Raw genomic sequence first — 56,711 nt, 5'->3', positions numbered from 1 at the left:
GGAGGTCAGCCCGCGCCGCCCGGACCCTGTGCACCGCTGCGGGGCCCTCGTCGGTGAGCCGACGGGGTGCTTCGAAAATCGCAACATGCGCCGGGCGGGCTTCCGGCGGATAGGTGTTGGTCGAGAATGCCGCGGTCGCCTCGCTGACCCCGTGATAGGAGAGATCGGCAACGATCGCGCCACCCCGCCCGGTGACGACGCGCGCCATCCGCCACGCGAGATCGTTGGCCTCGCTCCCGGAGTTGGCGAACACGCAGGTGTCCAGCCCGTCCGGCATCGACGCCGTCAACCGCTCGGCCAGCTCGACCACGTTGGGATGCAGGTACCGCGAGTTCAGATTCAGTACGGCGGCCTGTCGCGAGATCGCCTGTACCACGGCCGGATGGGCGTGTCCGACCACGGGAACGTTGTTGTAGGCATCGAGATACCGGCGGCCGTCCGCGGTGTGGATCCACGCGCCCGCGGCCCGGACGACCTGAAGCGGTGAGCGGTAGAACAGTGGCGACAGGTCACCACCTAGCGCGGCTTGTCGCCGTACCAGCAAGGTCGGATCTGCTACCTGGGCGGAGTTGACGCGCTTCGTCCCGCAGAGGCTGTGGAAACGGTCGGCGAGCTCATGTGCCGGCACATCGGTGAGTTCGTCGAGGATGCGCCAACTGCCCGCAACCAGGCTGGTCAGGTACTCCTCGTTGTCCGGGTAGAGCGGCGCCCGCCAGGCCGAGATCAGCACACTTGCTGCCGAGCGGGCCAGCACGAGCTCGCCGATCAGGTCGACTTCGGCGGGCTCGAGCGGCAGCACTCGCTGGTACCCGTCGAGGAACCGGCCGGCGTCCCGCCAGACGTCGTCGGACTCGCGCAGTAGCGAGGTCAGGCTGATCGCGAGCTCGGCGACGCGAGCGGTGTGGTGCATGTCGCCGAAGTCGATCACGCCGGTGATGCCGCCGTCCTGCACCAGCACGTTGCTCAACGTCACGTCACCGTGCAGCACGAACCCGGGCAGCTCGCGCGTCGCCGCGTCGAGGCCTTCGAAGCGGTCGAGCAGGCGATGCATCGGGACCCGACGAGACTCGTCCGGCAGCCGGTCGGCGTACGGACGCAAGGTGGTCACGATCCGCGGATCCCAGTCGAGCCGCCGGTACGCCGCGGGATGCCCGAAGCCCTGCAGCGCCCGCGTCAGCCGTGCGCTCATCGACCCGAACTCGGTCGCGAACCACTCCGGCAGCGCCATCAGGTCGGCGACCTCACCGGGCATTACCGTCAGCACGCGGACCAAGTGCGTACGCCCGTCCGCGGCCTCGACGGTCACCACCGAGCGACCGTCGAGGCTGGTCAGCACGCGCGGGATCGGCAGGTCGGGGTCGACCTGCTCGACGTGCTGCATCGCTGCGTTTTCCATCGCGAGCTGCTGCGGATCGTCGCCGGTGTTCGAGACCTTGACCACGAGCCGCCGGCCGTCCGTTGTGTGCGCGAGGAAGTTGCGGTCCCGTTCGCTGCGCAGGTTGGACACCTCGGCGTCGATCCCGTACTCCGACTGCAACAACCGCGCCGCGGCGGCCACTCCGACGTCGGGTGGATCCTCCAGCATGCTCGGCGTCCGCTCCGGCGTGGTCTGCACGGCAAACTCCTTCACTCACGGCACCCGGAATTCGAGTGGTGTCGCATCCTCGGTGTACTCGAACCCACGGATCGCGCGGTCATGCCCTGGATACACGACATCGGCCAGCTTGGCGACCCGCTCGACCGACGCGTCCGCCTGCTCCCTGTCGTACGGCCGGCCGGACGCCTTGCGGGAGCGCAGGACATCCAGCGTCGGTACGGCGTCCGCCGCGAGCACGGTGTCTCCGGACACGAGCAGCCCGATCGATCCCGGGGTGTGCCCGGGTAGCTCGATCACCGTGACACCGTGGATCACCTCGTCGCCTTCGCCGGTCTCCCGGAGCTTCAGATCGGCCAGGATGGCGTTGGCCCAGGGCGGCGTACCGAAGTCGGTGGCTGGTGGATCGGCGAGGTTGCGCAGTTCGGCGGGGTGGATGAACACCTCGGCGTCGCGGAAGAGGTCCGCGTTCTGGAGATGGTCCCAGTGGCCGTGCGAGACGACGACCTTGGTGATGTCCGGCGGTTCGAGAGCGAGGTCCTTCAAGGCCGTCAGGAGTTTGCGGCGGCGTCCGACGTGGCCGAAGTCGAACAGCACTCGCTCGTCGCCACTCTCGACGAGCTGGACCGAGCAGAAGGCCGGGTTGCCCTGGTCGGAGGTCAGGGAGTAGCCGTTGAGCAAGGGGATGACCGAGGGCATGCAGTCTCCGGGTCAGGTGGTGCAGCAGTGCCCCGCGGAGGTTATGAGCACGCGTCACGCGGGGCACTGCTGGATCAGGGGAGGGTGAGTGGTCCGGCGTCGATCAGCAGGGACGGTACGACGACGCTGTCCATGAAGGTCGTGTCACCGCACTCGCGGGTGTTGCCGACGGCAAGGACAGCGTTGAGTACGTCGTCCATCCGGAAGGTGAAACGTACTTGCGGGTGCCAGGCGACGATCTCACCGTCTTCGGCCCAGTAGGTGCCGTCGCGCGTCGTACCGGTGACCAAGGTCTGCTTGGGGTGCAGGGAGCGGAGGTAGTCGAGTCGGTTCACGACCAGGCCGCTGCCGCAGTCGGCGAGGAGTTGCTCGTCGGTCGCGTTGCCTGGGTCCAGGAGCAGGTTGGACGGGCTGGGGTCGCCGCCGAACCGCCAGCCGTCCGGGACGGCGTGGCCGGTCGGGACTCCGCCGGTGACCGCGGCGCGGCGGCGGTCCGAGACGACGCCGGTCAACACGCCGTTCTCGATCAGCTGGGTGCGGCGCCGTACGTTGCCCTCGGCATCGAACCCACTCGGCAGACCGGCCGCGTCGGCGCCGTCGTCGACCAGGTTGATCAGGTCACTCACGACCCGCTCCCCCAACCGGCCCGCCACGGCCGAGCGCCCGGTCGCGTATCCGGTCGCGCCGAGCACGAAGTGCCCGTACGTCGCCATCAACGTAATCACCGCCTGCGGCTTCAGGAGCACCCGACACGGCCCGCGCTGCGCCTCCTTCGTAGGCAGCGGCGTCAGCGCGTCGCGCAGCTTTCCCGCGATCTCCCCCACCGGAACCTGATCAGCGTCCCGATGCATGTACCGCACGCTGACCGAGTTCTCCCCCTTCTTCGCAATCGCCTGAACAGCCGCCTTGGTCAACGTCTCAGCCCGAAACACCCCCGCCGAGTCCGCCACCACCCGCTCCAAAACCTCGAACCGAATAGCACCCCCAAGCGTCGTCGACGAGTCCAACCCATCCCGCACAGCCGCAAACCACTGATGCCGGTCCGCGGGATCCGCGTGCAGAACAGAGTCGGCCGCAGCCACGTGGGGTGTTTCAGTGGAGTGATGCACGGTGGGGGAAGCGTCTGCCGCAGGCCCCGGGGGAAGGTCCGCGAGCGCAGCGTCCAAGCGGTCCGCGAGGGTGCGAACTGCTTCAGGGGCGAGGGTTTCCAGGGAGCCGGCCACGGTGCGGCCCGCACGGGTGGTGCGGACTCGGACTCGGAGGCGGCGTTCGCTGTGCTGGGCGGTGATTTGGGACTCGGCGTAGCGGAGGAGGTCGGCGTGTTCGCCGAGGACGTCGAGGCGGGTGCCTTCGCCGAGGATCTCGAGAGCCTGCTCGACCTGGGACTGCTGGATGCTCATCTGCCTACCTGCACATTCTGGAAGCGGCCTGGGACGGTGCCGTGGCCGACGTGCGCAACCTGCAGCGGCTCACCTTTGTTGCAGGACGGGACACCGTGCACCTTCCACTCGTCCGGTCCGCCGAGCGCGTCGAGGCTGGCCCAGAACTGCGGTGTGACGCTCTGGTAGGTGCAGTTCTTCAGCATCCGGCCGAGCTTGCCGTCGCGGATCTCCCAGCCGATCTCGGTGCCGAACCGGAAGTTCATCCGCTGGTCGTCGATCGAGAACCCACGGTTGGTGTCGACGAAGATGCCGCGCTTGGTGCCCGCGATCATCTCCGCCAGCGAGGACTCCCCCGGCTCCAGGCAGATGTTCGTCATCCGCACCAGCGGCAGCCGATGCCACCCGTCCGCCTTGGCCTGCCCGGTCGACTCCAGGCCCAGCGCCCCGGCCGACTCACGCCCGGACATGTACCCGACGAAGATCCCGTCCTTCACCAGTTGCGTGCGCTGCGCCGGCACACCTTCGTCGTCGTACCCGAAGGAACCGAGCGCGCCAGGGATCGTCGCGTCGGCGTACGCCGAGACGATGTCGGAGCCCCAGCGGAAGTTTCCCCGCCGTTCAGGCGTGGCATAGGTGCCACCCGCCAGGCTGACCTCGGTGCCGAGCGCGCGGTCGGCCTCCATCGGGTGACCGGCGCACTCGTGCAGGACCATCGCCAGTTGGTTGCTACCGGCAATGAGTGTGGTGATCTCGTCCGGGCACTGCGGCGCGGACAGCAAGGCGACTGCCTCGGAGGCGATCCGGGCCGCCTCCCGATCCAGGCCGAGCGAGATCACGTGCTCGTACCCGGCGGTCGCGAAGTCGCCACGCTGACCACGGATCTGCCGCGGCACGCCTTGCGGGAACGATCGCCGCTGCAGGTCGTCACCGTCGCTCGCGTTGACCATCAGGCCGCCGCCGCTCTCGGTCAGCGTCTGCTCGATCAGCGCGCCCTCGGTGTTCGCGAACACCTTCTCGTCGCGGTAGAAGTCCACCGAGGCCTCGATCTGCTGCACCAGCGGACCAGCCGTCGACGCCTCCTTCACAGCCGCAGCCAGCAGATCGAGCTTACTGGACAGCGGCACCGTGAACGGGTCGACCTGCATCGGCGAGCTCCAGCGATCCCGGGTCGTCACCGGCGACCCGAGCGCCACCCGCCCACCACCGCCGGCCGCGCGAGCCTGGCCGACCGCCTGCGCCACAACGGCATCGAGTCCGCGGCGATCGAGCCGGTGCGTGGCGGCGAAACCCCACTGCCCACCGATCAGCACCCGCAGGCCGAGCCCGGTCGAGTCGTCGTACCCGACCTCGCCGGGGCCGTCGAGCTCGACCAGGACCTGCTCGTGCGTCCGCCGTACGACGCGGACGTCACCGTACTGCACGTCCGTGGGAAGGAGACCGAGCACCGCCTCGGCGGTGTCGCGCATCACCGGTGAATCGGACACTTCGGAACCTCCGCTGCAGAAGGGGAACGGGCGCCTCTCCGGCACTGTAGCAGACACTACGAGATTTTGAGAAGACGTTGTGTTTGCTACAGAGCCTGTCGGAGAGGTCAGCGTTTCGGGCGAACGTCGATCGCCAGGCTGATGGCGAACGCGACGAAGATCGCGACCCCACCCAGCGCCGTCAGAGCGGCGTCACCGAGGACGCCGGTAGCCATCACTACGAGCGTCACGCCGAGCGCGAGCACCACGGCGACGGCGATCTTCCAGTCGTCGCCGATGATGAAGTCGTACCAGAACTGCCCGAAGGCCTTGAGAAACTTCACTTCTTCACCTCCACAGCAACCTCGGCGACCGGGGTCGCCGGCACCCGCAGGACCGCGACAAAGATCCGGCTGAGCAGCAGCCACGCGGCCAGCAGGACCAGGATCATCAGGTCGTGGCCGAGCCAGTCGAGGCTCTCGCGGCCCTCCCGGAAGATGCCGAGGCCTTCGACCGCCCAGTAGGTCCCGAACGACGCGAGCAGCAGGCCGACGCCGTACTTGAGCAGGTTCTCGTTGATCATCGACAGCGGGCGGCGGAGCGCGACCGCGACGCCGAGCACGATCACCACGGCGGCGATCGCGCCGAGGGCGGCGCCCGGGATGTTGCCCGCGTTCAGTCCGAACGTCAGCACGATGAACACGACTTCCATGCCTTCGAGGAAGACACCCTTGAAGGAGACCATGAACGCGAACAGGTCCAGGCCCTTCGCGCTCTCACCGGCCGCCTTGGCCGCCGCGACCTCCTCCTGGTAGATCGCGTCCTCGTCGTGGATCGCCTTGCGCCCGGACGATCTGAGAATTGCCTTGCGCAACCACTGCAGCCCGAAGATCAGCAGCAGGCCGCCGATCGCGAGTTGCAGCGCCGATTCCGGCAGCCAGTTCGCCAGCGCGTACCCGGCCGCCAGGGTGACCACCGCGAGCGCGCCGAGCGCCGCGAAGGTGCCGGCCAGCGCCGACCGCCAGCTCCGGGTGTACCCCATCGCCATCACGATCGTGGTGGCTTCCACCATCTCCACGAAACACGCGACGAACGTCGCGATGATCAACCCCCAGGTCGCCGCATCCATCTCCCACATCCTCGTCTCAGATGAAACATATGCTGCACGAAACGCTAGCTACATCGTCGCGAATGTGTCAATGCGGCCCCCACAACCGGCCGGAAAAGGGCATGCCGAAGCACCCGAGGGAGGGGTTCCTCGGGTACTTCGGCGGGAGGGGTTACGCCAGGGCGGCCACCAGGGTGCCGGCCGAGATGTTGCCGCCGCACGACACGACGGCGACCCGCCGGCCTTCGAGCTCGGTACGGCGTGCCCGCGCCGCGGCGAACGCCATCGCGGCGGACCCTTCGATCAACTGGTGCTCGGTGTCGATCACCGTCCGCAGGGCAGCGCTGATCGCGTCCTCACTCACCAGCACCCAGTCGTCGACCAACTCACGACACAGGTCGAACGTGATGCTGCCCGGCTCGACGCTGCCCGCCGTACCGTCCGACAGCGTCTCCTGCGCGTCGACCTGGACGATCTCCCCGGCTCGCACCGACGCAGCCATCGCGTCGTCGCGCACCGGCGAAGCGCCGTACACCCGAATGTCGGGCAGATGCTTCTTGAGCACCGCCGCGACCCCACTCACCAATCCGCCACCGCCGACGGCGACAACCACCGCGTCGAGCGGCTCCCCGTCCAGCTGCTCGAGGATCTCGACTGCCACGGTGCCCTGCCCGGCGATGATGTCCGGGTCGTTGTACGGCGGGATGTAGGCCAGGTCATGCTCGGCCGCGTAGGCCCGCGCCTTCGGTTCGAGCACACCGGAATCGTTGCCCTCGGCATGTAGTTCGAGACCCAGCCGGCGCAGCGCGGCCACCTTGCTCGGCGACGCGTTCTCCGGCAGGTAGACCAGGCCGCGACCACCGAGCGTGGCCAGCGCGTTCCCGACCCCGAGGCCGTGGTTGCCGGTCGACGCGGTGACCACACCGCGCTCGCGCTGCTCGTCGGTCAGCGTCAAGATCTTCGCCATCGAACCACGGGCCTTGAACGACCCGGTGCGTTGCAGGTGCTCGCACTTCACCAGCACCTCCGCCCCGAGCTCGTCACTGAACGCGCCGAACCGGACGAACGGCGTGGGCGGCAGATGCTCACGCAGTCGCGGCGCGACCCGCTCGGACCGCTCGGCAGCTTCCGCGGGGCTCAACGTCATCCAGTGCTCCTATCCGGTTGCCACTGACAGCTGGGCGCGTAGCCCGGCCCTCAGCGGGATACACATCGGCTTGCCACTGACCGGGTGCGGGACGACCTTCGACTCCACCCCGAACACGTCGCGGATGATGTCGCAGGTGAACACGTCCTCCGGCGCGCCTTCGGTGACCAGGCTGCCGGACTTCATCACGAACACGTGGTCGGCGTACTCCGCGGCCATGTTGAAGTCGTGCAGCACCATCGCCACCGTCTTGCCCTGCTCCTGGTTGAGCTGATGCAGCAGGTCCAGCACCTCGAGCTGGTAGGCGACGTCCAGGTACGTCGTGGGCTCGTCGAGCAGGATCAGGTCCGTGCCCTGGGCCAGGCACAGCGCGATCCAGACCCGCTGCCGCTGACCGCCGGACAACTGGTCCACATGCTGGTGCCGCAGCTCCGCCGTACTGGTCACCTGCATCGCCCACTCGACCGCTTCCTTGTCGGCGGCGCTCGGGACCTTCAGCGAGGCCCGGTGCGGATGGCGGCCGAACCAGACCAGGTCCTCGACCGAGATCGACTCGGGCGTGACCAGGACCTGCGGCAGGATCGCGAGCAGCCGGGCCACCTCCTTGGTCGGGGTCTCCTGGATCGACTTCCCGTCCAGGATCACACTTCCCTGCTGCGGGGGCAGCAACCGGGCCAGGGCCCGCAGCGCGGTGCTCTTGCCGGAGCCGTTCGGCCCGATCAGGACGCTGACCTTTCCGTCCGGGATGGTCAGGGTGAGGTCGCGAGCGATGACCCGCTGGTCATAGGCGAGCTGAACGCTCTGTGCCTGCAGACGCATGGCGGTTCTCCTACTTTCCGGTCTTCACGAGCAGGTAGAGGAAGTACGGTCCGCCGACGACGGCTGTCACCAGCCCGGCGGGGATCTCGAGCGGTGGGGCGATCCCGCGGCCGAGCATGTCGGCGAAGAGCATCAGCAGTACGCCGAACAGCGCGGCGGCCGGGATCGACGCGAGGTGCCGGCCGCCGAACACCCGGCGAGCCATGTGCGGGGCGATCAGCCCGACGAAGCCGATCGTGCCGGACACCGCGACCGCGGCAGCGGCGAGCACGACCGAGAACAGCAGCAGCGTCCGCCGGGTCTTCTCGACCGGCTCGCCGAGCCCGGCGGCGAGGTCGTCACCGAGCCCGAGGACGTCGAGCTTGCGGCTCCAGATCACGATCAGCGGCACCAGGACGAGAACCCAGGGCAGGATCTCCAGCACCGACCGCATCGACCGGCCGAACAGGCTGCCGGTCAACCAGATCAGCGCCGCACTCACGTCGAGCGGATTGCGCACCAGCAGGAATCGGATCCCGGCCTCGAAGGCCGCACTGACCGCGATACCGACCAGCGCGATCCGCACCGGCGTCGCGCCACGACGGTAGGCCAGCAGATACACCAGCGCCGCTGCCGCGAGACCGCCGACGAAGGCCGCCGGTACGACGGCCACCACCGGGATGCCCGGGATCGCGAGCAGCAACAGCATGCCCGCGAACCCAGCCCCCTTGGTCACGCCGACGACATCCGGTGCGGCGAGCGGGTTGCGAATCACACCCTGCATCACCGCGCCGGACACACCGAGCGCGATCCCGACCAGCCAGGCCAGCAGGACCCGCGGCAACTGGAACTGCGTGACGATCTGCGCCGCCTGCTCACTGGTGTTGCCGATCACCGCGTTGAACACGTCGCCCATCGACACGTCCGTCGCTCCGACGCTGAGGCTGTAGAAGCTCAGCACCACGGCCAGCACGCCGAGCGATCCCATCAGGATCCCCGGATGACGCTTGGCCAGCGACGTACGCCGTACGTGCTGCGCGATTATCGCCGTACTGGTCATGAACCTGTCACCTTCTGTCGACGGGCGAGGTAGACGAAGATCGGTGCGCCGAGCAGTGCGGTGACGACACCGGCGGGCACCTCGAACGGCGGCTTCACGTAGCGGGACACGATGTCGGCATAAAGAACGAGGACACCGCCGCCCACCGCACACAGCGGCAGCAGGACCGTGTAGCTGGACCCGACCAGCCGGCGCATGATGTGCGGCACGATCAGGCCGATGAAGGCGACCGGACCGGCCACCGACACCGCCGCGCCGCACAGGACGATCACCAGCGCCGACCCCATCATCCGGGTCCGCTCGACGTTCTGACCGAGACCGCGGGCCATGTCGTCACCCAGTGCCAGCAGGTTGAGTGGCCGGGCCATCGCGAACGCGCCGATCAGGCCCAGCACCAACCACGGCAACAGGTTGCGAATGTCCTCCCACGAGGCGAAGTTGACCCCGCCGACCAGCCAGAACAGCACGCTGTCGGCCGAGTTCTCGTCGAAGATGATCAGGACCTGCGTCAGTGAGATCAGCAGACTGCTCGCCGTGACACCGGCCAGCGCGAGCCGGATCGGGCTGACCCGGCCCCGGCCCGAACCGGCGAGCAGCATCACCGACACACCCGCCGCGGCCGCGCCGCCGAAAGACAGCAGGATCGTCGGCGCACCGGACAGCGACGGCACCACGGTGATCGCGAGTACGACGACGAACACCGCGCCGGCGTTGACGCCCATGATCTCCGGCGCCGCGAGCGGGTTCGCGGCGACGGCCTGCATCAATGCGCCGGCGACCGCCAGGGCGGCGCCGACGCAGAGCGCCAGCACCACCCTCGGCAACCGGATCGCCTGGATGATCAGCTCGTCGGGCTGATCGGCCTTGAAGATCGCGCCCGGGATCCGCGACAGCGGAATCGGCTGGCTGCCGATCGACAGGCCCCACACCACACCGGCCACGACCACCACCAGCAGCGCCAGCGTCACCCAGGTGACCCGCTGTTTGCTGGTGACGATCTTCGGACGCTTGTGCGTGGCAGCGTCCTCGGCCGGTCTGGGCACAGTGCCTACGGACATGACCGTGTCACTTCCCGTAGAGGAGCTTGACGGCTTCCTTGGCGACGACCTCGGAGGCGATCAGCCCGCGCGACCGTGACCACTCGTTCGGGTCGACGTCGTACGACGCGTTGTTCTTCACCGCCGGGATCTCCTTCCACAGCGGGCTCTTCGCCCAGGTGTCGCGCAGCGTCGGGCCGTCGTTCGGGGCGATGAACATCACGTCCGGCTTGGTCGCGACCAGGGTCTCCAGCGTGAGCGAGACCGACGCGTCACCGGACTCGTCCGGCAGCGGCGACTTGATGCCGATCACGGCCAGCACGCCCGGCGTGTAGGCCTTCGGCGGGAACCCGGTGAACCCCTTGTCGGACGCTCGTACGAAGAGGGCCTTGCGGCTCTCGTCGGCCGGGGCGACGGCCTTCAGGTCGGCCATCGTCTTGGCGTGTTCGGCCAGCCGGGTCTTCATCTCGTCGCACTTGTTCAGCGCGATCGCGGTCGACATCTCGCTGTCCAGCACCTGCTGGTAGTTGCCGTTCAGGCTGGCGTAGGCGATCGTCGGCGCGATCTTGGACAGCTGGGCGTAGATGGCCTTGTGCCGGCCGCTGTCGGCCACGATCAGGTCCGGCTTGAGGGCGGTGATCACCTGGATGTTCGGGGTGGCGCGCAGGCCGACCGACTTGTACGGGCCGACCTTCTCCCGCAGCGCGGGGATGATCCGCTTCGGCTGGTCGTCGTCGGCGACACCGACCGGCGACATGCCGACCGCGACCAGGGCGTCGACGAAGGAGTACTCCAGCGCCACCACCTTGGTCGGGTTTCCGGTCACGGTGGTGGTGCCGAGGTCGTGCTTGACCGTGCGGGTCGGTTTCCCGCACTGGTCCAGGTTGACGTCCGGGCTGACGCCTTCGGCGGCCGCGGCGCGGTCGGCGTTCGGCGCCGCGCCGGTCGCGGGCGAGGACGAGCCGCCGCAGCCGGTCAGGGCAGCCGCGGCGGCGAACAGGGCGAGGGCGGCGACAGTACGTCGTACCTTCGTGGCGGAGTGAGACATGGCACGTTGCTCCTAGGTCGTGTCTGGTGATTCCGCGCCGTAGCGAGCAGGTGCTCGGTGCGGTGCATCGGCGTGCTGGAGCGGAGGTCTCGATGCGGAGCATCGTGGCCTTCGCGCCAGTGCGGCGAGGTGCCGTGCCGAGTGCCGCACAGTAGGCGCGGAATCACCAGACACGGCCTTGGGATGAAGCAGGTCAGCGGATGGCGAGGGCTTGGGCCGGACCGGGGACGTCGGGACGGTCGGCGGCGCCGGGGCCGTCGTACAGGTTCCACGGGAGCTGCTGGTAGCTGTTCGCACACGGCAGGCCCGGGGTGAGCCGGTAGGTGCCCGTGGTCAGATCGACCAGGCTGGACACGATGGTTGCGTAGCGGTCGAGCTCGTGCCGGCGCGGATCGACGTGCTGGCAGACGGCGTCGGGGTGACCGAAGTGGTCGCTCATCGTGGTGCGCACGAGGTGAGCGAGGTGCTGCTCGGTGGTGCCTTCGCGGCGGATCCGGTCGAGGCCGGTCTCGACCCGCGGCACCCGGTAGAGCGAGTCGACCGAGAACGGCCGGTAGGTGTTCTCGATCTGCGGTGGGACGAATGCCTGGAAGTGGTTGCCGTGCACCAGCAACCCGTCGGTCGGATACATCCAGCCGTGGCGTCCGGGAGTGGTTTCGACGTCGATGGCGAAACCGTCGGAGTGCGTGAGCAGCAGGTTGCTGGACAGGGTCTGGCGGGCGTCGAAGATCGCCTTCAGCGCCTCGTGGAAGTCCCAGCTCTCCAGCACCTTGCGGCGGACGAACGCGCCGGGGACACCGAGTCCGGTGCCGAACCCGGCGCCGAGTCCGTTGGCGTTCAGCGCGATGCCCGCCGAGTTCGCGCCGTGCCGGCCGACCTGGCCGGCCTCCACGTGACACAGGATCGTGGGCTTGCCGGGCTGCGCGATCCGGACCGCGACGATCGTGTCGGCGACGCCGGCCCACAGGTCCCAGTTCTGCCCGGCCCAGGTCCGGCCGAGCGGGTTGGCCTCGGGCAGGATCGCGAAGGAGGTGCATCCTTCGTCCTGCGGTTCGAACGGGTTGCCGCGGGTGAGCTCGCCGCGGCTGTTCAGCGCGACGATCTCCTCGAAGGTACGGCCGGAGCCGTCGGCGATCCCGCGCAACTCCGGGACGATGCCGGGCAGGTAGCCCTCGATGATCGGCACCCACGCGCCGGCCCGCTCCTGTACCACCGGCCAGCGCAGACCGGTCTTGTGGGCCACGGACTCGGCGTAGAAGGCGGCCGACGCGGCGATCTGCTCGCGCGCGGCCTCGCCGTACTGGCGACCGCGTTCGCGCGGGTCCGCCGCCGAGATGTCGATGGTTGCGATCACGGATGCTCCCTGTGTTGGACGGGGTGGGGCGACCGTTCCTTGGTTCCTGCTGGTTCGTTGTGTTTACTACGAATATTCACTTGACGGTAGTGATTGCTACAATCGCTGTCAACGGGTTCGCGAGTGAAATGATTGGGACGACTCGGACGGAGGGACCTTCGTGACCACAGCGGAAACCAAGCCGCCCACCCTGCAGGAGCGGGTGGCGGCACGCCTCGGCGACCTCACCGCGACCGAGCGGAAGGTCGCGGAGTACCTGTCCGCACACCCGCAGGAGGCGGCATTCTCGTCCGCCGAGGAGCTCGGTCGCGCGACCGGCACCAGCGACGCCAGCGTCGTCCGGACCGCCAAAGCCCTCGGGTACGACGGCCTGCCCGGGCTGAAGCGATCGCTACAGGGCCATCTGCAGACCCTGCTGACCCCGGCCAACCGGCTGAGCGCCAGCCTCGAGACCGTCGGTGACGGACCCGAGGGCGTGCTGCGCGCGATCCTGCGCGATCACATCGAGCACCTGGCGATGGCCGAGCAGCTGATCGACCCCGACGAGTTCCGCCGGGCGGTCGAGCTGGTCCACGGCGCCCGGGAGACCGTGCTGTGCGGGTTCGCCGGGCTGGATGGCGTCTCGGAGTACATCGCCACCCACCTGATCCGGATCGGGCACCGGGCCCGGGTCGCGAGCGACACCGGCTACCGGCTGGCCGACCGGATCCTGCTGCTCGGCCCCGAGGACGTCGTCGTCGTGGTGGCGCACAACCGACTGAACCGCGAGGCCCGGATCGTCATCGACCAGTGCACGGAGGCCGGCGTACCGGTCATCCTGGTGACCGACACCCTCGGCGAGGCGTTGCGTGCCGAGGTGGCCGTCGTACTGTCCACCCGGATGAGCCGCCCGGGCACGTTCACCAGCCAGGCGATGGTGCTGATCCTGCTGGAGGCGCTGACCATCGCCGTCGCCGCGCACGACCGCGACCGTGCGTTGAGCAACACCGAGCGGATGAACCAGCTCCGCGAGCAGCTGAACGGCTACCCACTCGCGGACGAGACCATCCTCGGTCTCCCCCGCACCGCCCTACCCCGGCCGAAGCCCCGCAGGAAGAGCTAAACCTTTCCCTCGGTGCGTTCGTACACGTCGGCCTCGAACTCCTCCAAGAGGCGTTCGCAGTCGGCGACCTTGCTGTGGGCCAGTTCCTTGCCGTCGGCATCCATCCAGTCGCGACCCTCGACCTTCGCCAGCCAGCGGCGCAGCTTCTCCAGGTCCTGGCGGATCTCCTCGGCCTCCTCGAACGTGTAGTTCTCCCGGAACCGCTCGAACTCGATCTCCTTGACGAACTTGGTGTCGCACTCCTCGACGATCTCGGCATACTCCTTCGCGGACTGGCTCCGGAAGCCCTCCACGAACTGGGTCCGCGCGTCCTCGTCGACGTCGGTGAGGGTGAGGAACACGCTCGACCCGCCGAGCTCGGCGACCCGCTCCCGCACCTTCTCCATCCCGGCCCGCAACTCGTCGCGGTCCGGCAGCACGCACACCGCCTGCTGGACGTAGAACCCGCCGAGCCGCTTCAGCTCCCGCCAGACCGCCACCCGCGCCCGCGACGAGTCGCTGGGCACCTTGTAGATCAGCAGCAGCCAGGCTTCGGAGCCGTTCACCGCAGCCTTCGTCCGTCGGGTCGTCGCCATGCCGCACAGGTTATCCGCTCACCCGGGCGCGCAGTCCTTCCACCAGATGGGGCATCACCTCCCGCCAGTCCGCGACCAGGCCGACGTCACAGTGCGCGAAGACCTCCGCGGCCGGGTCGGTGTTGATGGCCAGCACGGTCCCGGCCCGGCTCGCGCCGGCCAGGTGGTTCAGGTTGCCGGACAGGCCGACCGCGAAGTACATCCGCGGCGCGACACTCCGCCCGGTGATCCCGAGCTGCCTGCCATGCGGCAACCAGCCCTCGTCGGTCACCTTCCGGGTCGCGGCGAGCTCGGCGTTCAGCAGGCGGCGCATCGGCTCGAGCTCGGTGTAGGCGTCCGGCGATACGCCGCGTCCGACCCCGATCACCACGTCGGCCCGGTCCAGCGCGTCTCCTTCGTTGCCAGTACGACGCTCAGCCCGCCGTACCCCTGGATCGTCGGCGACGTGCAGGCTGTGCACCTCGACCTCGCGGTCTGGTCGCGGGGTCCGCAGCGGCAGCAGGCCGGTCCGAATCGTCGCAATCTGAGGCGACCCCTGACTCACGATCTCAGCCAGAGTCCCCCCACCCGACGGCTTCACCCCCGACAACCGCGCACCCCTCACCCTGAGACTCACCAGATCAGACATCAGCCCACCGCCTGTAGCCACGGCAAGCCGAGCCAACACCTCCCGCTCCCAAGGCAAAGCGGCCCCCAGCACAGCCCACGTATCCCGCCCACCCATCCACTTGACGAGACTCTCGACAACAGGCCGAGGCTCATCATCCGTAAGCGTCACCACACGGTCCGCACCCCACCGCGCAAGCTCACCCCCGTCCACCCCGACCCGAACCGCAGTAACAAACCCACCAAGCTCAGCAGCCAACGCCGCCGCGGCACCAAGCAAAGCCTGAGTCCCCGCCTCCGGCCCCGACCCCACCAGCACCACCACCTCACCGGAGAAAGCCATGGAGGCCCCACCGGTGGCGTCCGGCACCGGGGCGGCGGGTGCGGCTGGCTGGCGGTGGAAGCAGCCTCGGGCTGTTAGTTCTGCTATTGCGCGGGTTACCTGGGATTCGGTGCGGCCGCGGAAGATCACCGGGTCTCGGGTCAGTGGGGCTGGGTGGATGTTGGCGACCTTCGTCGGGCTGCCTGCCAGGCCCCAGCTTGCGGGGGCTAGGTCGGCTGTGGTTACCCGGCGGATCGCGTCGGGGGTGGGCCAGGCTTCAGCGGGTGCTTTGCAGGGGTCGCAGGAGCGTTCGGCTATGGCTACTACGGCGGGGAGTTGTACGGCGACTGACTCCGTGCCGGTGTCGTGTTGGACGGTGGTGTGGAGGGTGGTGCCTGAGGGCTGCAGAGTGAGGGCGGGGCCGGTGAAGGGGAGGCCGAGGAGTTCGGCGAGCATGGCGCCTACTGCGGCGGTGCTGCCGTCGACGGAGCTGGCGCCGACCAGGATCAGGTCGGGGCGTTCGTCCAGCAGAGCAACGGTGGCAGCGAGGGCGCGGGCTGTGACCAGGCAGTCCGACCCGGCCAGCGCGGGGTCGCTGAGGTGCAGGGCGTCGTCGACACCCCACGCCAGCGCCTCGCGCAGTACGTCGGCCGCCACCGGAGGACCCATGGTGATCGCCGTACTGCGCCCACCGGACTCCCGCGCCAGCCGAACGGCCTGCGCGACGGCCCGGCGGCACCACGGATTCATCTCCGTGACAGCGCCGGCCCGCTCGAGCCGCCCGTCGGCGTCCAGGCGTCCACTGTGGTCGCCCTTCGGCACCTGTTTGATCAAAGCCGTGACACGCACCGGCCGCCCTCCATCTCTGCTTAAGACAGTCCAGTACCGACTGCGAGGCCGATCACGAAGGTGACTGCGGCTGACAGCCCTCCCAGGAGAAGCTGGCGGCCACCGCCGTACCAGAACGGGCGGGCGGTGATCTTGCCGACGATGCCGCCGGTGACGACGAGCCCGATCGCGCTGAGCAGGAGCGCCGGCCACACACTGATCGCGCCGAAGATGAACGGCAGCAACGGGATCAGGGCGCCGATCGCGAACGCGGCGAACGACGAACCGGCGGCCAGCCACGGCGACGGCAGGTCGTTGGGGTCGACGCCGAGCTCTTCACGAACGTGTACGTCGAGCGCGACCGACGGATCGCTGGTCAGCTCACGAGCGACCTCCGCGGCGAGCTCGGGCCGCAGCCCCTTCGCCTCGTACATCATCGCGAGCTCGCGCTCTTCCTCCTCGGGGTGGATCTGCAGCTCGCGCCGTTCCACCTCGATCTCGGCCTTCATCAGCTCGGTCTGCGACGAGACCGAGGTGAACTCACCGGACGCCATCGAACAGGCGCCGGCGACCAGTCCGGCGAGTCCGGTGATGATCACGACCTTGCCGGTCGCGCCACCGCCGACCACGCCGGCGACCAGCGCGAAGTTCGACACCAGGCCGTCCATCACGCCGAAGGTCGCGGGCCGCAGCCAGCCTCCGGTGACGTCGCGGTGCGAGTGGTGGATTTCGGGGGCTTGTTCTTCCGCTACTGACGCGGTCATTCAGAAAGTCCTTCCGCGGGTTAGGTGAGCGTAACCTTCGTTAAATTGCATCACCTGTTACATCAGTCTACCCGTTACTTTCCTGACCCGGCAATGGTCAGGCGGCGCAGTACGTAGGGCAGAACTCCGCCGTGGCGGTAGTACTCGGCCTCCCGCGGGGTGTCGAGCCGGATCTTCAACCGGTACGACTTCCCGGCAGCGGACGCGGTCGCGAACCCGTCCGCACCGAGCGAGATGTCGATCGGCTCCGCGCCGGTGAGGTCGTCGCCCTCGCCGGGCAGGAACTCCAGCGGCAGGATGCCGAGCCCGACCAGGTTCGACCGATGGATCCGCTCGAAGGACTGCGCGAGTACGGCCCGCACCCCGAGCAGCGCCGGCCCTTTCGCGGCCCAGTCCCGCGAGGATCCCGTCCCGTACTCCTTGCCCGCGACAACCACCATCGGCACACCGGCCGCGCGATAGGCCTCGGCGGCGTCGAAGATCGACGTCAGTACGCCGTCCGGCCCTGGCGTCACAGGTCCCTCGATGCCCTGAGCAAGCTGGTTGCGCAGCCGAACGTTGCCGAAGGCACCGCGCATCATCACCAGGTGGTTGCCTCGTCGCGACGCATAGGTGTTCAGCTGCGTCACCCCGAGTCCCTGGAGGTAGCGCCCGGCGACGCTGTCCGGCGGGATCGCTCCCGCGGGCGAGATGTGGTCCGTGGTCACGGAGTCCCCCAACCGCACCAACGCGCGCGCTCCGGTCAACGGGCTCGACCCAGGCGGCTGATCGAAGTACGGCGGTCGCTGCAGGTACGTCGAGTCCCCCCAAGCGAACGTCTCCCCCGCAGGCGCATCGAGCCGCCGCCACCGCTCGTCGCCGCCGAACACGTCGTCGTACACGGTGTTGAACAACTCGGGTTTGAGCGTCCGGCCGATGACGTCGTCGATGTCGGCTGGGCTCGGCCAGAGATCAGCGAGGTAGATCGGCTGACCGCTGTCGTCGACACCGATTGGTTCGGTGAGCAGATCGATGTCCATCCGGCCGGCCAGCGCATAAGCGATCACGAGCGGCGGCGACGCGAGGTAGTTGAGCCGCACGTCCGGTTGGATCCGGCCTTCGAAATTGCGGTTGCCTGACAGCACGGCAGCGACGGTCAGATCCTGCTCACGGACTGCCTTCCCGACCTCGTCAATCAACCCGCCCGATGCGCCGATGCACGTCATGCAGCCGAAGCCGGCCAGGTGGAACCCGAGCTTCTCCAGGTACGGCGTGAGTCCGGCAGCGCCGAGGTAGTCCATCACCACGCGCGACCCCGGGGACAGCGTCGTCTTCACCCACGGCTTGCTGGCGAGACCATGCTCGACCGCGTTGCGGGCCAACAATCCAGCCGCAACCATCACCGCCGGGTTCGACGTGTTGGTGCACGAAGTGATCGCAGCGACAACAACAGCGCCATGCCCTGGGGTCTGGGTAGTACGCGGACCTGCAGGCAGCTCGGTCTCAACGGTCGCACGTGAATCGGCGAGCGACGTGCGTTGCTGCGGTCGGCGGGGCCCGGCGATCGACGGGACGACACTGCCCAGGTCGACGTCGACGTACTCGTCGTACAAGAGCTCCACCGACGGCTCGTGCCACAGCCCCTGCTCCCGCGCATACTCCTCGACCAGAGCGACCTTCTCAGGAGCACGGCCAGTGAAGAGCAGGTAGTCCAGCGTGCGCTGGTCGATCGGGAAGTAGGCCGCAGTGGACCCGAATTCCGGGCTCATGTTCGCGATCGTCGCCCGATCCGGCACCGGAAGCTCGGCCAGTGCCGGCCCACCGAACTCGACCAGCTTGCCGACCACCCCGTGCGCCCGCAGCGTCTCGGTGATCGTGAGCACCAGATCGGTTGCCGTCGTGCCGACCGGAAGCGCACCGGTCAGCCGTACGCCGACCACCTTGGGCAGCACCATCGACACCGACTGCCCCAGCATCGCCGCCTCGGCTTCGATGCCTCCGATCCCCCAGCCGAGCACACCGAGCCCGTTGACCATCGTGGTGTGCGAGTCCGTGCCCAGGCAGAGATCGGGGAACAGCCACCCGTCGCGCTCCTCCACCACACGAGCCAGGTGCTCCAGGTTGATCTGGTGCATGATCCCCGCGCCCGGCGGCACCACCTTCAGCTGCCGGAACGTCTGCTGCCCCCAGCGCAGGAACCGGAACCGCTCGGCGTTGCGCTCGTACTCCAGCGCCACGTTCAGCTGCATCGCGTCCGGCCGGCCGAACACGTCCGCGATCACCGAGTGGTCCACCACCAGCTCGGCCGGGATCACCGGATCGACGAGCGCCGGATCCTTGCCTTGGGCCACCATCGCGTCGCGCATCGCGGCCAGGTCGACGAGCACCGGTACGCCGTTCGTGTCGTGCAGGAACACCCGCGACGGGTGCACCTCCAGCTCGCCCGCCACACCGGGCATCCAGTCTCGCAGCACGTCGCTCGCCGTACCGTGCCGGAGCGCGTTCTCGAGCAGGATGCGCAAGGTGCGGGGCAGGTGTTCCGGCGCGATCCCTCGCAATGGCTGAATGCGGCGCCCGTTCATGTCAGCTCGTTGATCGACGCGACGACCGCGTCGGTGAACTCGGCCGTCCCCGCAGTCCCACCGAGGTCCGCCGTACGAACGCCACTTCCGACCGCCGCCCGCAACCCTTGATCGACCAGTACGGCGGCCTGCCTGGCGCCGAGCCAGTCGAGCAGCATCGCGCCGGACGCGATCATCGCGGTCGGATTGGCCAGATTGCGTCCGGCGATGTCGGGCGCCGAGCCGTGGGCAGCCTGGGCCATCGCGCGCTGGTGCGACGCGTTGATCGATGGCGCGATCCCGAGCGAACCGGCCAGCTCCCCGGCCAGGTCGGACAGGATGTCGCCGAACATGTTCTCGGTGACCAGCACGTCGAAGTCGGCGCCGTGCCGGACCAGGTGGACGGTCATCGCGTCGATGTGGAAGTCGTCCACCCGCACCTCGGGGTAGTCGGCGGCGATCTCCCGGCAGATGTCACGGAAGAAGCCGGTGGTCAGCCGCAGCACGTTGGCTTTGTGCACGATGGTCAGGTGCTTGCGGCGCCGCATCGCGAGCTCGAACGCCTGCCGCGCGATCCGCTCGATCGCCGGACGGGTGAAGATCCCCATCGCGATCGCCACGTCGGGGGTCGGCATGTACTCGCCGGTGCCGCGATACGTACTGCGGTCGGCGTAGAAGCCCTCGGTGTTCTCCCGGACGACGACCAGGTCGAGACCCGGCACCAGCGCCGGCGTCCCCTCGAACGCCTTCGCCGGGCGGATGTTCGCGAACAGGTCGTAGTGCTTGCGCAGGAACCCGCTGGGGTTCAACTGGACCCGATGCTCCTCCGGGTACGACGCGCTGTCGTGCGGACCGAGCAGCCAGCCGTCGAGCTGTTCGAGCGTCTCCAGCGTGATCGGCGGCAGCGCGCTGCCGTGCGTGTCGATCGCCTCGGCGCCGACCGGGAGCGGGACCCACCCGATCGACGCGCCGCCGGCGGCAGCCACTGCCGCGTCGAGAACCCGGACGGTCGCGGGCACGATCTCCGGCCCGATGCCGTCACCGGACAACACTCCCAGCCTGTACCTGTCTGCCATGGCCACGAGTGTGAGTCGTTATAACCTTCTGCGTCAACCTCTCGCCCTGAGCGTCTCGAAGCGTGAGTTTGAGGTACTCTCTGCCGTGAGGCTGTTATAACCATGGAGGTGCGTCCGTGACCGAGGCCAAGCTGGCGACCAAGGCCGAGACCGCGTACGAGCTGGTCCGGGAGCAGCTTCTGCGCGGCGACCTCGTCCCGGGCGCGGTTATCCAGCAGGCCGCGCTGGCGCGTGAGCTCGGCATCAGTACGACGCCACTGCGCGAAGCACTGCGCCGGTTGATGACCGAAGGACTCGTCGAGCTGGACGCGCACCGGGACGCCCGTGTCACCCGGCTGACCGCGGAAGAGGCTCGCGACCTGATCGAGATCCGGCGCTCGCTCGACCCGCTGGCGGCCGGCCTCGCGGCGGAGCGCCGGACCCGGCAGGATCTCGAGCTGATCCGGAAGACGGCGGACGAGCTGCTGCCGTTGCAGTCCGACCCCGGGTCGGCCGAGTTGGCGACCCACCGGCGGTTCCACGTCGCCATCTACACCGCCTCGCACAACCAGCTGCTCGTCCAGACCCTGGACGGGCTGTGGGACAAGGCGGACCGGTACCGCAGGCTTGCTCTCGAGGACGGTCGGACCGAGGAGGACCTGGACCGCACCCACGCCGAGCACCTCGCACTGGTCGGCGCGATCGCGGCCGGAGACTCCAAGACCGCCGCCGCGGTCATGCTCGCCCACGTCGACGCCAGCCTCGGTGCGCGCGCGGTCGCCCGCCTCACGTCCGCCGCCGCACAACCCGTCGCCCGGTCGCTCCGGGGTATCCGAGGAGGACGAACATGACTGACGCGTTGTGGTCCGGGTATCAGCACCGCGAGGCCGACGCGGACGGCTGGACGACGTACTGGCGGCTGGACCCGCGCGGTCGCGACTTCCGGATGATCGACTGGACCGGATACCCGGATCGCCCCGGGCACCGGCTGTGGGAACGGGCCGCGACACCCGCCGGTGTCCGGGCTTCCTGGCGTACGGCGGCGTCCTCGGTCAGCCTCGAGATCCGCGCGAGCCTCGGCATCTACTCGGTGCTCGGCCCACTCGACGTGCTGGTCGACGGCGAACTGCACCGGCGCCTCGAAGTCCGCGACGGAGAGCAGCGGCTGGTGGCCGACCTGCCGGGCCGACCGGGCGAGGTCGAGATCTGGCTACCGCACTCGGGCGTGATCGCGGTCCGTCAGCTGAGCTTCGACGGCGCTGCCGAGCCGCTCGCGCCGACTGGGCCGCGGTGGGTCACGTACGGCAGCTCGATCACCCAGTGCACGGGCGCGTACGGACCGTCCGAGACGTGGCCGGCGCTGGTCGCTCGGACGCACGGCTGGGATCTGGTCGCCATGGGGTTCGCGGGCGAGTGCCACCTGGATCCGATCGCGGCGCGGACGATCCGGGACACGCCGGCGCGGCTGATCTCGATGTGCCTCGGCATCAACATCTACGGCGGTGAGACCTACAGCGGCCGCACGTTGCCCGGCCAGGTCGAAGCCTTTGTGTCGACTGTTCGCGAAGGACATCCCGGGACGCCGATCGTCGTGCTCACGCCGCTCGTCGCCCCACACCTCGAAGGCAAACCGAACGCCGTCGGCCTCACGCTGGACGACGTACGTGCGTGTGTGGAGCTCGGCGCCCGAACGGATCCGGCGGTTCGGATCGTCGACGGGCGGACCATCCTCACCGCCGACGAAGCGCTGGCGTTGTACGTCGACGACGTACACCCGGGTCCGGAGGGCTACCGCCTGCTCGGCGAGCGGCTCGCTGCGGTGCTCACTTTGGACGACTGAGCACCAGCCTCGCGCGGGCGCCGCCGGCGTCACAGACCCGCTACTCCAACCTACGGATCATCCCGTGGTCGGAGTTCGGTCCGGACGAGCTGATCGTCAGCGCGCTCACTCAGCCGGGCTGAGGCTGGTGCCCAGGGCCTGCCAGTCGAGCACCGGAGCGGCCAGCGAGCTGATGGTCGCCAGCAGCCCGAGCCGGGCCGCCCGCAGGTCCGGGTCTTCCGCCATCACCAAGATCTCGTCGAAGAACGTGGTGACCGGCTCGACCAGGACCGACGCGGCGGTGGCGAAGTCGGCCAGCGCGGTCGGCGCCTGGCCCACCTTCTGGACCGCCTCGTGCAGCACGACCTCGGCGGGCTCGGTGAGCTTGCCCGCGTCGTACGACGCCTCGGTGCCCTCCGGGACGATCCGGCGCACCCGCTGCAGAACCGCGACCAGGTCGGCGAAGTCCGGGCTGGTGACAAGCTGCTGCAGCGACGCCAGCGTCTCGTCCGCGACCGCCGGAGCGGTTGCCAGCGGCAACACCGCCGCCACTTGGAGGTGGTCGTCGCCGCGATCGATCAGCTGCTGCTCGTACCGCCGTACGGTGAACTCGGCGACCTCGTCGAGCGAGTCCGCCGGTACGTCGATGCCCTGGGCACCGATCTCCGCCGCGGCAGCCTGCAGACCGGTGGCGAGCGTGATCGCCTTCAGCTCCGGATGTTCGCGCAGGATCGCGACCACGCCGGCGGCCGCGCGCCGCAGCGCGAACGGGTCGGAGCTACCGGTCGGCTTGGCGCCGATGCCGAACAGGCCGGCCAGCAGGTCGAACCGGTCGGCCAGCGCGAGCAGGGCGCCCGGCGTCGTCGACGGCACCGGGTCGCCGGCGGAGCGCGGCAGCTCCATGTCGAAGAGCGCCTGCGCGACAGCTTCGGTCTCACCCGCACGCCGCGCGTACTCGCGGGCCATCGTGCCGGCCAGGCTGGTCAGCTCCACGACCATCTGCGAGCCGAGGTCGAACTTCGCCAGCTCGGCCGCCCGCTTCAGCGTGGTCAGGTCGTCGCCTTCCAGTCCGACGACCGCGGCCAGCGAGGTGGCGATCCGGCCGATCCGGGACGCGCGGTCGGCCATCGAGCCGAGCCGCTCCTCGAAGGCCAGCTTCTCCAGCTCGCCCTTCATCGTCTCCAGCGGCGTCTCGAGGTCGGCCCGCCAGAAGAACGCGGCGTCCTCGTAGCGGGCCCGCAGCACCGCCTCGTTGCCACCGCGGACGACGTCCTCGTCGACCGAACCGTTGGCCACGGCAACGAAGTGCGGCAGCAGCTTGCCGTCGCCGTCACGAACCGGGAGGTAGCGCTGGTGCTTGCGCATCACCGTGGTCAGGATCTCGCCCGGCAGCGTCAGGTAGTCGGCGGAGAAGCCGCCCAGGATCGCGGTCGGCTCCTCGACCAGATTGACGATCTGGTCGATCAGCGCGGACTCACCCTCGACGTCGATCGTGCCGTCGACGCCCTTCGCCAACTCCTGCCCGGCCTCGACGATCTGGGACCGGCGACGGGCCGGGTCGGCCTCGATACCGTGGATCCGGAGCAGGTCCAGGTATCCCTCGGCCGCCGCGATCTCCACCTGCGGCGGGGCGGCGGTCCGGTGCACCCGGGTCGTGCGGCCGGCGGCCAGCGACGACACCGAGACCGGGACCACCTGGTCGCCGAGCAGCGCGACCAGCCAGCGGACCGGCCGGGTGAACGACAGCTTGGGGTCGTTCCAGCGCATGTTCTTGTCCGACCGCAGGCCGCTGACGATCTCGCTCAGGACGCCGCTCAGCACCTCGGCCGCCCCGCGACCCGGGTCGGGCTTGGTCACCGCGACGTACTCGACGCCGTCGACGTCCAGGTCGTGCAGCTCGCTGACGTCGACGCCCTGGCCACGGGCGAACCCGGCGGCGGCCTTGGTGACGTTGCCGTCGGCGTCGTACGCGGCCGACTTGCGCGGACCGCGGACCACCCGCTCCGCGTCCGGCTCACCGGCCTGGACGTTCGCCACGAACGCGACCACCCGGCGGGGCGTCGCGTACGTCGTGATGTCGCCATGAGCCAGCCGGGTCGCGGCCAGCTTCTCGGTCAGCGCGGTCCGGACCGCCTCGGCGGTCTTGGTGACCTCCGACGGCGGCATCTCCTCGGTGCCGATCTCGAACGTCAGCTGCCGGGTCCCGGTGATCGCCGGGAACTCGGTCGGCTCGGGCGCCGCCGCGGGCAGCTCGGCGATCCCCAGCGGGTGCTCCAGCTCGGTACGGCGCTCGGCCCACAGCTGAGCCACCTCGCGGGCCAGTCCGCGCATCCGGCCGAAGGCCTTGGCGCGTTCCGTCGTACTGACCGCGCCGCGGGCGTCGAGCACGTTGAAGGTGTGCGAGCAGCGCAGCACCATCACGTGCGCGGGCACCGGCAGCCGGGCGTCGAGCATCCGGCGGGCCTCGTTCGCGTACTCCTCGAACAGCCGCTTCTGGCTCTCGACATCGGCGTCGTCGAGGTAGTACCGGCTCATCTCGTACTCGGCCTGGCCGAACGCCTCGCCGTACGAGATGCCGGGGGCGTAGTCGATGTCCTTGAAGTGCGAGACGCCCTGCAGCGCCATCATGATCCGCTCGATGCCGTAGGTGATCTCCACCGACACCGGCTCCAGCGTCATCCCGCCGGCCTGCTGGAAGTAGGTGAACTGGGTGATCTCCAGGCCGTCCAGCCAGACCTCCCAGCCCAGGCCCCAGGAACCGGTCGCCGGGTTGGCCCAGTTGTCCTCGACGAACCGGACGTCGTGCGCATCGATGTCGATGCCGAGGGCGGTCAGGCTGTCCAGGAACAGCTCCTGCGGGTTGCCCGGGTCCGGCTTGAGCACCACCTGGAACTGGGTGTGCGTCTGCAGGCGGTTCGGGTTCTCGCCGTACCGGCTGTCGTCGGGCCGGACGCTCGGCTCGACGTAGGCGACCCGCCACGGCTCGGGACCGAGCACCCGCAGGATCGTCGCCGGGTTCAGCGTTCCGGCGCCGACCTCGGTGTTGAACGGCTGCACGACCATGCACCCGCGGTCGGTCCAGTACTTCGTCAGCGCCAGCAGCGCGTCCTGCATGGTGAGCACAACAGAACCTCAAGCGTTCTTCCGAGGGGGTATCGGGAGGCAGTCTATTCGTCCCGCACCGACTGCCAATGCCCGGACTACTATCGGCGGGTGACGGTTGTGGAGGCTCATGGGGCGGTCGACGCGGTCTGGCGGATCGAGTCGGCGCGGATCATCGCCGGCGTGGCCCGGATCGTGCGGGACGTCGGGCTGGCCGAGGAACTGGCCCAGGACGCGCTGGTGTCGGCGCTGGAGCAGTGGCCGGAGTCCGGCGTACCGAAGAATCCCGGCGCCTGGCTGATGGCCATCGCCAAGCGGCGCGCGATCGACCTGATCCGGCGCAAGGAGACCTACCAGCGCAAGCTCGCCGAGATGGGCCACGAGCTCGAGATCGACGGCGACAGCGTGGAGGATGACGTCGAGGCGATCCTCGAGGACCACATCGAGGACGACCTGCTCCGGCTGGTGTTCACCGCCTGCCACCCGGTGCTGACCATGGACGCCCGGGTGACGCTGACGCTGAAGCTGCTCGGCGGCCTGAAGACCGACGAGATCGCCCGCGCGTTCCTGGCCCCGGAGGCGACGATCGCCCAGCGGATCGTCCGGGCCAAGCGCAACCTGGCCAAGGCCGGCGTCGAGTTCGAGGTGCCGTCCGGTGACGACCTGCTCGAGCGGCTCACGTCCGTCCTCGAGGTCGTCTACCTGATCTACAACGAGGGTTACTCGGCGACCGCGGGCGACGACTGGATGCGGCCGGCGCTCTGCAACGAGGCGATGCGCCTCGGCCGCCTGCTGGCCGAGCTGATGCCGCAGGAGCCCGAGGTTCACGGTCTGCTCGCGCTGATGGAGCTCCAGTCCTCCCGGGCCAACGCCCGCATCGGCCCGGACGGTGAGCCCGTCCTGCTGCTCGACCAGGACCGCCGGCGCTGGGACCGCCTGCTGATCCGCCGCGGTCTCGAAGGACTCGACCGGGCCTGGGCGCTGGAGAAGCCGCCCGGCCCGTACCTGCTGCAGGCCGCGATCGCCGCCTGCCACGCCCGCGCGGCCGACCCCGACGACACCGACTGGGCGCGGATCGCCGGCCTGTACGCCGTACTCGCTCAAGTCACCCCGTCACCGGTGGTCGAGCTCAACCAGGCGGTCGCGATCTCGATGGCGTTCGGCCCCGAGCGCGGGCTCGAGGCCGTCGACGCGCTCGCGGACGAACCGTCACTGAAGGACTACCACCTGCTGCCGAGCGTGCGCGGCGACCTCCTCTTCAAACTCGGCCGCCTCGACGAGGCCCGAACCGAGTTCGAGAAGGCCGCCGCACTCACCCGCAACGAACGCGAACGCACGCTCCTCCTGGAGCGCGCCGCGGCCTGCTGACTACTTGGAGCAGGTGTAGATGGTGGCGTTGTCGAGCCACCAGTTGGCGGGGACCAGGTCGGCGAAGTCCTTGCCGTGTTCGGTCCAGCGGAACTTGAGTTGCTTGCCTCGGAACTCGGCCAGGTCCAGCCTGCTGGTCTCCCAGCCGCCCGAGTTGCCGTGCCAGGCGGGCGGCTCGTCGGCGAAGTTCGCGTCGACGGTCGGGCCGTTGACCCAGCTCAGGCCGGCGCTGTCCTTCCAGGTCGCGCCGCCGTTGTCGGAGTACTCCAGGGTGGCGGTGCCGGTGCGGACACCGAAGATCAGGAACACGTTGTAGAAGTTGTACGCGTGCGTGAAGCGCAGGTACGTCGTCGCCTTCTTGATCTTCGTCCCGTTCGCGGTCTGCAGGCTGATCGAGCCCTCCGGATCGGTCACCACGCCGAGCATCGAGTCGTCACCGTCCAGGGAGTACGACGTGTCGACGAGCGATCCATCCAGTCCCTCGGCCTTGCCGAGCACCCAGCCTTCGTCCCGGACGACCTTGCCGTCGGGGTACTCCGCGAAGCTGGTCTTGAACAGGTTCTTGGCCTTCGCGCCGGTGGTGTCGCAGACCGGAGCCTGGGCCGGCTTGCCGATCGTCGGCTCGAAGTCCATCTCGGTCGCCTTGATGCCGAGCTCGACCTGGGCGCAGTCGGCCTTGGTCATGCCCGACTTCTTCTTCTTGGCCAGCTTGGCGCAGGTCGCCCGCAGCCCCTCGGCCAGGTCGCCGTAGTCGGCGCCGGTGGTGAGCACCTTCTGGGTCTCGTGCCACAGCACCTCAGAGCGGGCCAGACCGATGCCGAGCAGCTTCTGCCCGTTGAAGGAGCCGCCGTCCGCGATCAGGTACGCCGCCTTGTTCGCGACACCGGAGTTGCTGTGCACGCCACCGTTGTCCTGGAAGAACGTGTCGTCGAACCACTTCGCGCTGCGCATCCGGTCCGGATCGTTGAACTGGGTCGGGTCGGACATGCTCCGGATCACGCCGAGGCTGGAGCCCTCGCCGATCTGCCAGCGGTTCGCCGGGATGTCGTCTGCCGACCCGTTGGTCAGGTCGACGAACTCGCCCAGGATGTCGGAGAACGCCTCGTTGATCGCACCCGACTCCCACAGATAGGCCAGACCCGACGTGTGCTGAGTGACGCCGTGGGTCAGTTCGTGGCCGGTCACGTCGTCAGTGCTGACGCCTTCGCCGAAGGCCATCTGCTCGCCGTTCCAGAACGCGTTCGCGAACGGGCAGCCGCCCTCGACGCAGATCCGGACCGTGCCGCGCAGCGCCTTGCCCAGGCCGTCGCCGTAGTCCACGCCGATCAGCTCGGTCAGGTCGGTGCCGAGCGCGGCGTAGGTGTCGGAGGTGTCGCCGAAGAACTCGAACACCTGGTTGACATCGGTGACGGTCGACGGCGGGCCGCCCTCGACGCGGGTTGGCTGGAACACCGTGCCGCACCGGACGTCCTCGTAACCGGTCTCGATGATCGCGCGGTTCGCGTCGCAGACGACCCGGTTGATGTTCTCGTTCAGGTTCCAGGCGAGCAGCGCCTTGCCGGCCGAGGCATGCACCACGGCCTGCCAGCGCACGTCACCGGGGCCGGTCATCTCGAACAAGTAGACCGGGATCGCGACCGAGCCGGGCTGACGGGTCATCAGCCCGAGGTCGAACCAGCGCGGACCGATCAGCTCGGCCGACAGCTTCCCGGCGTCGACCTTGGCCCGCTGCGCCACTGCCTGTACGGCGGAACCGGTGGCCGCCGCCTTGGCCGCGTCCACCTTGTCGGCGGCGGGGAAAGCGCCGTACGTGGCCAATGCGACCTCGCCGTTGGCGGACTCGAGTGCGCCGGCCTTGTCGAGGATGGTGACGATCTCGCCGCCGTACACCGGGACGCCGTCGACGGTCTGCTGGAAGCGGGTCTGCGAGCCGTACTCGGTCAGCCTGCTGGTCGTGGCGACCAGGTCCGCGGGACGGGCACCGAAGTACGGCGCGACCGTGGCGACCTGGGCCTTGGCGACGGCCAGGGAGTCGGGCTTGCTGGTCGCCGACCGCGCGGCCTTCGACGCCACCGACACCGGCGCCTTCAGCGGGGTCGCGGGCCGGATCGAGTGCGCGCGGCCGAGCGCGTCGCGCTTGGTGACCAGGCCGGCGCCACCGCCGGTCGGGCCGTCGAGCTTGCGGACCTCGGGGCTCTTGGCCACCGGGTCGGGCGGGGCGCTGTTCGCGAGCCCGGGTGAGGTGAGCGTCAGTGCGACTGCGCCGGCCGCGAGACCGGCCAGCCAGGTACGTACTTTCACGGGGTTCCTCCCAGTTCCGTCAGGCTCCGGGAACGTCGCGAGACCCCCAAGCCCGCTCCCGGCCGGAACGTCCGCCCATGCGGTGCGACAAGCGGGGGCGGACGCTTGTGCTGACTGCAGACTGTCATCCGATGGATGCACTGCGCGACCTCATTGTGGCCTAAGTCACATTCGGCACGGGTTTTCCTACGCAGCGGTCGATTTTCGGGACCGATGTTCGACGCGTTGACGAGGCCAGCCAAGTGGCCCACCGACGCGGGAGGATCCACGCATGAACGAACGTAGTGAGTTCATCATCAAGCGCAGCACACCTCGTGCCTCATCCGCGCCCGGAGCGAAGCGAGGACGCGGATGAGTAAAGTCGTCTCGAAGGACGGTACGACGATCGCCTACGACCGGCGTGGCGACGGGCCCGCGCTGGTGCTGGTCGACGGCGCGCTGTGCAGCCGGGCGCAGGGCCCGCTGCCGGATCTGGCCGAGCAACTGGCGTCCGAGTTCACTGTTTACAACTACGACCGGCGCGGCCGCGGCGACAGCGGTGATCAGGCCGAGTACGACGTCGAGCGCGAGATCGAGGATCTGGCTGCCGTGATCGAGGCGGCCGGCGGATCGGCGTACGTCTACGGCACGTCGTCCGGCGCGGCGCTGACGCTACGGGCGGCCGCGGCGGGGCTGCCGATCACGCGGGTGGTCGCGTTCGAACCGCCGTACGTCGTGGACGACAGCCGCAAGCCGATCCCGCGGACCTGGGTGTCCGACCTCAACGCGCTCGATCCCGGCGACGCGGTCAAGTACTTCATGACCAAGGGCATCGGGCTGCCCGGGTTCGTGGTCGCGCTGATGAAGCTGATGCCGGGCTGGAAGGGCATGAAGGCGGTCGCGCACACCCTGCCGTACGACGCGACGCTGCTCGGCGAGAACTGCTTCGGGCAGCCGCTGGACGCGTCCCAGTGGGCGAGCATCGACCAGCCGGTCCTGGTGGTGAACGGAGGCAAGAGCCCGCGCTGGATGAAGACCTCGGTGCGGGCTCTCGGGAGCGCCGTACCGGGTGCGAAGCACGAGGAGGTGCCCGGCCAGAACCACATGATCAAGGCGTCGGCGATCGCCCCGGTGATCTCCGGCTTCTTGCACTGAGACGTCAGGGGCGCCCGGACCACCTGGTCCGGGCGCCCCTCAGTGCGAGCTCAGCTGACGGTGATCAGGCGACCGGCGTTGGCGCGAGCCGCATCGAAGCGGGCCTGCGCGTCGCCCCAGTTCACCACGTTCCACCAGGCCTTGACGTAGTCCGGCTTCACGTTCTTGTACTGCAGGTAGAAGGCGTGCTCCCACATGTCCAGCATGACGATCGGGATCTGCCCGGCCGGCAGGTTGCCCTGCTGGTCGTACAGCTGGTGGACGAGCAGCCGGCCGGCCAGCGCGTCCCAGCCGAGGATCGCCCAGCCGGAGCCCTGGATGGTGGTCGCCGCCGAGGTGAAGTGGGACTGGAAGCCGTCGAACGAGCCGAAGTACTCGTCGATGGCCGCGCCCAGCTCACCGTCGGGCTTGTCGCCGCCCTCCGGGGACAGGTTCTTCCAGAAGATCGAGTGGTTGACGTGCCCGCCGAGGTTGAAGGCGAGCGACTTCTCCAGCCCGACGATCGCACCGAAGTCGCCCTTGTCGCGGGCCGCGGCCAGCTTCTCCAGGGTGTCGTTCAGGCCGTTCACGTAGGTCTGGTGGTGCTTGGAGTGGTGCAGCTCCATGATCTCGCCGGCGATCGACGGCGCCAGTGCGCCGTAGTCGTAGGGGAGGTCGGGAAGCGTGTACGTGGTCAACTCTGCTCCTTCGTCGGGGCCCCGCGAGGGCCGATATCTCCGATGTCCTGTTTCAGCGGCACCAGCTTGAAACTTCAACCACGGTTGAGGTCAAGGCGCCACGCGGGCCAGGTGGTGCAAGTCTCAGGTCCCGGCGGGCACGTCCGACCAGTGCCCGGTCCAGGCCCGTTCACACAGGCCCGCACCGGTCACCACCAGCTTCACATACTCCACCCGCGGAGCCACGGCCGGAGTCTCATCTCAGAGCAGTGGCCGCAGTACGGCGGCGAACGGCGCCGGGTCCTCCGCGAACCCGATGTGGTCACCGGGGAACCGGGTCGGCTCGATCCCGAGACCGGCGGCCAGCGCGGTCGTGGTCCGGTCGCACAGCTGCCCGCTCGACTCCGCGCCGATCCCGGCCACGATCCGGACCCCGCCGTCCCGCAGCGCGCCGAGGTCCGGCTCCCAGGTCACGCTCGCCCGCAGCTCGTGCTCGAACCAGAACCGCTCGTCGGCGACCACCTGCGGATCCCGCTCGCCCCCGAACATCATCTCCAGTACGTCGTCCGGCAGCTGGATGTTCGCGATCACGAAGAACTGCCGCCACGCGCCGAGCACGTCACCGGCCAGGTAGTCGGCGATCATCCGCTCGGTCGCGGCCAGCAGTTCGTCCGCGTCCACGACCAGCTTGTCCAGCGGCGGCTCGTGCGCGATCACCGTGCCCACCAGCTTCGGGTGGTGCTGCGCCAACGCCAACGCCGTCACAGCACCCCCACTCGACCCGAACACAGTCGCCGGCCCGGCGTCGACGTACTCAATCAGCCGCGCCAGATCGGCCGCCCGCTCCTCCGGCGTCGACCCCGCACCGGACAGCCGACTGCGCTTGATCCCCCGCGGGTCCGTGGTGAGCACGGTGTGATCCACCGCCAGCAACTCCGCCAACGGCGCGAACGCGTCCGCATCCATCGGCGCCCCCACCAGCACCACCAACGGCCCACTCCCCCGCACCTCGTAGTACAACTCCGCTCCGGGAACTTCCAGTGTGTTGTTCATGGCAACACCACGAACAGCACCCCGCCGGATGGACACCACCACCGACCTGATCTCACGAGATGATGCGATGCATGCGGCGACGGACCTGGGGACGGCGAGCCGGCTGGCTCCTGCTCGGCAGCGCGATGATCGCGGTCAGCACCTGGGTCGTCGCCCACGCGCTGGTCGCCGATTCACCCGAAGACTTTCAGCGCTGGACCAACTGGGCGAACGTCTTCGCGCTCCCGATCGGCATGGTCAGCGCCGCCTGGCTGGCCTTCGACCGGGCCCGCCGCACCGGTCGGCCCACGACACCGGCAGACCAGCAGATCGACCGGCTGATCGCGGAGCTCACCCTGAGACTCGAACGAGACTGGGCCGAGGAGGCCGTCTTCCGCGAGGTCACCCGGCCCCGGCCGATCCGGGTCAGGTGGTCGCCGACCGGGCGGCGCTCCGCAAGCCAGAAGGTGACCTTCGGCGCAGTAGAGGCGGCCGACGGTGACGTGCTCGGCGAGCTCGTGTCGGCGTTCCACCGCCTGCCGCACCGCCAGCTGATGGTCCTGGGCGCGGCCGGCGCCGGCAAGAGCGTCTTTGCGATGCTGCTGACCATCGGTCTGCTCCGATCCGCGGACGCAGCGGAACTGCCGGTCCTGTTGCCGATGAACGAGTGGGATCCGAAGCGCGACCGGGTCGAGATGTTCGTGGTACGGCGCTTGGTCGCGACCTACGCCGACCTCCTCGCCCAGTACGGCGACCCGGCCACGATCGCCGAGCGGCTCGTGTCGGACCGGCGCGTCCTGCCGGTCCTGGACGGCCTCGACGAACTCCCCGGCGTACTCCATCCCAACGCAATGGACGCCCTGGACGCGTTCGCCGCGACGGCCCGCCCGATGGTCGTGACGTGCCGGCTCGGCGAGTACGCGCGGGCCGTGGATCGAGGGCGCATCCTCTCCCAGGCGGCGGTCGTCGAGCTGGAGCCGGTGGACGTCGAGGACGCGATCCGCTACGTGTCCGAGCCGGTCCACGACGCGCGCTGGGACCCGGTCTTCGAACGCCTCCGAGAGCAGCCGGACGGGCAACTCGCGCAGGTGCTGTCCTCTCCGCTGATGGTCGCGCTGGCCCGCACCGCCTACCAGGACCCCGCGAGCGACCCAGGCGAGCTGCTGTCCTTGGCGACCGAGTTGCTGGTGAGCGATCGGCTGATGGACGCCTTCATCGCCGCCGCGTACAACGATTCGAGTCCCCGCCGGAGCACCGCGTCGCGACGGCGCTATCCGGCCGACCGCGCAGCGCGTTGGCTGACCTGCCTGGCCTTCCACCTGCACAGTTCGAACACTTCGGACCTGCACTGGTGGGGGATCAAGCCGGAACTCATGGCCGCCCGCCCCGGCCGAGCCCGGTTCCTCTTGGACGTCACGGCGCTGGCGATGGTCGTCACGACGGCCTTCCTTGGCACCTTCCTGCTGTACGACGGATTGGTGGCGATCCGCGCCGCGTTCGCGGCCGCCGCGGTCATGGCCGTCCCCGCCGCCGGCCTCCTCGTGCAGCCGTCGCGCAGCCCTGAACGTCTCCACCACATTTGGCTTCGAGTGAAGTATGCGGCCGGCTGCGGGTTGCTGACTGCCTACGTCACTCTCGACCTGACAACCACACTCCCGGCTGTGTTCCTGTACACCCTGATCGCTGTGTGGCTGCCTTTCTGGCATCCTGCCCGTCTGGTCCGGCGGCTGAGTCCGACCGCAGGCCTGCGGTCGGCCCGCCGCACCACAGCGTCGGCCGCCCTGCAGTACGGACTCTCAAGCGCCGTCGTGTTCGCTCTGGTCGGCCGATTCACCGATCCCGCCAACCAAGTCTTCGTCAGCGCCACGGCGGTTGCGGTGTACGGCCTCACCGCCGCGCTCGCCGAGGACGGGCGGACCTGGCTTCTGTACCAGTTGACGCATGTCAGGTTGACCTTCCAAGGCTGGTTGCCGTGGCGCCTGTGGAGGTTCCTCGACGACGCCCATCGCCGAGGCGTCCTGCGCCAGGCCGGAGCTGTGTACCAGTTCCGCCACGCCCTGCTCCAGGACCACCTCGCCGGCAAACCGGAGGCCGATCAATTCTTGGCCGGTGTCGACGCGGGTGATCCGGACGCCCTGCATCCCACCTTTCTCGTGCTCCTTCGGACCGAAGGCTTCGACTCCGCGATCGCGTTCCTGCGGAGCCGCGCCGTCACCGACTCCCGAGCCAGGTGGCTGCTGGCCGACTACCTCGCAACGTTGGGTGACCTCGAGGGCGCGATCGCCATCCTTCAGTCGCGCCGCGAGTCCTGGGACCGGCTGGCCGACCTGCTGGAGGCCTACGGCCGGCACGAGCAGGCGATAGCGCTCCTCGAGCCCCTGGCCGATGCCGGCGACGAAGACGCCGCCAAACGACTGGCGCACGCGCTCGCGCGGGCCGGCCGCGTCGACGAGGGGATCGCGATTCTGCAACGGCAAGCCGTGGACAGCGACGACTACCCCGGCCGACGGTTGACGAACCTGATGGTCAGCTTGGCCGGGGAGGGCGAAGAAGACCGGGTCACCGAGTTCTTCAGGCGCTACGCCGACTCCGGCGGGTCGGTCGTACCGTTGTCGAGGTTGCTGACCAGTCAGGGCCTGCGGGATGAAGCGCACGCGGTCTTGCAGAGCCGTGCGGCCGCCGGCGAGGCCGACGCCATGGATGAGTTGGCGCGCCGGCTCGCCGGGCGGCGGCCGGACGATCAGCCCTCGTAGAGATCCGAGTCGGGGTCGAAGTCGGATTCTTCGACGACGCGGCGGACTTCTACCTCGCTGGTGAGGGCTTCGGCCAGGCGGGCGGCCCATTCGACGGCTTCGTCGCGGTTGCGGACCTCGACGACGATGACACCACCGATGAGTTCCTTGGTCTCGGCGAACGGGCCGTCGGTGACGGTGCGCTTGCCGGACTCGACCTTGACGCGGGCGCCCAGGGCGCTGCGGTGGACGCCTTCGGCGAACAGCAGGACGCCCGCCTTGGACATCGCCTCGACAGCCTGGCCGACCGCCTCGGCGATCTCCGGCGGCGGGAACTTGCCGGCCTCGCTGTCGGCGTCCGCCTTGTTGATGATCATGTATCGCATCGCAACGCTCCTCGTGTGTGGTCGATCCTTACTCTCACGTCGAGCGGTCCAGCACCAGATCGACACACGCCGCGCGAGAAAGTTCAGTCGTCCCTTGACCTGAACCAAGCTTGAGGTTGAACACTGTCGTGCATGACAGTGCTGACCCCACAAGACGAGCAGGCCATCCGTGAGCTGGTCCACCGGGCGGACGACGCCCAGAGCGACGCGGACGTGCTGCCCGGCCTGCACACCTCCGAGATGGTGATCGTCAACATCGCCGGACGCCGGTTGTTCGGGCGGGACGCGTTCAGCCAGGCGATGACGGCAGCCCTCGGCTCCGAGCTGAAGGACGTCCGGACCAGCGTCGAGATTGTCGACGTACGGGCGCTGACCGACGACGTCGCCCTGGTGAGCTGCGTCAAAACCGTGCACGACGAGCGGGCGGACGCCGACCCGGATGCGCTGCCCGCCAGTGGCGCACTGACCTACGCAGCCCTCAGGACGTCTGAAGGTTGGCGGCTGGCGCTGGCCCAGACGACGCCTATTCAGTTCGGCTGATCGCCGTTCGGATGGTAAGCGCAGGCGTCGGCGAGGTCTTGGGTGGGAGCCGGCGACGCGTTGGTGGTCGGCCGCTGGGTGGGCTGGGTCGTGCCCGGAGTCGCCTTCGGGGCGGTGGTCGCCGGCGGCGTGGGCTGCTCGAGAGCCGCCTCGACCGTGTCGCGGAGTGCGTCGTAGTCCGGGTGCAGGTACTTCAGCCGCAGCTTGCTGACGTCGAGGTGGACGTTCGAGACGGTCCCGGACTTGACCCGCAGCGCGAGCTCGACCAGCGCGGGCAGCAGTTCCTGCGGGATGTCGGTGCGCAGCAGTTGCTGGCCGGCCTTCGCGATCGCCTTGTACTTGGTCACCAGCGTCTGCGGGTCGGCCGCGTCGACGATGCCCTTGATCGCGCAGCGCTGCCGGATCTGCCGCTGGTCGTCGTCGGCGCCGTACCGGCCGCGGGCGAACCACAGCGCGTGCCGTCCGTCGAGGTGCTGGTTCGGCCCCGGCTCGATCCACTCGCTCGGCGGGATGTGCGAGCTGCTGACGCCGCCCATCGCGACCCGCTCGTTGACGTTGACGGTGATGCCGCCGAGCGCGTCGACGAGCTCGGCGAAGCCCTTCAGGTTGGCCTGCAGGTAGTAGTCGAGCTTCAGCCCGATCGCCTCACCGACGGACTGCTTCAGCACGTCGGCGCCCTCGTTGTCGGACGGGCCGAGGATGCCGGGGTGCGCCGCCGGGATGTTCTGGTACATCGCGGTCAGCATCCACTCCAGCCGGCCCTCCAGGCTGAGCCCCTCCTGGCCGTAGCCGTTCGGGTAGAACTTGTGCAGCGGCGAGTCCTTCGGGAACGGCATGAAGGTCAGCTGCCGCGGCATCGAGATCAGCGCGGTGTTGCCGGTCTTGGTGTCGATACTTGCCACGATCACCGTGTCGGTCCGGACTCCGGGCCGGCTGGGTGCGTCGTCGCCGCCGAGCAGCAGCAGGTTCAGCCGCGGCTTGTCCTCCCACGGGTCCTTGGTGTCGATCTCGGTCGGCCGGGTCGCGCTCTTGCTTTCGCCCTGCGCGACGAACACGTCCTGCACCAGGTCGCGCTGCGCCAGCGCGCTCTGGACGCCGATCGCCGCGGGTACCGCGATCGCGAAGCACAGCACCCCTACCAGGAGTGCTCCGACCGCCCGGCCGCCGGCTCCACCTGTTGCTGGACGCAACGAGCGGTGCGAGGCAACGATCACCACCATCCAGAGGAGCGCCAGCACCACTGTCGCGACCGAGGCCTCCAGCAGCCGGCGCGGCACGACGGCTGCCGCGAGCACCTCCTCGCGCCTGGTCAGGCCGACGTACACGCCGAGCCCGACCAACCCGAGGGTCACGGTGAGGATGAAAGCGCCGAGCCAGCGGCGGCCGCCGGCGATGAGGCCGGTCCCGGGGAGCAGGGCGCCGAGCAGAGTCAGCCCGAGCACCCTCGGCACCGACCGCCTGCGCGGCGGCTCGGCATCAGCCACCTCGGACCTCTCCGCACCGCGCTTCCCCATGAGTCCCCTGTCGCCGTCCCCAGAACCAGTGTGCGTCAAGTACCCGCACCTGTACCTCCTCAGACGTGTTACAGGGGTGATCGGTTGTCATACGGGCAGATGACTGCCCGAAAGGCCCGGGGTTTCGACGAGGGTGCGGACCACGACGGCGATGCGGCCGGGCGGGCTCCACTTGGTGGTGTCGGCCTTCGGCATCGCGGCGCGGTTGGCGGGGGTGTCGATGGTGCCGGGGATGATCGTGTTCACCCGAATGCCGTCGGCCGCGTACTCCGCGTGCAGGGCGTCTGCGAACGCGAGCACCCCGGCCTTCGCGGTGATGTACCCGGCCGCCCCGGAGAACGGTCGCAGGGCGGCGCCGCTCGACGTACAAACGATCGCTCCACCACCACCGGCGAGCAGGTGCGGCAGCACGGCCTGGGTGATCAGGTACGTCGGACGCAGGTTGAGCCGGAGCAGTCGCTCGAAGTCCTCGACCGGGGTCTCGTGCACCCGCGCCCCGGACGCGAACCCGCCGACCAGGTTGACCAGCGCGGTCAGCGGTGCGGTCTCGTCGGAGGTAGCGAGCGCGACGACGTCCGCCGTACCGGCCGGGTCGAAGGGGTCGGCCACGATCGGGTTCAACCGCGGATCGGCGCCGAGCCGAGCCAGCGACTCCTCGGTCCGTCCCGGCACCACGACCCGCCACCCGGCCCGCAGGAACTCCGCCGTCACCGCCGCCCCCAACGCACCGGTGCCTCCGGCAACCACCACCGTCCAGCTCATCGACGTCCTCGCTTCGCTCCGGGCGCCGATGAGGCGCGAATGAGACTGTGCTTGATGATGAACTCGCTACGCTCGTTCATGTCCCCGAGCTTAATCGGGCAGCGCCGCCGGGTTAGGGTCGGCGGTTGTGCGGATTCTGATGCTGGGCGGGAACGGGTTCGTCGGACGCGCGGTCGTTGCGGACGCGCTCGAGCACGGCGCCGAGGTGACGTCGTTCAGTCGGGGTAAGAGCGGGACCGACCTCCCGCCGGAGGTCACGCAACTGATCGGGGACCGCGACGCCGGCGACTACGACTCACTGCAGACCGGCGAGTGGGACGCGGTCGTCGACCTGAGCGGTTACCAGACCCGGCACGTCGACGAGGCGATGGACGTACTCGACGACCGCGTCGGACGGTACGTATTCATCTCCAGCCACGCCGTCTACGTGCGTGACCTACCAGCCGGCACCGACGAGACCGCAACCCGCCGGCCCCCGCTGCGCGCCGCCGACGTCCTCGACAACGAGACCTACGGCCCGTGCAAGGCCGCCTGCGAGGACGACGTGCTGGAGCGGTATGGCGACCGCGCGACGATCGTGCGCCCCGGACGCGTGACCGGTCCCGGCGACACGGCCAGCACGGTCCTCTACTGGGTACGGCGTGGCGCCCGAGGCGGCCGCGTCGCGCTGCCAACGAAACCGGAGCAGCCGCTTCAGCTGACCGACAGCCGCGACCTCGGACGCCTCGTGGTGCAGCTGGTCACGGACGATCGGTCCGGCCCGTTCAACGCGGTCGGTCCATTCGCCACGATCGCCGAGCTGATCGAGACCTCGGCCGACCTGTCCGGCAGCACGGTCGAGTTGGTACAGGTCCCGACCGACGCCGTACCTCCGCGCTTCCCGCTGATCGAGCCCGAGGCCGAATGGGGCGAGCGCCGCCGCAACCCGGCAAAGGCTCGGGCCGCCGGCATGCCGGTCACGCCGCTGCGGCAGACGCTCGCCGACCTGATCGCCTGGGATCAGGCGCGCGGCGAGCCCGACCTCGGGTTCGGTATGTCGCCCGAGGATGAGGAGCAGCTACTCCGGCAGAGCTAAGGTGCGGCCCGCGTCCCGGGCGGCGTTGATGCTGCGGGTGAGGGTGTCGCGGAGGGCGGCGGCTTCGTCGGCGAAGCCCTGGACGAGGGTGGTGTCGCCGACCGGCTCGGTCCGGGCGAGAAGCTCGATGTAGCGGTCGCCGTCCTGCAGCGCGGCCTCGGCGCGGACGGCGGCGTCGGCCGCGCGGACTCGGTCGGCGTACCGGTCGAGCAGGTCGACCTTGCGCTTGATCGCTTCCGCCGAGAGAGCGAGTGCCCGGCGGTGCGGTCCGAGCACTGCCTCGAGTTCGGCGGTCGCCATCCCGCGGGCGACCTCGCGCTGCCGCGCACGCAGCACGGTCTGCTCGCGCAACACCTGGGCGATGTCCCAGAGCTGTTCCGGCAGCACCAGCTCGTTGTGCACGTCGTCGAGCAACCCGCGTCGGGTGACTGTTGCCTCGAGCACCGTTTTCACCGCGCGCTGGGCCCGGCCGAGCAACCGGCCGGCCTCCTCGTCGAAGTCGTCCGGCAGCAGGTACTTGCCGTGCTGCAACCGGACCGCCTTGTGGCCGCGATCCTCGACCCCGGTCTTGACCACGACGCCGACCGTGGCCACAGCGGCGATCCCCGCCAGCGCGACCGCGGACCAGGCCGCCACCTCGGCCGGCAGCGTCGCGGCCATGATGATCAGGGCCAGGATCCAGCCGCCGACGCAGACCGCGAGCCAGACCAGCAACGTGCCGAACGTGTTCCCCGGGGCGACCGACCAGGACGTCTCCCGCTTCGGTTTCGGCTGCCCAGCCGGGACGAACAACTCGGGCCGGTCCCGGTACAGCCGCCGTACGCCGTCCGGAACGTCGGGTGCGAACACCGGCTCCATCGGCACCTCCGCGGCGGTCGATACTGTCGACACTCAGCGTAGCCGGGACAGCTTCACTTCGAGCCCGTCCAGAACCAGTTCGAGACCGAACTCGAACAGTCGATCCAGGTCGTAGTCGAAGTCGAACCCGGGCTGGAACACGGCCCGGAATCCGGCCAGACCCTCCAGGCTGATCACCGCGTTGAGCGGGTCCAGGTGCTCGTCGGCCCACTCGTCGGCGGTCATCCCGGTGTCCTGCTCGGCCTGCACTTCCGCCTCCATCGCCAGCGCGACGCCACGGACGTACGCGAACACGCTGATCGCAGTGTAGAGCGCCGTACTGCCGTCGAGCCCGAAGGAACCTAGTGCACGTAGTACGGCGTCGGTGTGCGGCAGCAGGTTGGGCAAGGCCTGTGGACGGCTCAGACTGATCGCGCTCGCCAGCCAGAGATGCCGCCGGTACGCCGACCACTGCAGACGGGCCGTGGTCTCGATCCCCTTCCGCCAAGTCGTGGCAGCCTTGGCCGGGAACGGGAACTCGCCGATCGCGGTGTCGACCATCCGCAGGACGAGCGCCTCCTTGCCGCCGACGTACCGGTACAGCGCCATCGTCGACACCCCGAGCTCGGCCGCGATCCGCCGCATCGACACCCCTGCCAACCCTTCGGCATCGGCGATCGCGATCGCTCGCCGCACCACCTGCTCGCGATTGAGCTCGAGCGGCTGCTCCCGGACCGCCCGGACCCCAGCGGGCGGCGACCCGACCACGGTGCCGACCCCCGGCTGGGCATGCACGAGGTCCTGCTGCTGAAGCACCTGCAGCGCCTTCGTGGCAGTCGCCATGGCCACGCCGAACTCCCGGACGAGCGCCCGGGTGGACGGCACCCGATCGCCGGGCGCCAGCTCACCCGCCTCGATCCGGCGCCGGATCTCGGCCGCGATCACCTGGTACGGCGCCTCGCTCATCAAGCCTCCTGCACTAGTGCGCTTCCCTCACCTGTTGGATTCCGTCGGTAGTGCGCTTCACGGTGTACGTGTACAGCGTACGTGCACTAGTTCGACGAGAGGAACCACGATGACGAAGAGCGTTCTGATCTCCGGCGGCGGGATCGCCGGACCGGCCCTGGCGTACTGGCTGCGGCGGCACGGGTTCACCCCGACGATCGTCGAGCTCGCACCGGCACCGCGACCCGGCGGGCAGACCGTCGACATCCGCGGGATCTCCAAGGAGGTCGCCGAGCGGATGGGCCTGATGCCGGCGATCAAGCGCGCGCAATTGCACGAGCGCGGCCTCGCGTACGTCCGGGCCAACGGCCGCACCGCCGCCGCGATGCCGGTCGAACTGCTCGACGGCGCGGGAGCGATCGCGGACATCGAGATCCTCCGCGGCGACCTGGCCGGCATCCTGCACGACGCGACCATCGACGACATCGAGTACCTGTACGGCGATTCGATCGCGGCGCTGGAGCAGGACACGACCGGTGTCGACGTGACCTTCAGAAGCGGCGTGCGGCGACGGTTCGATCTGGTGGTCGGTGCGGACGGCGTGCACTCCCGGGTCCGGAAGCTGGCCTTCGGACCGGAGGATGAGTTCGTCCACCACCTCGGCGGCTACACGTCGTACTTCACCGTCGAGTCACCCGAGCCGCTGAACCACTGGATGAAGATCCACTCCGCACCCGGCGGTCGCTGGGTCGGGCTCCGGCCGGACCACGACGAGCGGTACGCCAAGGCCCTGCTGAGCTTCCGCTCCCCCGTGATCGACTACGATCGGCACGATGTCGGCGCACTGAAAGCCCTGCTCACACAGCGATTCACCGGTCTCGGCTGGCACACCGACCACATCCTCGCCGCGCTCGACGATGCAGATGACTTCTATTTCGACAGCACCAGCCGGGTCGTCGTGCCGGAGTGGTCACGCGGCCGCGTCGTCCTCGTCGGTGATGCCGGGTACTGCGGTTCGCCGCTGGCCGGCCACGGCACCGCACTGTCCCTGGTCGGCGCGTACGTCCTGGCCGGCGAGTTGGCCGCTGCGGAAGGCGATCACGTCCGGGCGTTCCCGTCGTACCAGGCCGAAATGCAGGCGTACGTCGACCAGCGGATGGAGCTCCCGCCGGGCGGGATCAAGATGGCGATGCCGCTGTCCGCGCTGGGCATCCGGTTCCGCGACGCCTCGACCCGGCTGATGACGTCACGGCTCTTCGCGCCGGCGCTGGCGAAGCTGGCGGCCGCCGTACCGGACAAGATCGAGCTGAAGGACTATTCAGTCGAGCGGGGAGACCCAGTCGGGATTGCGGCCGAGGAGGCCGAGTAGCTGGTCGAAGTCGGACGCGTCGCCGGGGACCTTGACGCTGCGCTCGAAGGCGGCGCCGGGGCCCCGGACCGCGTCGGTGTCCGGGATCTTGCGGGCCAGCGCGAACGCCTGCTCGACCAGGTCCGGCGGCGGGTCGTACGGGACGTCGATCGCCTTGGCCAGGTCCCAGGCGTGGATGACGCAGTCGAGCAGGTGGAAGGTCAGCGCGATCCGGCGCGGGTACGAGCCGTACTCGCGGACCTCCATCAGCCGGTCCAGTGCGCCGCCGTCGGCGAACGCGTCCGCGATCCGGGCGTTGGACCGCCGGTAGGCGCCGGACGGGTGGTCGCCGAGCCGGCCGCCGTTCCAGGACTGCACCGTGGCCGACCCGTTCAGGGCCGCGGCGGCGAAGCCCTCGTTCTCGCTGACGATGTGACGAAGCAGGCCACGGACGGTCCAGTCCGGGCAGGGGGTCGGGAACCACAGGTGCTCGGGGCGCACCTGCATCACCACTTCCCCGAGTACCGCACCGGCCCTACGATCCAGATCGCGGATGTCCATCCGTGCTCCTCCCGTCGGCGCCCCCCGGCTGAGCATAGGCGGGTTCGGGCGTTTCGGCAGCGCCCTTCCCCCAGCACAAGGGACATCCCGCACCGCGACGGCCCGTGAGATGATGCGGCGATGGGCTTCCAGATCGCCAACGTGCCGGACGCCGACCGCGTCCTCGACGAGTACCCGTTCGCTGTCGTGCTCGGGATGATGCTGGACCAGCAATACGGGATGGAGCACGCCTTCCGCGGCGGCTGGAAGGTGCTCAGCCGGTTCGGCACCCTCGACCCGGCGGCGATCGCCGCCGCCGACCCGGAGGAGTTCAAGGAGCTGTGCTCGCAGCCCCCGGCGATCCACCGGTTCCCCGGCTCGATGGCGGCCCGGCTGCAGGAGCTCGCCGCGCTGGTCGAGTCCCGGTACGACGGTGACGTGACGCGGCTGTGGACCGAGCCGACGACCGGCAAGGAGCTGCTCAAGCGCGTGCAGGAGCTGCCGGGATTCGGCAAGCAGAAGGCGCAGATCTTCGTGGCGCTGCTGGCCAAGCAGCTCGGCGTCCGGCCCGAGGGCTGGGAGGCCGTCGCCGGCGACTACGCGCTCGACGGGTACCGCTCGGTCGCGGACGTCGTGGACGCGGACTCGCTACTGAAGGTCCGCGAGTACAAGCAGGCGAAGAAGGCCGCTGCGAAGGCGTCCGCGGGCTGATCACCGGTTCGGGACTCGGGTCCGCCAGAGCAGGTAGACGAAGTACGGCGCTCCGATCAGCGCGGTCAGCAGGCCGGCCGGGATCTGCGCCGGGGCCAGCAGGGTGCGGCCGAGGCTGTCCGAGACGCTGACCAGGATTGCGCCGAGCAACGCCGCGACCGGCAGGATGCGGGCGTGCCGGCCGCCGACCAGCGCCCGCGCCGCGTGCGGCGCGACCAGTCCGACGAACCCGACCACACCGATAGCGGACACGGCCGCCGCCGTCAGCAGGGCCGCGCACAGCAGCGCGGTCAGCCGCTGACGCTCGAGCCGCACGCCGAGGATCCGCGGTACGTCGTCATCTAGCGCCAGCAGATCCAGCTCGCGCCGGGAATGCACGATCAGCGGCGTGAGGACCAGCAGCGCGATCGCGACCGGCGCCACCTGCGGCAACGTCCGCCCGTAGGTGCTGCCGGACAGCCAGGTCATCGCCATGCTGAGGTTCCACGGGTCCGTGGCGACGATCAGCAGCGTGATGATCGCGGTCGCCCCCGACGACACCCCGACCCCGATCAGCACGAGCCGGTCGGAGCTCAGACCGCCCCGCCACGACACCGCGTAAACCAGCGCGAAGGTACCCAGCGCAGCCGCCGCGGCCACGCCCGACAGTAGCCAGATGCTTGCTGCTGGCAACAGCACCAGTGTGATCACGGCGCCGACACCGGCGCCACCGGTGATACCGAGAATGCCCGGCTCGGCCAACGGATTCCGGCACACCGCCTGGACCGTCGTACCCGCGATCGCGAGGGCCGCACCACACAGTACGGCGGACACCACCCGCGGGAACCGCTGATCGAGAACGTAGGTGATCGCCCGCCCGGACCGGCCGTTGATCCAGTTCAGGACGTCGCCCGTGCGCAGGAACGCGTCACCGGCCAGCATCGCCAGGACCCCGGCCACGAACAGCAACACCACGAGCACAACAGTGACGATCCAGAACGTCCGCCGACTGCGCAGCCCCGAGCTCGCACCACCCGGCGTCCGGCTCGGGCCCGAGTCCCGGTACCGCCGCGCCAGCCACACCAGCACGACCGCGCCGACCATCATCGTCATCACACCGGTCGGGATCTCCACCCCGGCCTGGCCACCGAGCAATGCCCGGAGTACGACGTCCGCGCTGAGCACAACCAAGACGCCGGCCAGCCCACTCAGCGGGAGCAGGACCCGGTGCCGCAGCAAGCCCGGCACGAGCGGAGCGATCAGCCGGACCAGCACCGGCGCGACCAACCCGACGAAACCGATCGGTCCGGCAACCGTCACCGCCGCGGCCGACAACAGGACCGTGACCAGGGTGATCAGCACGCGCACCCGTCGTACGTGCACCCCGAGCACCGAGGCGGTGTCGTCGCCGAGCGCGAGGATGTCGAGCTTCGGTGCCAACAGCAACGAGGCGACGATGCCGGCCAGCACGACCGGGGTCATCTGGCCGACCGCGTTGAGGTCCGTCTGGACCAGCGTGCCCGCTCCCCAGGCGAACGTGCCGACCGTCTCCTCGCGATACAGGAGCAGGAGCAGCGTGGTGACCCCGGCCAGTGCCATCGCGACGGCGGAGCCGGCCAGGATCAGCCGGGTCGGCCCGGACGAGCCGCCGGCAGACAAGGCGAGGACCAGGACGGCCGCCGCCAGCCCGCCGAGGAAGGCGACTCCCCCGGCGGGCAGCACCGGCAACGAAACCCCGAACGCGGCCACGACCACGACCGCGAGATAGGCCCCGGCGTTGACCCCCAACGTGTCCGGCGAGGCGAGTGGGTTCCGGGCCAGCGACTGGAGGCCGGCGCCGGCGAAACCGAGCGCGACCCCGACCAGCACACCGGCCAGCAGCCGGGGCAGGCGGGACGCGATCAGCACGTTCGCCGAGTTGTCCGTGCCCTGGCCGACCAGCAACCGGAGCAGGTCGCCGGCGTTCACCGACGACGTGCCCTGGGTGAGGTGCACAGCAGCCAGCAGTACGGCGACGGCAGTGGCGATCACGAAGACGGTCGCCACCCGGAGCCGCCGTACCGGCTGCTGCAGCGCCTCGGGGACCTGGAGATCAGGCCCCGGGGCGGTCGTCTGGATCAAGACGTGACTGCCTGGACGGCCGCGTCGATGAACTGCTGGGTGGACTTGGGCCCGCCGAACATCCAGATGCCGTCCGGCAGCCGGTGCACGTCGTTGCTCTTCACGAACGGCAGGTTCTTCCAGATCGCGTTCTTGGCCAGGTCGCCGCCGAACACGTCGCCGCCGTCGGCGGTGTTGGCGATGTAGAGGAAGTTGCCGTCCGGCAGCTTGGTCAGGCCCTCGAGGTCGGTCTGGGCCAGGCCGTAGTCCTTGTCACCGGCGCCGGTCCAGCCGTTCTTCAGGCCGAGCTCGGTGGTCACCGCGCCGAGCAGCGAGCCGGTGGTGTACATCCGGATCGAGATCGTGCTGCCCTGCTTCCAGCCGTCGGCCATGGTGAAGTTCTCGCCGGCCTTGCCCGCGTCGGCGATCTTCTGCTTGCCGTCGGCAACCGCCTTGTCGAAGTCGGCGTTGAGCTGCCCGGCCTGGTCGACCTTGCCGACCGCGCTGCCGATCAGCTCCAGGTTGGTCTTCATCTGCGGGATCGCGTTGGCCGCGTCCGCGCCGCGGATCACCAGCACCGGGGCGATCTTCTCGAACTGGGTGATCGAGTTCGCCGACTCGTCGGTGGTGGTGATGATCAGGTCCGGGCTGAGCGCGGCGATCGCGTCGACGCTGGACTCGCCGCGGGTGCCGACGTCCTGGACCGAGGCGTCGAGCTTCTCCGCGGTGACCCACGCGGTGTAGCCCTTCACGTCGGCGACACCGGCCGGCATCACGCCGAGCGTGATCAGGTTCTCGATCGCGCCCCACTCGAGGCCGACCACCTTGGTGGCGGGTGCCTTCAGGTCGAGCTTCTTGCCGCGTGCGTCGGTGACCGAGACCGGCTCGGCCGTGGTCTGCGCACCGGCGTCGGTGGTGGCGGGCTCGCTCGTCCCACACGCCGTCAGCGCGAACAGGGCAGTGGCCAGCAGAGCAGTGGTTCTCTTCATCTTTTGACCTTCAGATAGTCGTCACGCGGCGGGAGTGCTTGCCGATGGGGCGGGTGCTGACTAGGCCGGTGGCCGGGTCGGTGCCGACTTCGATGCGGATGCCGTAGGTCTCGGACAGCGCATCGGCCTCGAGCACCTCCTCCGGCGTACCGGTCGCACGAACCCGCCCCTGATCGAGCAGTGCGATCCGGTCCGCGACGGCGGCGGCCTGGTTCAGGTCGTGCAGTACGACGCCGACCGCGACCCCGTGCGCGTCCGCGAGCTCGCGCATCAGGTCGAGGATCTCGATCTGGTAGCGCAGGTCGAGGAACGTGGTCGGTTCGTCGAGCAGCAGGACGCCGGTGTCCTGGGCCAGACAGGTCGCGAGCCACACGCGCTGCAGCTCGCCGCCGGACAGCTCGTCGACCGCCCGGTCCGCCATCGCGGTCACCCCTGTGACCGCCATCGCGTGGTCGATGGCCCGCTTGCCGTCCGGATCGTCGGTCCGCCAGCGCCCGCGATGCGGGTGCCGGCCGTACCCGACGACGTCGCGCACGCTCACACCGTTGGGAGTCGGCCGCGACTGCGACAGCAAGGTGACCTTGCGGGCGAACTCCTTCGCGGACAGGTCGAGCGCGTCCCCGCCGTCCGGGAAGGTGATCCGGCCGCCGTCGGGGTGATGCAGCCGGGCCAGGGCACGCAGCAGCGTCGACTTCCCGCTGCCGTTCGGGCCGACCAGAGCAGTGACACTGGCCGCCTCGATGCGCAGCGACGCATCGTCGACCACCAGCTTGCCGTGGTAGCCGAGGCGCAGGTCGTCCCCAGCCAGCCCCACCTTCTCCTGCATGGAGGAGAGGATAGCCTTACCTAACTGAACTGTCAGCTTTGCGTTCAGTGCCCGGACGGGTTCACAGCGTGAGCGCGAGCCGGGTGGCCTGATCGATCGCACGCTTGGCGTCGAGCTCGGCGGCGACGTCGGCGCCACCGATCAGGTGGACCGGACGCCCGGTGTCGCGGAGCACGTCCGCGAGGTCGCGGACCGGCTCCTGGCCGGCGCAGACGACGATCGTCTCGACATCCAAAACCCTTGCATCCTTGCGATCCGGCCCGAACGTCAGGTGCAGACCGGCGTCGTCGATGCGCTCGTAGTTGACGCCCCGCAACTGCTCGACCTGCTTGTTCTTCAAGACCGCGCGGTGCACCCAGCCAGTGGTCTTGCCGAGGCCGGCGCCGATCTTCCTGGGCTTGCGCTGCAGCAGGTAGACCTGCCGGGGTGACGGCTCGGGTCGCGGCTTGGTGAGCGCGCCGGGTGCGACTGTCGGATCAGTCACACCCCACTCCGCCTTCCACGCCGCGATGTCGAGAGCAGGCGACGACTCGGTGGTCAGGAACTCACTCACGTCCACACCGATCCCACCCGCTCCGATCACGGCGACGCTCGCTCCGACCGGCTTGCGGTCGCGGACGACATCGACGTACGAGAGGACCTTCGGGTGGGCGATGCCGGGGATGGCCGGGACGCGCGGAACGACTCCGGTGGCCAGCACGATCTCGTCGAAGCCGGCCAGGTCGTCGGCGGTCGCGCGGCGGCCGAGGTGCAGTTTGACGCCGGTCAGCTCGAGCCGGCGCCGGTAGTACCGGATCGTCTCGGCGAACTCCTCCTTGCCAGGGATCCGCTGCGCGATCCCGAACTGCCCGCCGATCTCGTCGGCGGCCTCGAACAGTTCCACCGAGTGCCCCCGCTCGGCCGCCGTCACCGCCGCGGCCAGCCCGGCCGGTCCGGCCCCGACGACCGCGATGTTCTTCGTACGGCGCGTGGGCAGCAACTGGAGCTCGGTCTCCCGGGCCGCCCTCGGGTTGACCATGCAGCTCGCCTTGCGCTTGGCGAAGACATGGTCCAGGCAGGCCTGGTTGCAGGCGATGCAGACGTTGATCTCGTCGGCCCGGTCGGTGGTTGCCTTGAGCACCCAGTCCGGGTCGGCCAGGAACGGCCGGGCCATACTGACCAGGTCGGCGTCGCCGCGGGCCAGCACCTCCTCGGCGACCTGCGGCAGGTTGATCCGGTTGGACGTCACGACCGGGATGCGCACGTGCGGCTTGAAGGCCGCGGTCACCGACGTGAAGGCGGCCCGCGGCACCGAGGTCACGATGGTCGGCACCCGGGCCTCGTGCCAGCCGATGCCGGTGTTGATCATCGACGCGCCGGCCGCCTCGATCTCCTGGCCCAGCGCAACAACCTCGTCCCAGCTCTGGCCGCCCTCGACCAGGTCGGCCATCGACAGCCGGTAGATGATCACGAAGTCGGCGCCGACGCGTTCCCGGGTCCGGCGGACGATCTCGACCGCGATCCGGCGCCGGTTCTCGGGGCTGCCGCCCCACCGGTCGGTCCGGTGGTTGGTGCGCTCGGACAGGAACTGGTTGATGAAGTAGCCCTCGGACCCCATGATCTCGACCCCGTCGTACCCGGCATCACGGGCGTAGGCCGCGCAGTCGACGTACGCCTTGATCTGTTTCTGGACGCCGCGGTCGGTCAGGGCACGGGGTTTGAACGGGTTGATCGGGGCTTTGATCGCGGAGGCGGAGACACTGAAGGGGTGGTACGCGTACCTGCCGGCGTGCAGGATCTGCAGCGCGATCCGGCCGCCCTCCGCGTGCACCGCGTCGGTGACGATCCGGTGCCTGCGGGCTTGCCGGCGGCTGGTGAGCTTGGAGCCGAAGGGAGTGAGCCAGCCGGTTCGGTTCGGTGCGTAGCCGCCGGTCACCATCAGGCCGACCCCGCCGCGCGCCCGCTCGGCGAAGTACGCGGCCAGCTTCGGCAGGTCCTTCGCCCGGTCCTCCAGACCGGTGTGCATCGACCCCATGATCACCCGGTTCGGCAACACGACATGCCCGAGATCAAGCGGCTCGAGCAAGTGTGGATAGGCACTCATGAGTTGTCCTTCCGGAGGGCGTCGATCACTTCGTCGCACCAGTCGACGAACGACTCCTCGGCGCGGATGCCGCCGCGGAGAACCAGGTACTGATGCAGGTCGCGGCCGTTCAGAGTGGCCGGCTTCGGGAAGTCGCGCTGCTGGATCCCGCGATAGACCTCGAGCCGGGTCGCATGCTCGGCCCGGTGCCGCTCGACCTCACGCAGCACCACACCGGGATCGCCGTACGACGCCCCGCGCAACTTCACGCCGAGTCCGTCCCGCAGGATGGCGGGGTCCTCGGGCTCGGCCAGCCAGCGCGCCAACTCAGCCTTCCCGGCCGCGGAGATCCGGTACACCTTCTTGTCCGGGCGGCCGTCCTGCGCGATCTCGGTGTGCCGGACCCAGCCTGCTTCGTCCATCCGGCGCAGCACCCGGTAGATCTGCTGATGGGTGGCCGGCCAGAAGTACCCGATCGACCGGTCGAACCGCCGGGTCAGCTCGTAACCGGACCCAGCCCGCTCGGTCAACGAGACCAGAATCGCGTGCTCCAACGCCATGCCTCGCACCATACCTATGCAACTGGTTGCACTGCACCTGAGTGCAACTGGAATCACAGTCCGGCGGTGGTTGTTGTTTTGAAAGAATGGTTGCAGACGCCATCTATCGCGGGATCGAGGAACCATGGACCAGCAGGCCCACCCGACCAGGACGACGTTGCCCGGGATCGGCACCCGGTACGACCTGATCACCGAAGGCGGCAAGCACGTCTCGGTGGTCGTGCACAACGACGGCCGGCGGTTCCTCGGGTTCCACGATCCCGATGACGACGACAACTGCAAGGACTCGGTCCCGCTGGATCCCGGTGAGGCGGCGGCACTGTCCGCGTTGCTGATCCCGGCGCCGATCGACCCGGTCCGCAACGAGATCGAGATCGACCTGATCACCGAGCACATCCCGATCACGGCCAAGTCGCCGTACTCGGGCCGGACGCTGGGCGACACCCAGGCCCGCAGCCGGACCGGCGCCTCCATCGTCGCGGTGCTGCGCCGGACCGGCGCGACCCCGTCGCCGACGCCGGACTTCCGGTTCGCGACCGGCGACACCCTGGTCGTGGTCGGCACCCGCGAGGGCGTCGACGCGGTGTACGACCTGATCGCGGGTGGGTGAGATGCACGAGAACATCACCGCCCTGCTGATCGAGCTGGGCGCGGTCATCCTTGCCCTCGGCATCCTCGGCCGGATCGCGTCCCGGTTCGGGTTCTCACCGATCCCGCTCTACCTGCTCGCCGGCCTGGCCTTCGGCCACGGCGGGCTGCTGCCGTTGGCGGCCAGCGAGGAGTTCGTTGCCACCGGCGCCGAGATCGGCGTCATCCTGCTGCTGTTGCTGCTCGGACTCGAGTACACCGCGTCGGACCTGGTCGGCACGCTGAAGACGCAGTACGTCTCGGGCGCCGTGGACTTCCTGCTCAACGCATTGCCGGGCGCAGCCGTCGCGCTACTGCTCGGCTGGGGCCCGGTCGCCGCGGTCGCGCTGGCCGGTGTCACCTGGATCTCGTCGTCAGGCGTGATCGCCAAGGTGCTCGGCGACTTCGGCCGGCTCGGCAACCGGGAGACCCCGGTGGTGCTGGGCATCCTGGTGCTCGAGGACCTGTCGATGGCGGTCTACCTGCCGATCCTGACCGCGCTGCTCGCCGGTGTCGGGCTCGCGGGTGGCAGCATCACTCTGCTGATCTCGCTCGGCACGGTCAGCGTCGTCCTGTTCGTTGCCTTGCGCTACGGACGGGTGATCAGCCGGGCGGTCTCGTCGGACAACCCCGAGATGCTGCTGCTCGTCGTACTCGGGCTGACGTTGCTCGTCGCGGGCATCGCACAGCAGCTGCAGGTGTCGGCGGCTGTCGGTGCCTTCCTGGTCGGGATCGCGTTGTCGGGTGAGGTCGCGCACGGCGCGCGGAATCTGCTCAGTCCGCTGCGAGACTTGTTCGCCACGGTGTTCTTCGTGTTCTTCGGATTGAGCACGGATCCGCGGGCGATCCCGCCGGTGCTCGCGACCGCACTCGGGCTCGCGCTGCTGACCACGCTGACCAAGGTCGCCACCGGTTGGTTCGCCGCCCGCCGCGCCGGCGTGGGGACGGCCGGTCGCTGGCGAGCCGGCGGCACACTGGTCGCGCGCGGCGAGTTCTCGATCGTCATCGCCGGTCTGGCCGTCGGTGTCGAACCACGGCTCGGTCCGCTGGCGACGGCGTACGTGCTGATCCTGGTCGTCCTCGGCCCGATCGCCGCCCGCTACACCGAACCGATCGCCCGCCGTCTCACCACCCGCAGGCAGCCCGCGCCCACCGAACGCCTCGAGGAACCCGCCAGCACCTGACCCACCCCGCCCACCCCCGCCCCCGCTCCCCCTCCCGCTCGTTGGCTGACCCACCACAAGGTGGGTCAGCACCCCGGAACCCGGTAGGCGAACCCACGCTCTCGTGGGTCAGCCAACCAGAGGGTTCGCGGGCGAGGGGGTCAGCGGGCGCGGGGGTTCGCGGGCGAGGGGTTAGCGGGCGCGGAGGTCTTGGGCTGCTTGGGTGACGGTTTGCTCGATGCGGCGCGCACGAGTCTCGGGTCGCTTCGCGAGGGTGATCCACTCGAGGATCGCCCGGCGGGCGGACGGCGGGAAAGCGCGGAAGTGCTGGTCGGCTTGCGCGTTCGCGGCCAGCGCCGCGGCGAGGTCGTCCGGGACGATCAGGTTCTGCGCGTCCGCGAGCAGGTCCCAGGTACCGGTGCGCTTGGCCAGGTCGATCAGCTCCTGACCCGGCGGCTGCATCCGGCCCGCCGCGGTCAGGCGCTCGACCCGGTCGCGGTTGACCTTGCTCCAGGTGCTGCGCGAGTTCCGCGGCGTGAAGCACTGGTACGTCGTCCGGTCGTCGCGCTTCACGGTCTTGCTGTCGATCCACCCGAAGCACAGCGCGTTCTCGACCGCCTCGGCCAGGTTCGGGCCGGCCGCATCGCGGTGCACGACCAGCCAGACCGAGCGCTCGGTCCGCCCGTTCGCGGCCAACCAGGCCCGCCACTCGTCAGCGGTCAGTTCCAACGCGTCCACATCAGTGCTCATACCTGACAGCATGCGCCAGATAAGTGCTCAACCAATGAGCACTTTCTGACCGCGTTCGAGGTCCAGCAGGGCTTGCTTGCGCTCGAGTCCGCCGCCGTACCCGGTCAGGCTGCCGGTCGAGCCGACGACGCGATGGCAAGGGACGATGATGCTGATCGGGTTCTTGCCGTTGGCGAGCCCGACCGCGCGGGATGCCCCCGGGACCAGGCCGAGGGTTCGGGCGAGGTCGCCGTACGTCGTCGTCTCGCCGTACGGGATGTCCTGGAGCGCCGTCCAGACGCGCTGCTGGAAGGGTGTGCCGGCCAGGTGCAGTGGTACGTCGAACGTCGTCCGGCCGTGCTCGAAGTACTCGGCCAGTTGCTCGGCGACCGCGGGCAGCACCGAGTCGTCGCGGTGGCCGAAGGTCTCCATCGCCGGGCGGTGCCGGTGCTGCTCCATGTAGACGCCGGCGAGTTTGTCCTCGACCTCGACCAACATGAGCGGGCCGAGCGGACTGTCCGTCAGCGCATAGGTCACCGCGTCGCCTCCCACTGCGCGCGGTCGATCCGGTAGAAGACGTGCCGCTGCAGCCGATGGCCGTCGGGCAGCCGCGGGTGGTCGAAGTCGCCGGACTCCTCGTGCGTCATGCCGATCCGCTGCATCACCCGCTGGGACGGCAGGTTCGTGGTGGCGGTGAACGAGACGATCTCCTCCATCCCGGCCGGACCGAACCCGTGCGCCAGCGCCGCCCGGGCCGCCTCGGTCGCATAACCGTTGCCCCAGGCCTCTTTCGCGAGTCGCCAGCCGATCTCGACCGCGGGCATGAAGTGCGCCTCGAAGCTCGGCACCGACAACCCGGTGAAGCCGATGAACCTGCCGGTCTCGCGCACCTCGAGGGCCCACAGACCCCAGCCGCGTTCGTCGATCACGGGGATGTTCCGATCGATCAGGGCGTCGCTCACTTCCCGGGACTGGAGCGACGGGAAGTGCTCCATCACCGCCGGGTCGGCGTTCAGCGCGGCGAACGGCTCGCGGTCGGACTCGCGCCATTGGCGCAGCAGCAGGCGGTCGGTGGTCAGCTCGGTCATTCTCACTCCGCGGGTATCTTGTTGATCGCGTGGTCTCCGGTGGCCCACAGGTACTGCACCGCGTAGGCACGCCAGGGCCGCCACGCGAACGCGTGGGCGGTCAGGGGTTTGGGGGCCTCGGGCAAGCCTAGATCACGAGCCGCGTACCGGATACCCAAATCACTGGCGACGAAGGCGTCCGGGTCGCCGAGCGCCCGCATCGCGATCGACTCGACCGTCCACGGCCCGATCCCGGGCAGCGCGCTCAACTGCTCGCGTGCCTTGTCCCAGTCGGCGCCGGCCCCGAGGTCGATCTCCCCCGCGGCCAACGTCCCGATCAAGGTCATCAGCGTCGTACGGCGGGACTTCGGAAACGCCAGCGTCTCCGGATCGAGCCCGGCCAGCGCCTCCATGGTCGGGAACAGATGCGTGAGCCCACCGGCCGCGTCGTCGATCGGCTCCCCGTGTTGCAACACCAGTCGATGCGCATGCGTCCGCGCTGCCGCGGTCGACACCTGCTGCCCGAGCACAGCCCGTACGGCGAACTCCTCGCCGTCGACCGTGTGTGGAACCCGGCGACCCGGCGCCTTCGCGATCAACGGCGCGAGCACCGGATCGCTGCTGAGCAGATCGTCGACCGCGATCGGGTCGGCGTCGAGGTCGAGCATCCGGCGGCAGCGGCTGATCGCGATCGCGAGGTCACGCTGGTCGGTGAGGGACAGTTGGCAGGCGATGTGGTCGGGCATCGGCTTCAACGCGACCACACCATGGCCGTGCGGGAGCCGCAGCGTGCGCCGGTAGTGCCCGTCGCGCCACTCCTCCACTCCCGGCACACCAGTTGCGATCAAGTGGCCGAACAGGTTGTCAGGTGTCAGCGGGGCGCGGAACGGGAGCCGCAGCGAGATCGTGCCCGGTGCGGAGGTCGCCGTACCCTTCCTGGCCCTTCGGCGCAGCTCGGTCGGCGGGAGGGCAAAGACCTCCTGGACCGTCTCGTTGAAGTTCCGCACGCTGGAGAACCCGGCGGCGAAAGCGACGTCCGCCATCTGCAGCTCGCTGGTCTCGATCAGCAGGCGCGCGGTCTGTGCCCGTTGAGCCCTCGCGAGCGCGAGCGGACCGGCGCCGAGCTCAGCCTGCAGTTGTCGCTGCACCTGGCGCACGCTGTAGCCAAGCTGGCCGGCAAGCCCTGGTACGCCGTCGCGGTCGACGACGCCGTCCGCGATCAACCGCATCGCACGGGCGACGAGATCGGCGCGGTCGTTCCACTCCGGTGAACCCGGGCTGGCATCCGGGCGGCAGCGCTTGCAGGCGCGGAAACCGGCCTGTTGCGCGGCGGCGGCGCTCGGGTAGAACCGCATGTTCTCCACCTTCGGCGGCGCCACCGGGCAACTCGGCCGGCAGTAGATCTTCGTCGTCAGCACCGCGGTGAAGAACCACCCGTCGAACCGCGCGTCCTTCGACTGGACCGCGCGGATGCACCGCTCTCTGCACTCGTACACGCTCTCCAGCATCCCTGCTGCCACCGACAGTCTCTAGCGGTTTTGCGACATGGAGGTATCGCGGGAAAACGACGCCAGGATCCGGGGTCGTTTTCTCGCCAGAGTCCGCCTGCTGCTCCGGGTGAACTGGATGACATGAACGAACTGACTGGCAAGAAGGCACTCGTGACCGGCGGCAGCCGTGGGATCGGCGCGGCGACCGCGATCGCCCTCGCCGAGCGCGGCGCGGATGTCGCGCTCACCTACAACAGCTCTCCGGACGCGGCCACGAAGGTGGTGAAGGAGATCGAGGCGCTCGGTCGGCGCGCCTACGCGTTGCCGGTGGACGCGGCTGATGCAAGCGCAGTCGCGGACGGCGTTGCGCAGGCCGCGGAACGACTGGGTGGTCTCGACATCCTGGTCAGCAACGCCGGCGTCGGCGCGATCGGTCCGATGACCGACTTCACTCTGGAGGACGTCGATCGGGTGCTCGCGGTGAACATCCGCGGTGTCTACGCCGCCGCGCAGGCAGCCGCACCGAAGCTGTCGGACGGCGGTCGGCTGATCCACCTCGGCAGCTGCGCCGCGGGCCGTGTCACCAGCCCCGGCATGACCCTGTACGCGATGAGCAAGGCCGCGCTGGTCGGCCTGAGCAAAGGGCTGGCCCGTGAGTTCGGGGGACGCGGTATCACGTCGAACGTCGTACAGCCCGGCCCGATCGACACCGACATGAACCCGGCGGACGGCCCGTTCGCCGAGGCCCAGATCGCCGACCTGGCCCTCGACCGCTTCGGCACCACCACCGAGGTCGCCGCCGCGATCACCTACCTGGCCGGCCCGCACGCGGCCTACCTCACCGGCACCGAACTGACCATCGACGGCGGCCACACCGCCTGAGAGTTGTCGGTACCGATGGCTAACGTCGTCGGCATGCGCTACTCGGTGACGGTTGGTGCGGTCGGACCTGGACGTGACCCGCGCGGGCTCGCCGAGCTCGCGCGGGCAGCCGAGGACTCCGGCTGGGACGCGATGTTCCTCGAGGACTACCTCGTCTACCAGGGCGACACCACGCAGCCGACGTACGACCCGTGGATCTGCCTGGCGGCGATGGCGATGGCCACGTCGCGGATCAGGATCGGTACGACGGTGACACCACTGCCTCGGCGGCGGCCTTGGAAGGTCGCGGCCGAGGCAGTGGCGTTGGACCACCTGTCGAACGGGCGGTTCGTCCTCGGTGTCGGCATCGGGGATCCCGGCGACCCGTTCCTGGGCGACGGCGACCCGAAGGTGCTGGCCGAGCTGCTCGACGAGGGGCTCGAGGTGATCGACGGACTGTGGACCGGCGAGCCGTTCAGCTTCGCCGGGAAGCACTATCACCTCGACCACGTTCAGCTGACGGCTCGACCGGTGCAGACACCACGCATCCCCATCTGGGTCGGCGGGAACATGCTGGTTCCCGCCGTACGGCGCCGGATCCTGCGCTGGGACGGGAGTTGCGCCTACAAGGGGCCGACCGACGCGTCGCAGCAGATCACGCCGGACGACGTCCGGGCGTTGCTCGCCGAGCGTGACGGATCCTTCGACGTGAAGGTCAGCGGTGGTGACCCTGCGGAGTTCGCGGTGGCGGGGGCGACCTGATGGGGACGGTGGATGGCGCCGGCGTCGGCGGCGGAGACTGTCGCGATCATCAGGCAGGGGCCGCCGAGGCGTTGACAGCGGGCGGGGCGGGAGGGAGACTGCGGATGTTTTTAACGTTCAAAACATCTGTGGGAGGTTGCGGTGGCTACGTTGAAGCAGGTCGCCGCCCACGCCGAGGTGTCGGTGCAGACGGTGTCGAACGCCTTGAACGC

General features: G+C 69.4%; 51 protein-coding genes (2 of these 51 cut by a window edge). 15 read left to right on the top strand and 36 right to left on the bottom strand.

The features are described 5' to 3' along the window. From ACIBL3_RS33480 to ACIBL3_RS33425, 12 genes are all read right to left on the bottom strand, one after another. Positions 1-1,615 carry the 5' portion of an aminotransferase class III-fold pyridoxal phosphate-dependent enzyme gene (locus tag ACIBL3_RS33480; protein ID WP_396357808.1) on the bottom strand. It extends 644 nt beyond the left edge of the window, so only the first 1,615 of its 2,259 coding nucleotides appear in the window; the start codon lies at positions 1,613-1,615; the stop codon falls past the left edge of the window. A gap of 15 nt (positions 1,616-1,630) precedes the next feature. Then, complete coding sequence (locus ACIBL3_RS33475; RefSeq protein ID WP_396357807.1) at positions 1,631-2,293, bottom strand: MBL fold metallo-hydrolase; 663 nt, start codon at positions 2,291-2,293, stop codon at positions 1,631-1,633. Between the two features lie 74 nt (positions 2,294-2,367). Continuing rightward, on the bottom strand, positions 2,368-3,693 hold the full coding sequence (locus tag ACIBL3_RS33470; RefSeq protein ID WP_396357806.1) for a TldD/PmbA family protein: 1,326 nt from the start codon (positions 3,691-3,693) through the stop codon (positions 2,368-2,370). Continuing rightward, entirely contained in the window at positions 3,690-5,159 is a 1,470-nt protein-coding gene (locus ACIBL3_RS33465) for a TldD/PmbA family protein (RefSeq protein WP_396357805.1), read from the bottom strand. Before ACIBL3_RS33465 ends, ACIBL3_RS33470 begins: the two co-directional genes overlap by 4 nt. Positions 5,160-5,266: 107 nt before the next feature. Beyond that, positions 5,267-5,482, bottom strand: coding sequence for a hypothetical protein (locus ACIBL3_RS33460; protein WP_396357804.1), 216 nt, complete (start codon positions 5,480-5,482; stop codon positions 5,267-5,269). After that, positions 5,479-6,267 carry a COG4280 domain-containing protein gene (locus tag ACIBL3_RS33455; RefSeq protein WP_396357803.1) on the bottom strand — a complete coding sequence of 263 codons (789 nt, stop codon included), beginning with the start codon at positions 6,265-6,267 and terminating at the stop codon, positions 5,479-5,481. The genes ACIBL3_RS33460 and ACIBL3_RS33455 overlap by 4 nt, the downstream gene beginning before the upstream one ends. 151 nt (positions 6,268-6,418) lie before the next feature. After that, positions 6,419-7,393 (bottom strand): threonine/serine dehydratase, encoded by a 975-nt coding sequence (locus ACIBL3_RS33450; RefSeq protein WP_396357802.1) that lies wholly within the window; start codon positions 7,391-7,393, stop codon positions 6,419-6,421. A gap of 9 nt (positions 7,394-7,402) precedes the next feature. After that, entirely contained in the window at positions 7,403-8,212 is an 810-nt protein-coding gene (locus ACIBL3_RS33445; protein ID WP_396357801.1) for an ABC transporter ATP-binding protein, read from the bottom strand. 10 nt (positions 8,213-8,222) lie between these two features. Next, positions 8,223-9,251, bottom strand: a complete 1,029-nt coding sequence (locus ACIBL3_RS33440) for a FecCD family ABC transporter permease (RefSeq protein ID WP_396357800.1) — start codon at positions 9,249-9,251, stop codon at positions 8,223-8,225. Then, positions 9,248-10,309 carry a FecCD family ABC transporter permease gene (locus ACIBL3_RS33435; RefSeq protein WP_396357799.1) on the bottom strand — a complete coding sequence of 354 codons (1,062 nt, stop codon included), beginning with the start codon at positions 10,307-10,309 and terminating at the stop codon, positions 9,248-9,250. The genes ACIBL3_RS33440 and ACIBL3_RS33435 overlap by 4 nt, the downstream gene beginning before the upstream one ends. 7 nt (positions 10,310-10,316) lie before the next feature. Further along, positions 10,317-11,336: a Fe(3+) dicitrate ABC transporter substrate-binding protein gene (locus ACIBL3_RS33430; protein WP_396357797.1), complete on the bottom strand. Its 1,020-nt coding sequence runs from the start codon at positions 11,334-11,336 to the stop codon at positions 10,317-10,319. Between the two features lie 193 nt (positions 11,337-11,529). Further along, positions 11,530-12,690: a C45 family autoproteolytic acyltransferase/hydolase gene (locus ACIBL3_RS33425; protein ID WP_396357796.1), complete on the bottom strand. Its 1,161-nt coding sequence runs from the start codon at positions 12,688-12,690 to the stop codon at positions 11,530-11,532. A gap of 160 nt (positions 12,691-12,850) precedes the next feature. Between ACIBL3_RS33425 and ACIBL3_RS33420 the strand changes: the two genes are divergently transcribed. After that, the gene (locus ACIBL3_RS33420) at positions 12,851-13,792 is read left to right on the top strand and encodes a MurR/RpiR family transcriptional regulator (RefSeq protein WP_396357795.1); all 942 of its coding nucleotides are present in this window, start codon (positions 12,851-12,853) and stop codon (positions 13,790-13,792) included. On the opposite strand, the gene ACIBL3_RS33415 is transcribed toward ACIBL3_RS33420, so the two are convergent. The 5 genes from ACIBL3_RS33415 to ACIBL3_RS33395 all read right to left on the bottom strand — a co-directional run bounded on the left by ACIBL3_RS33415 (position 13,789) and on the right by ACIBL3_RS33395 (position 20,503). Then, positions 13,789-14,367 (bottom strand): Chromate resistance protein ChrB, encoded by a 579-nt coding sequence (locus ACIBL3_RS33415; protein ID WP_396357794.1) that lies wholly within the window; start codon positions 14,365-14,367, stop codon positions 13,789-13,791. The genes ACIBL3_RS33420 and ACIBL3_RS33415 overlap by 4 nt on opposite strands. Before the next feature lie 10 nt (positions 14,368-14,377). After that, a complete protein-coding gene (locus ACIBL3_RS33410; RefSeq protein ID WP_396357793.1) occupies positions 14,378-16,144 on the bottom strand; it encodes an FAD-binding protein in 1,767 nt (588 codons plus the stop codon). Between the two features lie 20 nt (positions 16,145-16,164). After that, a complete protein-coding gene (locus ACIBL3_RS33405) occupies positions 16,165-16,887 on the bottom strand; it encodes a VIT1/CCC1 transporter family protein (protein ID WP_396357791.1) in 723 nt (240 codons plus the stop codon). 74 nt (positions 16,888-16,961) lie between these two features. Then, positions 16,962-19,448 (bottom strand): aconitate hydratase AcnA, encoded by a 2,487-nt coding sequence (acnA, locus tag ACIBL3_RS33400; protein WP_396357790.1) that lies wholly within the window; start codon positions 19,446-19,448, stop codon positions 16,962-16,964. After that, complete coding sequence (locus ACIBL3_RS33395; protein WP_396357789.1) at positions 19,445-20,503, bottom strand: isocitrate/isopropylmalate dehydrogenase family protein; 1,059 nt, start codon at positions 20,501-20,503, stop codon at positions 19,445-19,447. The genes acnA and ACIBL3_RS33395 overlap by 4 nt, the downstream gene beginning before the upstream one ends. A gap of 116 nt (positions 20,504-20,619) precedes the next feature. Between ACIBL3_RS33395 and ACIBL3_RS33390 the strand changes: the two genes are divergently transcribed. Together ACIBL3_RS33390 and ACIBL3_RS33385 are read left to right on the top strand one after the other, a co-directional pair. Continuing rightward, on the top strand, positions 20,620-21,333 hold the full coding sequence (locus tag ACIBL3_RS33390) for a GntR family transcriptional regulator (RefSeq protein ID WP_396357788.1): 714 nt from the start codon (positions 20,620-20,622) through the stop codon (positions 21,331-21,333). Next, positions 21,330-22,322: a GDSL-type esterase/lipase family protein gene (locus ACIBL3_RS33385; RefSeq protein WP_396357787.1), complete on the top strand. Its 993-nt coding sequence runs from the start codon at positions 21,330-21,332 to the stop codon at positions 22,320-22,322. Before ACIBL3_RS33390 ends, ACIBL3_RS33385 begins: the two co-directional genes overlap by 4 nt. 105 nt (positions 22,323-22,427) lie before the next feature. Here the strand turns inward: ACIBL3_RS33385 and ACIBL3_RS33380 are convergent, their stop codons facing one another. Further along, the gene (locus ACIBL3_RS33380; RefSeq protein ID WP_396357895.1) at positions 22,428-25,415 is read right to left on the bottom strand and encodes a glycine--tRNA ligase; all 2,988 of its coding nucleotides are present in this window, start codon (positions 25,413-25,415) and stop codon (positions 22,428-22,430) included. Positions 25,416-25,514: 99 nt separating this feature from the next. Between ACIBL3_RS33380 and ACIBL3_RS33375 the strand changes: the two genes are divergently transcribed. After that, the gene (locus ACIBL3_RS33375) at positions 25,515-26,771 is read left to right on the top strand and encodes an RNA polymerase sigma factor (RefSeq protein WP_396357786.1); all 1,257 of its coding nucleotides are present in this window, start codon (positions 25,515-25,517) and stop codon (positions 26,769-26,771) included. Here the strand turns inward: ACIBL3_RS33375 and ACIBL3_RS33370 are convergent, their stop codons facing one another. Beyond that, entirely contained in the window at positions 26,772-29,072 is a 2,301-nt protein-coding gene (locus ACIBL3_RS33370; RefSeq protein ID WP_396357784.1) for a M4 family metallopeptidase, read from the bottom strand. Between the two features lie 351 nt (positions 29,073-29,423). Between ACIBL3_RS33370 and ACIBL3_RS33365 the strand changes: the two genes are divergently transcribed. Then, positions 29,424-30,206, top strand: coding sequence for an alpha/beta fold hydrolase (locus ACIBL3_RS33365; RefSeq protein WP_396357783.1), 783 nt, complete (start codon positions 29,424-29,426; stop codon positions 30,204-30,206). 50 nt (positions 30,207-30,256) lie between these two features. Here ACIBL3_RS33365 and ACIBL3_RS33360 read toward each other — a convergent pair whose 3' ends face one another. Both ACIBL3_RS33360 and ACIBL3_RS33355 read right to left on the bottom strand, forming a co-directional pair. After that, the gene (locus tag ACIBL3_RS33360; RefSeq protein WP_396357782.1) at positions 30,257-30,883 is read right to left on the bottom strand and encodes a superoxide dismutase; all 627 of its coding nucleotides are present in this window, start codon (positions 30,881-30,883) and stop codon (positions 30,257-30,259) included. 240 nt (positions 30,884-31,123) lie between these two features. Further along, a complete protein-coding gene (locus ACIBL3_RS33355; protein WP_396357780.1) occupies positions 31,124-31,915 on the bottom strand; it encodes an alpha/beta fold hydrolase in 792 nt (263 codons plus the stop codon). 71 nt (positions 31,916-31,986) lie between these two features. Here ACIBL3_RS33355 and ACIBL3_RS33350 point away from each other — a divergent pair, with 71 nt between their 5' ends. Beyond that, complete coding sequence (locus ACIBL3_RS33350) at positions 31,987-34,647, top strand: NACHT domain-containing protein (RefSeq protein WP_396357778.1); 2,661 nt, start codon at positions 31,987-31,989, stop codon at positions 34,645-34,647. Here the strand turns inward: ACIBL3_RS33350 and ACIBL3_RS33345 are convergent. After that, positions 34,635-35,012 carry a YciI family protein gene (locus ACIBL3_RS33345; RefSeq protein WP_396357777.1) on the bottom strand — a complete coding sequence of 126 codons (378 nt, stop codon included), beginning with the start codon at positions 35,010-35,012 and terminating at the stop codon, positions 34,635-34,637. The genes ACIBL3_RS33350 and ACIBL3_RS33345 overlap by 13 nt on opposite strands. A 132-nt stretch (positions 35,013-35,144) precedes the next feature. Here ACIBL3_RS33345 and ACIBL3_RS33340 point away from each other — a divergent pair, with 132 nt between their 5' ends. Continuing rightward, positions 35,145-35,552, top strand: a complete 408-nt coding sequence (locus tag ACIBL3_RS33340) for an SgcJ/EcaC family oxidoreductase (protein ID WP_396357775.1) — start codon at positions 35,145-35,147, stop codon at positions 35,550-35,552. Here ACIBL3_RS33340 and ACIBL3_RS33335 read toward each other — a convergent pair. After that, on the bottom strand, positions 35,540-37,036 hold the full coding sequence (locus tag ACIBL3_RS33335) for an LCP family protein (protein ID WP_396357774.1): 1,497 nt from the start codon (positions 37,034-37,036) through the stop codon (positions 35,540-35,542). The two genes, ACIBL3_RS33340 and ACIBL3_RS33335, sit on opposite strands and share 13 nt — an antisense overlap. A gap of 117 nt (positions 37,037-37,153) precedes the next feature. Next, positions 37,154-37,828 (bottom strand): SDR family NAD(P)-dependent oxidoreductase, encoded by a 675-nt coding sequence (locus ACIBL3_RS33330; protein ID WP_396357772.1) that lies wholly within the window; start codon positions 37,826-37,828, stop codon positions 37,154-37,156. A 127-nt stretch (positions 37,829-37,955) separates the two neighbouring features. Here ACIBL3_RS33330 and ACIBL3_RS33325 point away from each other — a divergent pair, with 127 nt between their 5' ends. Further along, the gene (locus tag ACIBL3_RS33325; RefSeq protein ID WP_396357771.1) at positions 37,956-38,903 is read left to right on the top strand and encodes an NAD-dependent epimerase/dehydratase family protein; all 948 of its coding nucleotides are present in this window, start codon (positions 37,956-37,958) and stop codon (positions 38,901-38,903) included. Here ACIBL3_RS33325 and ACIBL3_RS33320 read toward each other — a convergent pair. Together ACIBL3_RS33320 and ACIBL3_RS33315 are read right to left on the bottom strand one after the other, a co-directional pair. Then, positions 38,886-39,794, bottom strand: a complete 909-nt coding sequence (locus ACIBL3_RS33320; RefSeq protein ID WP_396357770.1) for a hypothetical protein — start codon at positions 39,792-39,794, stop codon at positions 38,886-38,888. The genes ACIBL3_RS33325 and ACIBL3_RS33320 overlap by 18 nt on opposite strands. Beyond that, positions 39,795-40,706: a GntR family transcriptional regulator gene (locus tag ACIBL3_RS33315; protein WP_396357769.1), complete on the bottom strand. Its 912-nt coding sequence runs from the start codon at positions 40,704-40,706 to the stop codon at positions 39,795-39,797. A gap of 109 nt (positions 40,707-40,815) precedes the next feature. Here ACIBL3_RS33315 and ACIBL3_RS33310 point away from each other — a divergent pair, with 109 nt between their 5' ends. Then, positions 40,816-42,054 (top strand): FAD-dependent monooxygenase, encoded by a 1,239-nt coding sequence (locus ACIBL3_RS33310; RefSeq protein WP_396357768.1) that lies wholly within the window; start codon positions 40,816-40,818, stop codon positions 42,052-42,054. On the opposite strand, the gene ACIBL3_RS33305 is transcribed toward ACIBL3_RS33310, so the two are convergent. Then, a complete protein-coding gene (locus tag ACIBL3_RS33305; protein ID WP_396357767.1) occupies positions 42,004-42,594 on the bottom strand; it encodes a TIGR03086 family metal-binding protein in 591 nt (196 codons plus the stop codon). The two genes, ACIBL3_RS33310 and ACIBL3_RS33305, sit on opposite strands and share 51 nt — an antisense overlap. 120 nt (positions 42,595-42,714) lie before the next feature. Here ACIBL3_RS33305 and ACIBL3_RS33300 point away from each other — a divergent pair, with 120 nt between their 5' ends. After that, on the top strand, positions 42,715-43,284 hold the full coding sequence (locus tag ACIBL3_RS33300; RefSeq protein WP_396357765.1) for an HhH-GPD-type base excision DNA repair protein: 570 nt from the start codon (positions 42,715-42,717) through the stop codon (positions 43,282-43,284). Here the strand turns inward: ACIBL3_RS33300 and ACIBL3_RS33295 are convergent, their stop codons facing one another. The 5 genes from ACIBL3_RS33295 to ACIBL3_RS33275 all read right to left on the bottom strand — a co-directional run bounded on the left by ACIBL3_RS33295 (position 43,285) and on the right by ACIBL3_RS33275 (position 49,800). Continuing rightward, positions 43,285-45,384 (bottom strand): iron ABC transporter permease, encoded by a 2,100-nt coding sequence (locus ACIBL3_RS33295; protein WP_396357764.1) that lies wholly within the window; start codon positions 45,382-45,384, stop codon positions 43,285-43,287. Further along, positions 45,381-46,352, bottom strand: a complete 972-nt coding sequence (locus tag ACIBL3_RS33290) for an ABC transporter substrate-binding protein (protein WP_396357763.1) — start codon at positions 46,350-46,352, stop codon at positions 45,381-45,383. Before ACIBL3_RS33290 ends, ACIBL3_RS33295 begins: the two co-directional genes overlap by 4 nt. Before the next feature lie 10 nt (positions 46,353-46,362). Continuing rightward, positions 46,363-47,178, bottom strand: coding sequence for an ABC transporter ATP-binding protein (locus ACIBL3_RS33285; protein ID WP_396357762.1), 816 nt, complete (start codon positions 47,176-47,178; stop codon positions 46,363-46,365). Positions 47,179-47,239: 61 nt separating this feature from the next. Continuing rightward, positions 47,240-49,261: an FAD-dependent oxidoreductase gene (locus tag ACIBL3_RS33280; protein ID WP_396357761.1), complete on the bottom strand. Its 2,022-nt coding sequence runs from the start codon at positions 49,259-49,261 to the stop codon at positions 47,240-47,242. Next, complete coding sequence (locus ACIBL3_RS33275) at positions 49,258-49,800, bottom strand: PadR family transcriptional regulator (RefSeq protein WP_396357760.1); 543 nt, start codon at positions 49,798-49,800, stop codon at positions 49,258-49,260. The genes ACIBL3_RS33280 and ACIBL3_RS33275 overlap by 4 nt, the downstream gene beginning before the upstream one ends. 124 nt (positions 49,801-49,924) lie before the next feature. On the opposite strand from ACIBL3_RS33275, the gene ACIBL3_RS33270 reads away from it, so the two are divergent. Beyond that, a complete protein-coding gene (locus ACIBL3_RS33270) occupies positions 49,925-50,410 on the top strand; it encodes a cation:proton antiporter regulatory subunit (protein WP_396357759.1) in 486 nt (161 codons plus the stop codon). A 1-nt stretch (position 50,411) separates the two neighbouring features. Beyond that, positions 50,412-51,611 (top strand): cation:proton antiporter, encoded by a 1,200-nt coding sequence (locus ACIBL3_RS33265; RefSeq protein ID WP_396357758.1) that lies wholly within the window; start codon positions 50,412-50,414, stop codon positions 51,609-51,611. Positions 51,612-51,782: 171 nt separating this feature from the next. Here the strand turns inward: ACIBL3_RS33265 and ACIBL3_RS33260 are convergent, their stop codons facing one another. From ACIBL3_RS33260 to ACIBL3_RS33245, 4 genes are read right to left on the bottom strand one after another with little or no spacing between them, the layout of a single operon-like run. Further along, positions 51,783-52,340: a YdeI family protein gene (locus ACIBL3_RS33260; protein ID WP_396357757.1), complete on the bottom strand. Its 558-nt coding sequence runs from the start codon at positions 52,338-52,340 to the stop codon at positions 51,783-51,785. A 27-nt stretch (positions 52,341-52,367) separates the two neighbouring features. Beyond that, a complete protein-coding gene (locus ACIBL3_RS33255) occupies positions 52,368-52,856 on the bottom strand; it encodes a methylated-DNA--[protein]-cysteine S-methyltransferase (RefSeq protein WP_396357756.1) in 489 nt (162 codons plus the stop codon). After that, positions 52,853-53,407 carry a GNAT family N-acetyltransferase gene (locus ACIBL3_RS33250; RefSeq protein WP_396357755.1) on the bottom strand — a complete coding sequence of 185 codons (555 nt, stop codon included), beginning with the start codon at positions 53,405-53,407 and terminating at the stop codon, positions 52,853-52,855. The genes ACIBL3_RS33255 and ACIBL3_RS33250 overlap by 4 nt, the downstream gene beginning before the upstream one ends. 2 nt (positions 53,408-53,409) lie before the next feature. After that, positions 53,410-54,906, bottom strand: a complete 1,497-nt coding sequence (locus ACIBL3_RS33245) for an AlkA N-terminal domain-containing protein (protein ID WP_396357753.1) — start codon at positions 54,904-54,906, stop codon at positions 53,410-53,412. Between the two features lie 111 nt (positions 54,907-55,017). Between ACIBL3_RS33245 and ACIBL3_RS33240 the strand changes: the two genes are divergently transcribed. The 3 genes from ACIBL3_RS33240 to ACIBL3_RS33230 form a co-directional block, all read left to right on the top strand. Next, positions 55,018-55,758 (top strand): SDR family NAD(P)-dependent oxidoreductase, encoded by a 741-nt coding sequence (locus ACIBL3_RS33240; protein ID WP_396357752.1) that lies wholly within the window; start codon positions 55,018-55,020, stop codon positions 55,756-55,758. Between the two features lie 33 nt (positions 55,759-55,791). Further along, a complete protein-coding gene (locus tag ACIBL3_RS33235) occupies positions 55,792-56,499 on the top strand; it encodes an LLM class flavin-dependent oxidoreductase (RefSeq protein WP_396357751.1) in 708 nt (235 codons plus the stop codon). Between the two features lie 141 nt (positions 56,500-56,640). Beyond that, positions 56,641-56,711 carry the start of a LacI family DNA-binding transcriptional regulator gene (locus ACIBL3_RS33230; RefSeq protein ID WP_396357750.1) on the top strand. It continues 952 nt past the right edge of the window, so 71 of the gene's 1,023 nt are visible here — the first part of the coding sequence; its start codon is at positions 56,641-56,643; its stop codon lies beyond the right edge, outside the window.

The organism is Kribbella sp. NPDC050124, assembly GCF_044460355.1.
Taxonomy (GTDB): Bacteria; Actinomycetota; Actinomycetes; order Propionibacteriales; family Kribbellaceae; genus Kribbella.
This window is presented reverse-complemented; position numbering and strand designations above follow the sequence as displayed.

What these genes read in the sequence shown, in the direction of transcription:
- ACIBL3_RS33395 (WP_396357789.1), bottom strand. Translation starts at nt 20,503, where the DNA reads ATGGCAGACAGGTACAGGCTGGGAGTGTTGTCCGGTGACGGCATCGGG.
- ACIBL3_RS33310 (WP_396357768.1), top strand. Translation starts at nt 40,816, where the DNA reads ATGACGAAGAGCGTTCTGATCTCCGGCGGCGGGATCGCCGGACCGGCC.
- ACIBL3_RS33250 (WP_396357755.1), bottom strand. Translation starts at nt 53,407, where the DNA reads ATGACCGAGCTGACCACCGACCGCCTGCTGCTGCGCCAATGGCGCGAG.
- ACIBL3_RS33305 (WP_396357767.1), bottom strand. Translation starts at nt 42,594, where the DNA reads ATGGACATCCGCGATCTGGATCGTAGGGCCGGTGCGGTACTCGGGGAA.
- ACIBL3_RS33240 (WP_396357752.1), top strand. Translation starts at nt 55,018, where the DNA reads ATGAACGAACTGACTGGCAAGAAGGCACTCGTGACCGGCGGCAGCCGT.
- ACIBL3_RS33275 (WP_396357760.1), bottom strand. Translation starts at nt 49,800, where the DNA reads ATGGCGTTGGAGCACGCGATTCTGGTCTCGTTGACCGAGCGGGCTGGG.
- ACIBL3_RS33280 (WP_396357761.1), bottom strand. Translation starts at nt 49,261, where the DNA reads ATGAGTGCCTATCCACACTTGCTCGAGCCGCTTGATCTCGGGCATGTC.
- ACIBL3_RS33455 (WP_396357803.1), bottom strand. Translation starts at nt 6,267, where the DNA reads ATGGATGCGGCGACCTGGGGGTTGATCATCGCGACGTTCGTCGCGTGT.
- ACIBL3_RS33440 (WP_396357800.1), bottom strand. Translation starts at nt 9,251, where the DNA reads ATGACCAGTACGGCGATAATCGCGCAGCACGTACGGCGTACGTCGCTG.
- ACIBL3_RS33475 (WP_396357807.1), bottom strand. Translation starts at nt 2,293, where the DNA reads ATGCCCTCGGTCATCCCCTTGCTCAACGGCTACTCCCTGACCTCCGAC.
- ACIBL3_RS33350 (WP_396357778.1), top strand. Translation starts at nt 31,987, where the DNA reads ATGCGGCGACGGACCTGGGGACGGCGAGCCGGCTGGCTCCTGCTCGGC.
- ACIBL3_RS33405 (WP_396357791.1), bottom strand. Translation starts at nt 16,887, where the DNA reads ATGACCGCGTCAGTAGCGGAAGAACAAGCCCCCGAAATCCACCACTCG.
- ACIBL3_RS33435 (WP_396357799.1), bottom strand. Translation starts at nt 10,309, where the DNA reads ATGTCCGTAGGCACTGTGCCCAGACCGGCCGAGGACGCTGCCACGCAC.
- ACIBL3_RS33415 (WP_396357794.1), bottom strand. Translation starts at nt 14,367, where the DNA reads ATGGCGACGACCCGACGGACGAAGGCTGCGGTGAACGGCTCCGAAGCC.
- ACIBL3_RS33330 (WP_396357772.1), bottom strand. Translation starts at nt 37,828, where the DNA reads ATGAGCTGGACGGTGGTGGTTGCCGGAGGCACCGGTGCGTTGGGGGCG.
- acnA (WP_396357790.1), bottom strand. Translation starts at nt 19,448, where the DNA reads ATGAACGGGCGCCGCATTCAGCCATTGCGAGGGATCGCGCCGGAACAC.
- ACIBL3_RS33260 (WP_396357757.1), bottom strand. Translation starts at nt 52,340, where the DNA reads ATGAGCACTGATGTGGACGCGTTGGAACTGACCGCTGACGAGTGGCGG.
- ACIBL3_RS33265 (WP_396357758.1), top strand. Translation starts at nt 50,412, where the DNA reads ATGCACGAGAACATCACCGCCCTGCTGATCGAGCTGGGCGCGGTCATC.
- ACIBL3_RS33235 (WP_396357751.1), top strand. Translation starts at nt 55,792, where the DNA reads ATGCGCTACTCGGTGACGGTTGGTGCGGTCGGACCTGGACGTGACCCG.
- ACIBL3_RS33380 (WP_396357895.1), bottom strand. Translation starts at nt 25,415, where the DNA reads ATGCAGGACGCGCTGCTGGCGCTGACGAAGTACTGGACCGACCGCGGG.
- ACIBL3_RS33430 (WP_396357797.1), bottom strand. Translation starts at nt 11,336, where the DNA reads ATGTCTCACTCCGCCACGAAGGTACGACGTACTGTCGCCGCCCTCGCC.
- ACIBL3_RS33445 (WP_396357801.1), bottom strand. Translation starts at nt 8,212, where the DNA reads ATGCGTCTGCAGGCACAGAGCGTTCAGCTCGCCTATGACCAGCGGGTC.
- ACIBL3_RS33345 (WP_396357777.1), bottom strand. Translation starts at nt 35,012, where the DNA reads ATGCGATACATGATCATCAACAAGGCGGACGCCGACAGCGAGGCCGGC.
- ACIBL3_RS33365 (WP_396357783.1), top strand. Translation starts at nt 29,424, where the DNA reads ATGAGTAAAGTCGTCTCGAAGGACGGTACGACGATCGCCTACGACCGG.
- ACIBL3_RS33355 (WP_396357780.1), bottom strand. Translation starts at nt 31,915, where the DNA reads ATGAACAACACACTGGAAGTTCCCGGAGCGGAGTTGTACTACGAGGTG.
- ACIBL3_RS33340 (WP_396357775.1), top strand. Translation starts at nt 35,145, where the DNA reads ATGACAGTGCTGACCCCACAAGACGAGCAGGCCATCCGTGAGCTGGTC.
- ACIBL3_RS33385 (WP_396357787.1), top strand. Translation starts at nt 21,330, where the DNA reads ATGACTGACGCGTTGTGGTCCGGGTATCAGCACCGCGAGGCCGACGCG.
- ACIBL3_RS33315 (WP_396357769.1), bottom strand. Translation starts at nt 40,706, where the DNA reads ATGAGCGAGGCGCCGTACCAGGTGATCGCGGCCGAGATCCGGCGCCGG.
- ACIBL3_RS33285 (WP_396357762.1), bottom strand. Translation starts at nt 47,178, where the DNA reads ATGCAGGAGAAGGTGGGGCTGGCTGGGGACGACCTGCGCCTCGGCTAC.
- ACIBL3_RS33290 (WP_396357763.1), bottom strand. Translation starts at nt 46,352, where the DNA reads ATGAAGAGAACCACTGCTCTGCTGGCCACTGCCCTGTTCGCGCTGACG.
- ACIBL3_RS33450 (WP_396357802.1), bottom strand. Translation starts at nt 7,393, where the DNA reads ATGACGTTGAGCCCCGCGGAAGCTGCCGAGCGGTCCGAGCGGGTCGCG.
- ACIBL3_RS33300 (WP_396357765.1), top strand. Translation starts at nt 42,715, where the DNA reads ATGGGCTTCCAGATCGCCAACGTGCCGGACGCCGACCGCGTCCTCGAC.
- ACIBL3_RS33270 (WP_396357759.1), top strand. Translation starts at nt 49,925, where the DNA reads ATGGACCAGCAGGCCCACCCGACCAGGACGACGTTGCCCGGGATCGGC.
- ACIBL3_RS33470 (WP_396357806.1), bottom strand. Translation starts at nt 3,693, where the DNA reads ATGAGCATCCAGCAGTCCCAGGTCGAGCAGGCTCTCGAGATCCTCGGC.